The organism is Siccibacter colletis, assembly GCF_000696575.1.
GTDB classification, from domain to species: domain Bacteria; phylum Pseudomonadota; class Gammaproteobacteria; order Enterobacterales; family Enterobacteriaceae; genus Siccibacter; species Siccibacter colletis.
Window position 1 is genome coordinate 57,672 of the sequence record NZ_JMSQ01000011.1, and the last position, 56,222, is coordinate 113,893.

The window sequence follows — 56,222 nt, forward strand, 5'->3', positions numbered from 1 at the left end:
GCGCGTGAATTTGATATCCATATCGATGATTACATGGCAAGATTTGAGCCAGCGTTCAGTCCGAAAGCTTTCGAAGATTTAGTGAAACTATCTAAACATGTAAAGAGTTTTTTTGAGGGGCCAGGCTTTGTTTTTGATTAATACTGTGACAGTAATCAACAAGCTAAGTTGAGGAATACTATTCCATAACGAGTGTGGATGATTAAATTACGTGATATTTGTTGCATTTTCTAATTGTAACATAATGAATTATAATAATTTTCAAGAGTGGTTGTTATTATTTTTATATTTTTTATGTTAGTGTGTTTTTGAGGGGCTAATGTCATTTAGCAATAAATGAGGTTAACGAGATTTTCTCATGGTGTGTTAATCTATTAAACAGATTGGTCTGTAATTTATGGCTATACTAAACACTGCATATACCAAATAACTGATAATTAAATAAGTACGTAGATAATATATAATTACCTAAAACCCAAAATAAAAACCGGGCCTCAACCCGGTATCACTGTCTTATTTCACATCAATCAGCAAAATTATCCCGCCAGTGTTTTTCACTGCGCTCGCGCGCTTCGGCGGGGAGGTCGCGCAGTTCCGGCAGGCCATCGCTGGAGCCGTAATCCATCGTGCTGCTCGCTTCGTCCTGCTCATCCTTTGCCGCAAAGGTCAGGGTTTCATCGATCTTTTCCCAGTCGCCGCCGCTGTGCTGGTAAATCAGCGCATAGGTCGGAGTTTTCTCGTCGTCGCCATAAACTTCATATTTATGCGTGGGAGCATCGTTCGGGCCGAACTGCAGCGTGTCGATAAGTGTGGAATCAGCCATCGTTTTCTCCTCTGTCAGTAAGCTTTAAGCGTAGTCTATCCTCAGCCTGGCAGCGCTCGCGCAGCCCCTTCAACGCCTCCAGCCCCTCAACTGTCCAGCATTAAAGCGTGATGTAAATCTCACTTTGCATCTGATTTTATAAGGTGTATTTTAAATGCATCTTATTTGCGCTTTACCTGACCCTTTCGTGCCTCGCCGGTTGGCTGGCGGCACAGAACTTAAGCTTTTGGGCTTACAGCATGAGGTAAGATTATGAATACGATTATCCCTTCGCATTACGTTCACACCCGCGCCACCGCCTTCTTCGATAAATCCAGCGTGCCTGCTGCGCTGCTCAGCCACCACAACACCAAAGCCGGGGTCTATGGCCGTCTCTCCGTCATGCGCGGGGCGGTGAAATACTTTGGTTTTCCGGACGCGGAAAGCACCACGCCGGATCTGGAGCTGGTGATCGAGGCCGGTAGTTTTGGCATCAGCCCGCCGCAGAAATGGCACCGCATCGAACTTCTTACCGACGATACCTTTTTCAATATTGATTTCTTTGCCGAGCCGGACGCCCAACTGAATGGCAAAGGCTTTGGTCAGGTGGTCAACACCAGTAAGGCGTAGCGATGAACAGGATCGAAATTCCCACCCATTATGTTCACGTTCGCAGCACGCCGTTCTGGAGCCTGCAAACCGCGCCGCCCGGCATCTGGCAGCGTCATCTCGATGCCGGCACGCGCCAGGGCGTCTTGCCGCGTCTGTCGGTAATGCGCGGCGCGATACGCTACTGCCGCTATGCGGACCAGCACAGCCCCGAGGTGGTGGAAAGCTTCGTGATTAACGCGGGTCAGTTCGGCGTGTTCCCGGCGGAGGAGTGGCATCTGATCGAGGCGCTGTCTGACGATGTCATCTTCAGCGTTGATTTTTATGTTGATCCACAGATCCTTCTTGAGGAGTGAAACAGGCGATGGACGTTGCAACTGAAAACAAAGGCTACACGCTGGGACTGAAAAACCGTGAAACCGGGCAGGACGCCAGCAAGGTGTATATGAAACCGATGGCGCTGTATGTGCCTGCCGTGGCCGCCGCCGCGGTCGCTACCCTGGCCCGGACGCTGGGCGAGGCGCGGGGCAGCGTGGTGCTAACGGTGACCAATAACAATAACGGCGTGTCGGTGGATAAGGATTTTGCCACCCTTGAAGACGCGGCAGACGAGACCAACGCGGCAGATGCCGTGAAAGCGCTTATCAATATCGTGCGCGGCTACGATGACGACGATGAGCATAACGTCTGTGGCTGGTAGCGTGCCGCGTCGAGCTGAATGGCATCAAACCCCAGTCGCGCTGCTATACGGGCGTGGTGCAGCGCCTGAAATAACCGCATTACTCTGAAACGCTCAAATATTATGCGCCATCACTGTCGTCGGGTAGTATGATTCCGGTAAAGATTACAGGGAGTTAGTGACAGAGGCAGAGGCAGCCAGAAAGGATGATATAGCCAGTGGGCATGGATGTTTCCCGGATACCGCGATAACCGAAGGTAGCCCAAATGTGTTTATTAACGGCCAGCCTGCCGCCAGAGTCGGTGATGCCGTCGCGCCACACGGTGCACCTGCGGTAATGGCTGTGGCATGCATGCCCGCGTCATCGCAGAAGGTGCATCATCGGTATTTATCAACGGGAAGCCCGCGGTCGCCGTTGGTCATGGTATTAACTGCGGCGGTGTAGTTATCTCTGGCAGCAGTAATGTCTTCATCGACAGCGGGGAAAATAGCGCTTCTGATGATGCTTCATGCCCATCCTGGATGCATGCGTCTGATAAGGACGCTGTTCAGCATCCTTCCCCCGATGCGGCACCTTCCGGATTCAGTGATGGGGTGCCGGCGGCAGGTCAGCAGGCACAAGCCTCGCGGCCGGAGCCCATGCCTCTTCCCGCACTGATTTACCAGACCCTACGCCAGATGGATGACGATAAAGCCAAAGACATGCATCACGGCGATCTGGATGCGCTGACCCTGCGTAATAAACTGAATCTCGATGTGGATACGGTATCTGCAAGAGTAAATGCCCGTACGCTAAGGCTGCTGAATCAACCCAATCCTTACATGATGTCGTCGCCGTATGCTATCGCGGCAATACCAGACACTATGCCAGTGGTTAGCCGCGAGGAGGCCGCCGCTCTCATGTTTGATGAATTCCGGGAACTGGCGAAGCTGTTCTCTTTTCATGGCGAATATCAGCACATCATTACAGAGATGATTACGCATATGCAGGGCAACAGCGGCACGCCCTACAGCAGCCCATTACTGGACCAGGCGCTGAGAGAGCAGATCATGAGTGACCGTTCAGAACAAAGCTCTTTATTGAAAATAAAAAGCGCACTGAAGGCTGCAATCAATTACGAATATGGGCTCATTCCTCTCAATGAGAAGGACGATTTATTCGATGAAAAGGGTAACCTCAAGGAAGTTAATGCAGCTGTACTCCCTAAGTTTGACCGTCTGATAGACCGTACCAACGGATTAGTGATCGCCGTTCATGATATGTGGGCAGCGCATATCACACTGGAATCACTGGAGGTGACGGGCGATAGCTTCCGGGCGAAAGTGCACTACCGTATTCAGGATCACTTTGGCCTCGATGATGACGATGTGCTCAATCCTGTTTATCGAGAATTTCGTATATTCCGGCTGTGGTTCGTGCTCCAGCGCTGGAAAGAATATGGCTACAGGCCTTTTATTACTGAGATAAATACCACCGTTGAAATCAGCGGAGGGCGGGGTGAATAAACGACTGATAGCGGGTGTTATTGCGGCTGCATCCTGCGGCTACCTGCTCTGGCAGTATTTTACGCCAGTTGAAATTGTGGCTGTCCATGAGGGTAATACGATACTGGTCAGGAATTTTCCGTATCTGAAAAGCCGGCAGATAGCCTGGTGGCAAGCCAATAAAGACATGATTCAGGCGCAATACGGTATACCGGATAAACGCGAAGATGATTATTACAGCGTGGTCATTATGGACTTTGGTGAGGGGTATCGTATCGACAGAGGAACGGATGAAGATTCGGATCTGCTGTGCTTTGATGACATGCCCGTTGATGCCAGATGTATCGAAAAGAAAATTCATCTCTGGATTAGATTTAGTAAAAATACAGGGATGCTTTATCGATAAAGATGTGCCGTTTAAAAAAGCATCTTCCTGAATCCTTTTCACGCAGAATCCCTTGCCCTGTAAACATGACTACGCAGCCAACAAAGCCCCAGGATGTAAGCGTAGCGCACCCACCTTTGAAAACGCAGCAGTAGCGGATGCACAGCCTTACCCGCCCTGGAAGGCGAGAAACACGGCGTAACCGGCCCCGCCCGGCCCAATAAAAAAACGGAGCACAGCGCTCCGTTTTTTGTGGTTAGTCAGCACAGGCCGCGGGGTGGCGGTGCTTATTTATCGACGCCAAAGCCCTGCTTGAGGATCGCGGGCAGTACATCAGGGAAATAGACGTGCTGATAGTAGCCGCTCACGCTGGCGCTCCAGGTGTCGCCGTCGGTACGGCCAATGGCCTGCCAGTGGTCGAGCATCTGCTGGTTATAGCGGGTGATTTTCTCTTCCAGACCGGCGGTTTTGTAGGTCTCATCGTGGCGGAAGGTGTCGAGCGGCAGACGCGGTTTATGATGCGAAGGCTGATCGACATGACCAATCACCACGCCGGCGACCGGGAAGGTATGTTCCGGCAGTTCGAGCAGGCTGGTCAGCGCCTGCGGATGCAGACGGATACCGCCAATTGGCACAATACCCAGCCCTTCAGAGCGGGCAGCGGCCATCACCGAGCCCAGCGCGATGCCGATATCGGTGGCACCCGCAACGATACTTTCAATACTCTCGTGAGCCACCTGCTGGTTACCGATAAGCTTCATCCCGACCTCGGTTTTATACATATCGAGTACGAAGGTGACGAATACCGGCGCTTTCGCAATCCACGGCTGGCCGCCGGCGATGCGGGAGATCTCGGCGCGCTTTTGCGCGTCGCGGGTGACGACAACCGACACCTGCTGAGAGTGCACTGAGGTAGGCGCGTGGTAAGCCGTGCTCAGAATACGTTCAAGCGTGGCGTCATCAATGGCTTTATCGGTAAAGCTGCGCTCGCTTTTGTGGTCGTTAAACAGATCAATAATGGCGTTCATGACGTCTCCTTATAAGTCGAAAAAGCCTACCAGCCCCGCGCACATCTTTATTTATCACTCTATGCGCTATGCCGTTGGGCGGCACGGGTTGCCGGCGCAAAAGCCGCCGGGAAAACGTCGAAGGGGGAGGCGGGCGAGGCCGTTATCAGGTAACGGCCTCGCCCGGTGCGGCATCAGGATTTGAACAGGTTTTTCAGGGCGTGCGGCTGGCAGCGCTGGTACTGGCTTGCCACCGTCACCTGGGCACCCAGCTTCGCGGCGGCATGCCACGGCCAGCGCGGGTCGTAGAGCGCGGTGCGCGCAATGCCGATAAAGTCAGCGTCACCGCTGGCGATGATGGACTCGGCATGTTCAGGCTCGGTAATCAGCCCCACGGCGACAACCGGGATCGCCACGGCGTTTTTCACCGCCTGCGCCAGAGGCACCTGGTAGCCCGGGTAGACGTTTATCTGCTGCGCGGGATGCAGGCCGCCGCTCGACACATGGATCACATCCGCCCCACGGGCTTCCAGCATTTTCGAGAACTCCACGGCTTCATCAACGGTAAACCCGCCGTCTACCCAGTCCGTGGCAGAGATGCGCACGCTGACCGGCTTGTCTGCCGGGAACGCAGCGCGCACCGCGTCAAACACTTCCAGCGGGAAACGCGCCCGGTTCTGCAGCGATCCGCCGTAGCTGTCGGTGCGCTGGTTGGAGAGCGGCGACAAAAACTGGTGCAGCAGATAGCCGTGCGCCGCATGCAGCTGAATGACATCAAACCCGAGTCGCGCTGCGCGTTTTGCCGCCTCGGCAAAGCTGTCACGTATTGCCGCTAAACCGGCGTCGTCCAGCGCCTGTGGTGGTGTGGAATCCGCGCTCCAGGCAACGGCGGACGGGGCCACGGTCTGCCAGCCTTTTTCATCATCCGGCGCGAACGGTCCGGCGTTATCCCACGGGCGCGCGGTGGAGGCTTTTCTCCCGGCGTGCGAGAGCTGGATGGCGAGCGGAATTGCAGACCAGCTGCGGATGGCGTCAACCACGCGCTTCATCGCCGCTTCGCACTCATCGCTGTAGAGCCCGACATCAGCCCAGGTGATCCTGCCTTCCGGCGATACCGCGCTGGCTTCAAACGTCAGCAGCCCGGCTCCCGACTGGGCCAGCTGCCCGAGGTGCATCATATGCCAGTCGTTCATACAGCCATTCTCTGCCGAATACTGGCACATAGGCGCGATGACGATGCGGTTAGCCAGCTCCAGATCGCGGAGTTTATAAGGCGTAAAAAGTTGCGGTGCAGACATAGCATTATCCCCTTAATTGGTAAAAGTCTTGCGCGTACCTGTCCTGAGACCTTCTGCCATCTTAGATCCCCGACGGCAATTCTGCGTGATCGGTATGTGGCGTTAAGGGAAAAACGTCCACATTACCCGCGCGCCGCGCTGCGCTGCATAATCGCCAGCGCGCTGAGCATCAGCGTCAGCCCAACGATAAGCGTCAGCGTCGCCATCGCCATCCCCTGGCCCACGGACCCCTGTTCAAACTGCCGCCAGATAAACACCGCCACCGTCTGCGTTCCGGCGGGGGCGAGCAGGAGCGAGGTCACCAGCTCGCGTGACGCGATGGCGAACACCATCAGCATGGCGGCGAGCAGCGCCGGGGAGACCAGCGGCAGCACGATGGCGCGCAGCGCCTGAAACGCCGTCGCGCCGTGTACCCGCGCGGCGGGCTCCAGATTACCGCCCAGCTGGCGCAATGCGCTGCCGACGTAGCGCACCGGCCACGGCAGGAGCAGACAGCAGTAAGAGAGCAGCAAAATAGCCCAAGTGTTGTAGGGTGAGACCGGCCAGAAGGTCCGGTTCCACAGCAGGATCAGCCCCACGCCCACCACAATGCCGGGCAGCGCGGCGGGCATCAGCGACAGCGCGTCGATGATGCCGCGTCCTTTAATGCGCTGCACCACCACCAGCCACGCGGCGAGCAGGCCCACCGCTCCGGTAACCAACGCCGAGGCCAACGCCAGCGACAGGCTGGTGCCGAGCGCGGTTAACGCATCGCCCTGTTGAGCGAACAGCGCCGCGTAGTGCGCGGTGGTAGCGTTCGCCAGCGTCAGCCCGCCGGAGAGCGTGCCCATCACCCCGGTGACCGCCATTGACAGCCCCGGCACCACTACCGCGAGAAAACCGATACCGGCCATGACGGCCACCACCGGCACGGCTGCCACGCCGAGGCGCGCGCCGCTGTTTTCGGTGGGTTTACCGGTCACGCTGGTAACGTCGCGTCCGCCGGTCAGCTTGCCCTGTAGCCACCAGGCGCAGAGCGCGATGGTGATTAATATCAGCGACAGCATCGACGCGCCGGGCAGGTCGATGGGCCAGTCGGCGAGCTTTTTCTCAATCCCGACCGTCAGCATCACCACGCCCGAGCGCGTACCCAGCGCGGCAGGCACGCCGTACTCTTCAATCGCGAGGGTAAAGGCCAGCAGCATCCCGGCGGCCAGCGAGGGCGAGAGCATCGGCAGCGTCACGTGGTAAAACGCCCGCCAGGCGCTGGCTCCGTGCACCCTGGCGACCAGCGCCAGCCGCTGCCCGCTGGCAAGCAGGCTGCGCGATACCGCGAAGTAGACCACCGGAAAGATGTTGAGCGTCATCACCAGTACGATGCCGGTTTTGCTGAACAGCAGGGCGTTAAGATCGAAACCAAGCAGCTGCGCCAGGTAGCCGTTGGTCTGCAATACCAGCATCCACGACAGCGCCGCGATGTAGGGCGGCGTCAGGAAGGGGAGCAGGAACAGCAGATCCCACAGGCGCGGGCAGGGCAGGTTGAACAGCCCGCGCGCTACACCGAGCGGCAGGCCGAGGCAGGCGCTGAGCAATGCCACGCCCGCGGCAATCTGCAGCGTGCCGCCAAACATGGCCGGTAGCTGCGGGTCGGAAAACAGCGGTGCGATACCCGAGAAAGCGCCCTCCAGGGAACCGGCGCTGAACTGCGGGAAAACGGCCTGCAGGATGATAAACAGCAGCGGTAGCGCCACCAGTACCAGCAGGGCGGCCAGCGTGACGAGCGAAAGAAGTCGTTGATTCACAGCGAATGTCCAGAAGACGGGGTTGCCCCCGTCGGATGAAAATTAGTGGGCAAACAGCGTACTGAAGCGCTTGAGTACCGCGCTACGCTCGCTGGTGCCGTCGCTTCTGGTGGGCAGCAGTTTCAGTTCGGTGAACAGCGGGCGCTTCGCCTGCACGTCGGTGCGGGCCGGCATCAGCCAGGCGTCGGCCACCATTTTCTGGCCTTCCGGCGACAGCACGTAATCAACAAACGCCTTCGCATCCGCTTCATGCTGGGTGGTTTTCAGGATCATCATCGGACGCGGGGCAATCACCGTCCCGCTGGCCGGGAAGATCACCTTCAGGGATTCGCCCTGCTCAATGTTGCCGTAGGTAACGTAATCCACCGCACCGAACACCGCTGCTTTTGCCCCCTGCATCACCGGCGTGACGGCCTGCGCGTTCGGGCCGCTGACCACCATGCCGTTCTGTTTCAGGCCGTCGAACAGCGTCCAGGCCTTATCCCCCATGCCGTTTTGCAGACCAATCAGCAGATCCAGCGACGCACCGGAGAGCGCCGGGTCCGGCGTCGTTACCTTGTCTTTAAACGCCGGCGCGGTCAGATCGTGCCACTCTTTCGGTTCAGGGGTGCCGCTTTTGGTGTTCCAGACGATCCCCAGCGCCGAGACGCCCTGCGCCACATAGTCGGCGCTCTTCAGCGTGTCCGGCACCTCACCCGCGTTGGTGCTCTGGTACGGCAGCAGCCAGCCGCGATTGTGCAGATCCTCGGCGGTGTCCCAGGAGGCGGAGATCAGAATATCCGCCTGCGGATTAGCCTGTTCGGCTTCGAGACGCGCCATGACTTTGCCGGTAGTGGCCTGGAAGATATTCACCTTCACTCCGGTTTTCTTCTCAAAGCCGCTGGCCAGCCCTTTCGCCAGCGAGCCAGGGCCGGCGGTGTACACGGTAAGCGCGTGCGCGCTGGACATCATAACGGACGACAACACCATGGCTAACGCAACTCCTTTCTTCACGGACAGTTTCATGCGGTTTCCCCTGAGGATGATGTAACAGATCGAATGGCGTCTACACGCCCGGCAGACAGATGAACAATGCGGTCAGCGAGGATCTCGGCTTCGCGGCGATCGTGGGTGACGTACACCGCGGTAATGCCGAGCTGGCGCAGCAGGGTAGCCATGTCACGGCACAGGGATTCGCGCAGCTCGCTGTCGAGATTGGAAAGGGGTTCGTCGAACAGCAGCACGCGCGGTTCGGCGACAATCGCCCGGGCCAGCGCTACGCGCTGCTGCTGCCCGCCGGAGAGGCCTGCGGGTTTACGCCCGGCGAACTCACTCAGCCCGACGCGCGCCAGCGCTCCGGCGACACGGCGCTCACGCTCCGTGTGGGCAACGCGGCGCATCTTCAGCGGGAAGGCGACGTTCTGCTCGACCGTCATATGCGGCCACAGGGCATAATCCTGGAATACCATGCCGATGTTGCGCAGCTCAGGCGGCAGCGCCCAGCCGGATTTCGCCACCAGGCGGGTGCCAAAATGGATGGTGCCCGCGGCGGGTTGGGTCAGGCCGGCCAGCAGGCGCAGCAGGGTACTTTTGCCGCAGCCGGAGGGGCCGAGCAGCGCCATTACAGTACCAGCGGGAATCTCAAGATCGATCTGATTGAGCACGGTGTGGCTACCAAAAGCATAGCTAACACCGGCCAGGCGGATATCGGTAAACGCGTCCATCAGCGCCCTCCCACAATGGGAAAGCGTCTGCCACCCGCGGTCTTCATCCTGCGGGGCGCGTCCACCTGCACTAACGTCAGGGGAGCAAACATATTGTTATCCTCTTTGGGATTTGCTGGCGCTGACTATAGGCAGGGAATATGACGGAGAGATTACGGTGATATTACGCCGGAAGCGCTTAATAACATGTAGACAGCTATTTTTGATAGCGTGAGGCTGCAGACCTCACGCACGATAAGCATGTTATTATTTACTCATCAGCTTACCCATAAAGTTTTTACATTTATTTTTGGCTGGCCATCCTTTAACCAAATTTTTGCCGTATTGGTTAAATAACTTTTGTTCATCAGTGTTCATCGAAATAACTTCAGAGTCCGGTATTTCGAAAATGCGTTCATTCTGCATTATGTAATACGTCTTGCCAGGCTCAGGAATAAAGGAGAGTCTGGAGTCAGCAATGTATCTACCATAATTTCTGGTCTGCTCGTAGGCATAAAAATTACCAGGCTTTATTTTGGCTTTAATTACATTACCACTGGCTGCGAAAACATTCGAATCAAGCTCGTAACGCGTATCCATATCGAAGCAGGCATCGGTATCAACATATTTATAAGTGGTAATATAAATGGTTCCTACGCTGCCTTCATAATTTCTTGCATAGATAGTGGCGGCATCACTTCCTTCATATTGGCTATAATCGAGCGGTAAAATATTTGAGCAGCCGGATAACAGTAAAGCAGATAAAAAACACAAACTTCCTTTCCACATAACGCCTGTCCTGATGATTAAATAACGAGCGGGTTGGTTTGATGTTAAACCCTGAATGATAGTTTTTTCTACACAAAAGCAAAACTACCAGATTTGAGTGCTCTGATTAGTTTTTATCGTAAGTGCCACAAGAGAGTAGGTGCAACGGGCAGGACCGGCTCGTTAAAATTATGCCCGCACGCTGAAGAGCTCATGCATGCGGGCATAGAGGTGAGGAGTTATCAGCAAATGCGATTACCGCCGCGCCCCCTCGGTCGCGACCGGCGTTTCTACGCGTTCCATGGCAATCGGGATGCTCTTGTACGCCGGAATGCCGCTCTGGGTGTCGTGGCTGTCGAGCGGCACCAGCACGTTGGCTTCAGGATAGTAAGCGCCAACGGAGCCGGGGGCCATGTCGATCACGACGATAGTCAGATTGTGCATGCGGCGCGAGGTCGGATTGCCGTCCGGGTCGAGGGCCACCACGTTCACCTGATCGCCCACGCGCAGCTGGCGCTTTTCGGCTTCGTCCGGATTGATAAACAGCACGTCGCGCCGGCCGGTGACGCCGCGATAGCGGTCGTTCAGGCCGTAGAGCGTGGTGTTGTACTGGTCATGGCTGCGCAGGGTGGTCAGCACCAGATCGTGGCACTTCAGCGAGCGTGGGTCCTCATTGATACCCTGCATCACCTTAAACTGCGCCTTGCCGGTGGGGGTGTTCCACTCCCGCTCCGAGGCGGCGTTGCGCAGGCGGAAGCCGCCTGGCCGTTTGACCCGCTCATTGAAGTTCTCAAACGCCGGGAATACCGCCTCGATTGCCTCGCGGATAAAGCTGTAGTCGCCGATCATTTTGTCCCAGTTGACCACGGTGTCCGGCAGGGTGGCTTTCGCCAGCCCGGCCACCAGCGCCGGTTCGGATTTGAGATGCGGCGAGGCGGGCTTCAGGCTGCCGCGCGACGCGTGCACCATCGACATAGAGTCTTCCACCGTGATGCTCTGCTCGCCCGAGGCCTGAATATCGGTCTCGGTACGGCCCAGCACCGGTAGCAGATAGTTGTGCTTGCCGAGCAGCAGATGCGAGCGGTTGAGCTTGGTGGCCATGTGCACCACCAGGTCCAGATTACGCATCGCCGGGAAAGTGACCTGCGGATCGGAGATAGCTTCCGCCAGGTTGCCGCCTAGGCACAGCAGCGCTTTCGCTTTCCCGTCGCGCATCGCCTGGATCGCTGCCACTGCGCCATGACCGTGCTTCTGCGGCGGCGTAAAGCCAAATACCCGTTCGATACCGTCGAGCAGCGACTGCGGCGGGATCTCAGTGATGCCCACGGTGCGATCGCCCTGCACGTTAGAGTGACCGCGCAGCGGGCAGACGCCCGCGCCCTGCTTACCGATATTGCCGCGCAGCAGCAGCAGGTTAGCGATCTGCTGAACGTTCTGGGTGCCGTACTGGTGCTGCGTAATCCCCATGCCGTAGCAGATGATGGTGCGCTCGGCTTCGGCATACAGGCGCGCGATGTTCTGGATCTCCTTACGCTCCATACCGGAGACCTTCAGGATATGGTCCCAATCGGTGGCATCCAGGTCGGCCTTCAGTTCGGCAAAGCCTTCGGTGTGTTCCTCGATAAACGCCTCGTCGATAACACCCGGCTCGCCATTTGCCAGCGCCTGGTCATGCATCGCCAGCAGGATCTTCATCACCCCTTTGAGCATCGCCGCATCACCGCCGACCCGCACTTTGTAATAGGTGGACGCCAGCTCGGTGGAGCTGAGCGACAGCATCTCGATCGGGCTTTGCGGGGAGGTAAAACGCTCAAGGCCGCGCTCGCGCAGCGGGTTAATCGCCACGATAGTCGCCCCGCGCTTCGAGACTTCACGCAGCGTACCGAGCATGCGCGGGTGGTTAGTGCCGGGGTTATGACCGATGCACAGCACCAGGTCGCAGTGGTCGAAATCTTCCAGCTCTACCGTGCCTTTACCGACGCCGATCGACTCCGGCAGACCCACGCTGGTGGGTTCGTGGCACATATTGGAGCAGTCCGGGAAGTTGTTGGTGCCGTATTCACGGGCGAACAGCTGCCACAGGAACGCCGCTTCGTTGGAGGCGCGGCCCGAGGTGTAAAACTCGACGCTGTCGGGATCGTCATAGCTACGCAGATGCTCGCCGATTTCGCGAAACGCGGTCTCCCACTCAATGGGCTGATAGGTATCGCTGGCCGCATCGTATTTCATCGGATGGGTGAGGCGGCCTTCGCCTTCCAGCTCAAAGGCGCTGCGCTCCCACAGCTCGCTCACCGGATGGGAGGCGAAAAATTCCGGGGTGGTGCGTTTACTGGTGGCCTCCCATGAGACCGCCTTGGCACCGTTTTCGCAGAACTCAAAGGATGAGGCGTGCTGCGGATCGGGCCAGGCGCAGCCGGGGCAGTCAAAGCCCTGCGGCTGGTTCACTTTGAACAGGGCAATCACGTCCTGCTTCACCGACATCTGGCCGCGTATCGCGTCGGCAACCGCCTTTAACGCGCCCCAGCCGCCCGCAGACCCGCCATAGGGTGCGATGCCAATAGTACGATTTTGCTCTTTCATAATGCTCCACACTGTCTGTTAACTGCTTTTTCTTTAAGCCTGGTACAGCAAATGCATACCAGGCACCGACAGGCGGCATTAATGTAGAGATAAGGTTATCAAAATGTTTCCGCGCTACGGTTGTCTGCGCCACAGAGGGCGAAATAGTCATTCAGTTACGGGGAGATACGTTAAACTTTGGTTATCCCGTTGATAACGCTCGCAGGCATCCCGTGCGCATCGCCACTATTACCAACATTGCTTATATCGCTACGGTACTTCTGACCCTGTCGTCAGGGGTGTCGCTGTTTATGGCGTCGAATGCCGAACGCACCGAGCGTGACGCGGTGCAGCAGAGCCGGGTGTTTGATGCCCTGACCCAGGAGTTAGAAAAAGAGGCGTTCTCCCTTACTGAGCTGGCGCGTCAGGCGGCAATCCACCCGCAGGGTGACGATATCCAGGCCTGGAAAACGACGCTGGCCGAGGACAAGCGTAAGGAAAAACATCTGGCGTCGTTGCAGGATGTTGGCGCCTCGACGGAAGAGCTGATGCTGCTCCAGCGCGCGCTGACGGTGCTGGATGCGCTGGAGGAGGAGCAGGGGACGGCGATCGCATCGATCGAGGCGGGGCAGCGCGAAGCGGCCATCAGCCTGCTGTTCAGCCGGGAGTATGAGGCGCAGCTTGGCCAGGTAGAAAGCCACTTCGAGCACTTCCGCAGCCTGCTTGATCAGCGTACCGATGCTGCCGTTGCCGAGGCCACGCAGCTCTCCCAGCGCCTGCGCACCCTGTCTGAGGTCATGGTGGGCCTGACCGCGCTGCTGTTCCTGTTTGTGCTGGGTTTTATCATCCGCCATCGCATTCTGCGCCCGGTGATCACCCTCAGCGATGTGGTGAACCGGCTTGCTACGCAGGATTATGCGGTGCAGACCCCAACCCTGGCCCACGTCGATGAAATCGGTGATATGGCACAGGCCATCAGCATCTTTCGCGAGAACGGCCTCGCCAGACAGCGCCTTGAGCAGGAGCGCGACGCCGACTGGGAGACGCGCAAGCTGCTGGCGCGCATGACGCGGCGCTTGCAGGGGTGCGACTCCTGGGGCGACATCATCATGGCGACCACCGTTTTCGCGCCGAATATCATTCCCGGTGCCGGAGGACGGCTCTATATCCTTGATGAGCAGGCCAACACCATGCGCTGCGTCGCCCGCTGGCTGTTATCCCCCAGCGACCAAGAGTCCTTTCCCCCTGACCAGTGCTGGGCGCTCAAGCGTGGGCACCTGCACAGCCCGCTGCGTGACGCGGTGGATATGCCCTGCACCCACGTGCCTGCGGAGGCTGCGCATCTGGCAATCTGCGTGCCGTTGATAGCCCAGAATAAGATTATCGGGCTGCTGTCGTTCCTGAACCACGATACCGGGCGGGAGCTGCCCTATATCTATATTGAACTGATGGGAGAGACCCTTGCGCTGGCGCTGGCGAACCAGAAGCTGCGTGATTCGCTGACGAAGAAAGCGGCGTTCGATGCCCTGACCGGCATGCGCAACCGCACCGATTTTGAGGAGACGTTGCAGATGGCGCTGGCACAGGCGAAAGCAACGCAAAGCGTGCTGAGCTGCATGATGCTCGACATCGATCACTTCAAAAAGCTCAACGATACCTGGGGCCATGAGGCCGGGGATAAAGTGCTGACGGAGGTCGCGGCACTGGTTACCGCCAGCCTGAAGGGCAACGGCACGGCGTTCCGCTACGGCGGCGAAGAGTTCCTGATTATTTTGCCGGACGTCGATGAGGCGCAGGCTGTCGCCCTGGCCGAAGAGATCCTGCATAACGTTGCAGGCCACCGCGTGCTGTACGATGCGCGCCAGATCGGCCCGGTGTCGATATCTATCGGTCTGGCGGTGTGGCCGCATCATGCCAGAGCGGATAACCTGGTGCGTGCCGCCGATCTGGCGCTCTATCATGCCAAAGAGAACGGGCGCGGCCAGATTCGGGTGGCGCGTAAGGCGGGATGATGGTCAGGATGCGCCCGCGCTGGCTGGCTGACAATTCTCACACAGCACGCTGATTTCAATTGCTTTTTTATCAATGACGTTGCCTGCTCCGAGCACGCTGTCTTCAATTTTTTTCTCACAGAACGGATCGATAAACTCATGTACTGAACCACAGCCTGAGCACACCATAAACAGGCAGAGGCGCTGCGACGAGTGCGGGGAGCGGGCAAAAAATTTGCTCTGGCTATCGATTTTGACTACCAGGCCGAGGCGAAGCAGATAGTCGAGGGCGCGGTAAACGGTGGCGGGCCTGGCATTCGGACTGTATGTTTTTAACGCTTCAAGCAACACATACGCCCCCACGCCCTGATTACCCGCGCGGCGAACAAACAGATAGATCATCTGCCGCGGTCTGGTAAAGCGCTGTGCGATACGATCGTGTTCAAGGATCAGCCGTTCCAGCTCCGCCTGTTCCTGGCGGGTAACGTTTAATTCCATGTCTGAGACACGCTGCTGTATCAGCATATTTTCCCCCGCTACCGGTTTAACCTTGCCGCTGCATGGCGCAGGGTCCGTCCGGTGATGATCTACGATGTCGGATCGCTGTCTGTCTTTGCTGCGTTACGACCCAAGTGATGTAGAAATGGCATACCCTGTGTTATAACGTAACAAAATCGGCGCAACGCCCTCTGGTGGCAGAGAGAGGCACGTTCAGGAGCAGAGCATGAACATCACAAAGGTACTGGCAGTATCGCTTTCAGTTGTCTCGGGCAGTGCAATGGCCTTTCAAGCCAATGACCGTAGCCCGACTGAATCAAACCAACCGCTTCAACGCCTTGAGAGCCAGGCTTTCAGCTCGTATTCTCAGCATGCCTCAGCGCTTCAGGCCCCATTCGCTGGCACCTGCTCTGCGCTGCCGCTAAACGGCTGCGGCTGCGCATTTTGCGCCATGCTGCGCAGCCAGCGGATGTAATGTCTCTCTCTTAAAAACGGCCTGATGACTCAGGCCGTTTTTTTATCACTCTGCTTTATGGTCTGCGTCGTGATGGTCGTGATGATGTTCTCCTCCGTGCATTTTGCCGGAGCCGCCTACCGCCACGATGTTAAACGGGTGACCTTCCACGCTAATCGCCTTGCCCTCTTTCAGATCGGCGGCGTTCAGCACGTGAATTTTGCTCTGCAGCGGATCGGTGATGAAGATGTTGTCTTCAGCAACCGCAATACGCGGACGCGGATCGTTCCAGTGGCCGTCCATAGAGTACGGCTCGGTCACGCGCACCGATTTAGTAATTTCGCCTTTCAGCACGTCAATCTGATTCAGCTTGCCGTCTTCGGTGAAGACGTAAGCGTATTTCGGGCGTACCGGGTCGACAGCGAAATGCACCCGGCGGGTCGGGAGCTGCACCAGGCGGAAGCTCTGCGCGTCGCTCGGGTCGATGAGCACAATGCGGTCCGGGCCGTAGTTGCCGATGAAGTACTGCATCCCTTTGCCGCCGATAAGCGTCGAGACGCTCCCTTTCGGCAACGCGCTGGAGTAAGGCAGATGACGGATTTCCGGCGTATCGCCTTTCTGGGTCACCAGCAGCAGGCCGGTTTCACAGGAGAGCGCATAGGTATCACCGGAGCCGGCCGAGCCGTGCAGGCCAGGACAGGCAATGTCGTTACCGACTTTTTTGCCGTCCAGGCCCACGATGCGCGCGCCAACCGGGCGTTCAGAGGCATCGTCCGGATTGGGAATCGAGACCACAGCATAGTTATCGTACGGTACGGCTACGCCGCGATGCGGTGCAACCACATCCACCTTTTTCGCATCGCTTTTGCCGTCCTGCACCGCCGCTTCGCTGTACACCAGGGCGTAGCGCTCGCCGTCAAACCACTGGGCAACCTTCCCCTGGCGCTCAACAAAGTGGCCCGGTTTCTGGCCAGTGAACTGGGTGCTGAGCATTTTTGCTGGATCGACATCAATATCAGCGTGATCGCCGTGATCGTGGAAGGCGATGCCGGAGGCGATAGTGGACACCGTACCGGCGCTGCCCTGTACCGCAAACACCGTCGCGCCGCTTTCGCTGCGATAGAGCGAGGCCGGGCCTTTCACGGTGAAGGTATTCAGCGTGTCGCCATCAAGGGCATCGATCACGTTGACCACCGGCTTGTCATGATCGGCAACAAACAGACGCCAGGCGGTGACGTCTTCTTCCGCGGCCGTAGCGGAACCGGCTGCGCCCAGCAGGATGGCCGCGATGGACAGCGGTAATAACAGCTTCTTCATGGGGATCTCCATTAGCAAATAGTCCGGGTTAAGGTTTAACGGCGGAATCGGGGGAAGCGGTGGCAGCAACCAGCGCGGACACCAGGGTGCTGGCGTTGTGCTGCATCATGTCGATATAGGTGGCAGCAGGGCCTTCAGTGCCGGAAAGCGCATCGGAATAGAGCACACCGGAAACCGGCAGCCCGGCTTCGGAGGCAATTTGTTCCACCAGCCGCGGGTTAGAAATGTTCTCGGCGAACACCGCCGCGGCGTGGTTTTTCTTTATCTCGCGCAGAATCCCCGCCACGTCGGCGGCTGAGGCCTCGGACTCGGTTGATACGCCCTGCGGGGATAAAAAGTGGATGCCGTGATCTTCTTCGAAGTAGCGGAAGGCGTTGTGACCCACCACCACGGTGCGGTGCGCGTCGGGAAGGCGGGCGATCTCGCTATCAATTTTTTCTGCCAGCGCCGCCAGCTTTTCGTCGTAGGCGCGGGCGTTGGCCTGGTAGCTGTCGCAGCCGGATTTATCTGCCGCGCAGAACGCAGCGGTGATGTTTTTCACATACGTGCGGGCATTGGTAATGGATTGCCAGGCGTGAGGGTCGAAGGGGGCCGCGTGAAACACCGCTTTGCCGTTGTAAAAGTGGTAGTGACCGCCCGCCGGATCGCGCAGGATCGCCGCGCCTTTACTCACTTCCGTCACCGGCGCAGTGCTTTCACTGGCCTGAATCAGACGGGTGATAAAGCCCTCAAACTGCAGACCGTTAATCAGAATGACATCGGCTTTCGCCATCGCAATGGCATCCGCCGGGGAAGGCTCATAGACGTGCGCATCGCTGTCCGGGCCGACGAGGGTGCGTAGCTCGATACGATCCTGACCAATATTCTTCGCCATATCGCCGAGGATAGAAAAGCTGGCGATGACGTTGAGCTTAGCGCTGGCCTGTAGAGGGGCCGTCAGAGCCAGCAGGGCAGCGACCGCAAGCGGCGTAATGATTCTCATGGTGATTTACTCCGTGCGCGCAGGGCGCGTTTTAGAAAAAGCGGGGCGACGGCTATTTTTCACCAGCGCAAGGGCGGTGGAGACCAGATAGCCCACCCCGCTGGCAAGAATGATGGCCGGGCCTGAAGGCAGGGAATAGTGGTATGAAAACAGCAGGCCGATGACGCAGGCCGTCATGCCGAGCAGGACCGCAGCGCAGCAGAGGGTGATGACGCGCCGGGTCCAGAAGCGGGCCGTCACCGCCGGAAGGATCATCAGCCCGACGGAGAGCAGCGTGCCCAGCGCCTGATAGCCCGCCACCAGGTTCATCACCACCAGCGCCAGAAACAGGAAGTGGACCGGCGAGCCAAGCTTCGACACGGCGCGCAGGAACAGCGGGTCCAGACATTCGGCGATCAGCGCGCGCCACAGCAGGATCAGCGCGATCAGTGAAATTACCGACACCGAGGCGATCAGCGCCAGCGCATCGGCATTCAGCGCCAGTACGGTGCCGAACAGCACGTGCATCAGATCGACGCTCGACCCGCGCAGCGAGACGATCAGCACGCCGAGCGCCAGCGAGATCAGGTAAAACGCCGCCATTGAGGCATCTTCTTTTTGCACCGTCAGGCGCGAGACGATCCCGGCGCCGATAGCGACAATCAGCCCGGCCACCAGCCCGCCGAGGGTCATTGGCACGATCTCCAGCCCGTAGAGCAGAAAGCCAAATGCCGCCCCCGGCAGCACGGCGTGGGACATGGCATCGCCCACCAGGCTCATGCGTCTGAGGGTCAGGAATACCCCCACCGGACAGGCGCTGAGCGCCAGCAGCAGCGACCCCATCAGGGCACGGCGCATAAAGCCGAATTCAACGAAGGGATTAATCAGCACGTCATACAGCCAGGCCATCATCGACCTCCTGCCGCGAATCGCGCCGGCTCATGCTGACAAAACGCGGGCGGCGCCTGACGGGCGCGCATCACCCACTGGGTTTCTCCCCAGGCCACCAGCGTGCCGTTGACCATCAGGGTTTCGGGAAAGTGTCGGCTGACCAGTTCGGGATCGTGGATCACCACGATGACCGTGCGCGCCTGGGAATGCCAGCGTTTAATCAGCTCCAGCATGGCCTGTACCGTGGCGGCATCGATGGCGTTGAACGGCTCATCCAGCAAAATGATGCTGGCATCCTGGACCATCACCCGCGCAAACAGGGCGCGCTGAAACTGGCCGCCGGAGAGGGCGCTGAGCGGTTTTTTTTCCATACCCGCCAGGCCGACCGCGACCAGAGACTCGGCGATGCGCAGACGATCTTCGCGCCGGTGACGGCGCAGCAGACCGCGGTCCTGCCACAGCCCGAGGGATACCAGATCGTGCACGTTGGCCGGAAAGCTGCGATCCAGCTCGGAAATCTGCGGCAGGTAAGCGATACGGGCATCCGCCGCGGTGCGGCAGGAACCCGACTGCGGTTGCAGAATGCCGGCGATGCCTTTCAGCAGGGTCGATTTTCCCGAGCCGTTCGGCCCAACCACAGCGGTGAGGGAGCCTGCGCGTACCGAGCCGGTAATGGCGTTCAGGGCCGTATGGCCTTCGTAGCCCAGCGTCAAGTCTTCAAGGTGTACTGCAATGTCCGTCATCTCATTACGGTCCATAATATTCATTCTTTGCGAAATGTTATAACGTAACATTGCGCAATGTAAACGTATAATACTTACCTCAGCGATAAACGCGTGAGGGCAGAATAAACGAGCCATCCCCGTGGCTTGTTTATTGACCAGCCAGCAGGAGCCAGTACGATCAATTCCTTTGGTTCATATATTCGTCCTGTCTCGCCAGCAACCACGCGGGCTGACGATGGAAATTCATTTTTTCCCGTTACATGAATCGCTTAAATGTTGTGCTAAAAAGTACTGGATGTTTAACCAGTAAGGCGTATACTATTCGTACTGCCCGTGTGGGTGATGTTGTTAGTGAGTAAGTGGTGAAGCATATGATGATTCCATTTGAAAGCGTGACTTCTCTGGATCCGTCGGTGGCGATGAGTAGCCGTGAAATTGCCACATTGACAGGCGTAACCCACGGTGAGGTGAAGCGCATTATCAAAAGCCTCGAAACCGCGCAGCGTCTGTCGCAGCCGCTCAATGTGCTTGAGTCTGAGCGTGAAGATGACGTGCAGCAGGAGTTTTATCTGAACAAGCGGGATTCACTGCTGGCCGTGGCGCGTCTGTCGCCAGGCTTTACCGCCGCCGCGCTGGATCGCTGGCAGGAGCGGGAGCAGCGCGCCAGTATCCCGGACTTTACCAATCCGGCGGCCGCGGCGCGTGCCTGGGCTGAGCAGTACGAAAAGCGCCAGCGTGCCGAACAGGCGCTGGCACAGACGGCCCCGAAAGCGAACTTCTTCGATCAGTACGTGCAGGTAGAAGAGGCGCTGGGCTTTCGCCAGCTGTGCAAGATGCTGAAGGCGAAAGAGCCGGAGTTCCGCCAGTTCCTGCTGGAGCGCAATATTATGTACCGCCTGAATGGTACCCTGACGCCGCATCGGCACTACATTCAGTCAGGCTACTTTACGCTGCGTTCCGGGGTGGGTGAAAACCTTCACACCTTCTCTCAGGCGCGTTTTACCGCGCGCGGTGTGAAGTGGGTGGCTGGCCTGTGGGCGACGCACCTGGCCGCGCGGCCAAACGGCGCTGCCGCCTGATGCGCGGCGGTGTTATCGACAGGGCGCAGCGTTCAGCGTAGCCTGCGCCCGGTGCCCAGCGGAAGGGCACTTTCAGTGTTATTTCTCCTCGCCTTCGGCCTGTTCCGCGCCTTCCTTATCAGCCTCGCTGTCATTACCCAGCGTGAAGTTGATAATGTCCGACACTTTCATGTTCGAAGCCTGATCCAGCTTCTCCTGCGCGGTTGCCAGATGGCCGTCCACTTTCTGCTGCACGGTATCGGCGATGCCGTTATCCAGTGCCGCCTGCGCCTCTTTACCGGCGTTTTCCGCCGAAGTCACCAGATCCTGCGTTGCCGCATCGGCTTTCTCTTTCATTTCGCCAGCCTGCTGGGTCACTTCATCCAGCGTTGCCTGCGCTTTCTCTTTGGTCGCATCGTCGCAGGCGCTCAGCAGCACAGTGGCGGCCAGCAGCGCGATAAGGGTACGTTTTTTCATAGGAAACCTGTCAGTAAGGAAATCGCAATAGCCAGTGGGTGCGACGTAAAGGCGTGCGCAACCGTACTGTTTAGTGCTGTTACCCTACCTCAGGTTCCCTTTCGGAACGTATTGGAAGGTAAAGAAGATAAAATAAACCGCCGCGCAGCCGTCTCAGGTCATCATGCCGCGTATAAATCCACACCGTTCTGCCTGGTCCAGGCGTAACAGCTGGGCATAGAACGCCCCGGCATCGGGCAACGCGGCGCAGCAGTCGAGAAATTTACCCATCCGCTCATCGGCGCTGAACGGCTCGTCCAGCGCCCCGCGGGCATTAAGCCGTTCGCCGTCCAGTTGCCGGCCATCGCGCAGCGTCACGGTGACCCGGTGCGGCAGGTTAGCAACCTCTGCTTCCTGTTGCGCCGACCAGGCCTGCATGGCAATGCGCGGCAGTAACGGGTTTGCAGCCTGACTGCGCACGGCATCGGGGGTAAAGTCGCGGACGCTGAGGGTGCCGTGGGTCAGCAGCATCGCCACGCAGTACGGCATCGAAAACCGCGCCTGCATCTCGTCCTGCGGCTGCGGGTACGCCAGATTGCGCCAGTTGGCGATGCCCACCGTGCAGCTGACCTGCTCCACGTCACTGGCGCTAAAGCTGTGCTGCGCCTGCAGATCGGCGATGGCGTCCAGCACCCGATGAGTGGAGCCACAGCAGGGGTATTTCTTCGGCATCAGGCCGATGCGCTCAATCACATGACGCGGGTGAACCAGCAGCGTCGGGGTGCCGGCTGTACCGTTATACAGCTCAATAAACCCCTGCGGGCCTTCGAGAATATCGAGCCGGCCCTGCATTCCGGTTTGCGCAAGGCGCGCCGCATCAACGGCGTTACGCGCCGCCATCCCGGCGTGAAACGGTTTCAGCGGCGTGCCGAACTGCCCCTTAACGCCGCTCGCCAGGCTGACGGCAATACTCAGGGTGCGGGCGATGGCGTCAGCATCTGAACCCATCAGCGCAGCCACCCCCGCCGCGCTGCCGATGCACCCCACGGTGGAGGTGGCGTGCCAGCCCGCGGTGTAGTGCGTGTAGCCGACGGCATCGCCAATAAACGCCTGGGCCTGGAGGCCGATAAGGTACGCGTCGATCAGCGCCGCACCGCTGGCCCGCTGCGCCAGCGCCACCGGCAGCAGGGCGGGAAGTAATACTGCCGAGGCATGGCTCATGCCCGGCGCAAAGTTATCATCGTAATCAATGGCGTGGGCAGCGGTCGCGTTAATCAGCGCGTCGTTTGCAAGGCTGCGCGGGGCCTCTCCCCAGGTCGCCTTCACTGCCAGGGTAGAGGCGTCGTCGCGCCCGGCCACCATGCAGGCAAGCGTGTCCGTGATGGCCTCGGCGGCGAGCTGACGCGCCCGCGGGCTGAACGGCGGCGGGGCGGCGCACCATTGCGCCAGCGTGGTTATCAGGGTCATACCTGTGCTCCTTATGCCTCGCTGGCTGCGAGAAATTCCCGGGTGTAGGCCTCGGTGGCGATGCCGTGCCGCAGGCTGTCAGCGCTCAGCTCCTCCAGCAGTTTCCCCTGATGCATAATCCCGACCCGCTGGCACAGATGGGTCATCACCGCCAGATCGTGCGTCACCATCAGGTAGGTGAGGTTGCGCTGGCTGCGCATCCGGCTCAGCAGATTGAGGATCTCCGCCTGGACCGACACATCAAGGGCAGACGTTGGTTCATCGAGCAGCAGCACCGACGGTTCAAGGATCAGCGCCCGGGCAATGGCGACGCGCTGCCGCTGGCCGCCGGAGAGCTGGTGCGGATAACGGTAACGAAAAGCATCTGACAGCCCGACGGCGTGCAGTACTTCGCTGATGCGTGCTTCGTGGCGATCCATGCCGTGCAGCTTCAGTGGTTCACGCAGGCTGGCCCACACCATTTTGCGCGGGTGCAGCGAGGCATAGGGGTCCTGAAATACCATCTGCACCTGGCGGTAGAATGGCTTATCGCGATACGGCTGCTGCTCGCGGTTGTTAAACAGAATGTGGCCCTGATAGTGGTGATTCAGCCCGGCGAGCGCCCGCAGAATGGTGGATTTGCCGCAGCCGGATTCGCCGATCAGGCCGTAGCTCTCCCCGTGGGCGAGGGTGAGATTGACGCCTTCGACCACCCGTCGGTGACCAAAGGCGATGGTGAGATCCACTGTTTCAATGCTGCGGTCGGCGGCAAGAACGGCATTCATAGCGCAACTCCATCACGGTAACGGGGGCCGGTAAGCCAGGCGGGATCGCGCGTCGGAACGCGCAGCGTTGCAACCGGCTGACGCAGACGCGGCTGGCTGGCGAGCAGCGCCTGGGTGTAGGGATGGCATGCCCGATCCAGCGCATCGGCGCGGATCTCTTCGACGATGCGCCCGGCGTACATCACCAGCACGCGATCGCAGAAGCGCGACACCAGGCTGAGATCGTGGGTGATAAACAGTAATCCGGTCTGCCGACGCTCCAGCTGTTCACCCAGAATGGTGAGCACCTGCCGCCGGACGGTCACATCCAGCGCCGAGGTCGGTTCATCGGCGATGATCAGATCCGGTTCCGGGATCAGCATCATGGCGATCATCACGCGCTGCCCCATGCCGCCGGAGATCTCGTGCGGGTAAAGTCGCGCCACGCTCTCCACGTCGCGGATATGAACCGAGGCCAGCATTTCCCGGGCGCGTTCGCGCGCCTCGGCTTTGCTGACGCGGCGGTGCAGGCGGAACGCTTCTGCGACCTGATCGCCGATACGCATCAGCGGGTTAAGCGAAAAGCGCGGGTCCTGCAAAATCATTGAAATACGGTTTCCGCGTACCGTGCGCATCTGGCGCTCGCTGGCTGCCAGCAGATCGATTTCCCCGAACTGCATGCGGGTGGCTGAGATCCGTCCAGCCTTCGGCGTCAGTTTCAGCAGGGCGCGACAGGTCTGGGACTTGCCGGAGCCGGATTCACCGACGATGGCCACTTTCTCACGACCAACCTGGAAACTGACGTCGCGCACCGCAAGATGATCCTCATGCGCCACTTTGAACAGAATGTTGAGATTTTCGACGTCCAGCAGCGGTTTATTCATGGCGAATATCCATCACATCGCGCAGGCCATCTCCGAGCAGGTTGAAGGCCAGGCTGGTAAACAGGATCGCTAACCCGGGAATGGCGGCAATCCAGCCATTGGCCAGCATGAACTCGCGGCCCGAGGCCAGCATTGCGCCCCACTCCGGGCTGGGAGCCTGAGCACCAAGGCCGAGGAACCCCAGTCCGGCGGCAGTAAGAATAATGGCGGCCATATTGAGGGTGACGCGCACCACCACCGACGGCAGGCAGATCGGCACGACGTGGCGCACGATGATGTGCCAGGCGGACGCGCCCTGTAAGCGCACCGCGGCGATGAAATCCATTCTGCGGATAGCCAGCGTTTCGGCGCGGGCCAGACGGGCAATGGGCGGCCAGGCGGAAAGCGAGATGGCAATAATGGCGTTCTCAATGCCGGGACCGAGTGCGGCGACGAAAGCCAGCGCCAGAATCAGGCTCGGGAAGGCGAGGAAGATGTCCACCAGCCGCATCAGCACGGTATCCACCCAGCCGCCGAGGTAACCTGCGGCAGTGCCAATCAGCAGCCCCAGCGGGGTGATGACGATCGCGGTCAGGGCCGCAATATAGAGCGTGATGCGCGCCCCGTAGAGCAGGCGGCTGAAGATATCGCGCCCCAGCTCGTCGGTGCCAAGCCAGTGGTCAGCGCCAGGCGGCTGGAGACGCTGCGCCAGGTTCTGGGCGTAGATATCCTGGTTTGCCAGCCAGGGCGCGAACAGCGCTGCGGCAACGATAACCAGCAGTACCAGCAGGCCAAACAGCGCCGAGCGGTTCGCGCGAAAGCGCCGCCACTGCAGCCACCACAGCTGCACGTGGGCCTGCCACGGCGAGCGCGGTGCCGGGTCGCTGATCCAGGCGCGAAATCCCTGATGCGGGCGCGCCCGCAGTGACTTACTTACGGAATCGGTCATGTGTGCTCCTGGCGCGTGCGCGGGTCAAAGAGGCGATACAGCAGATCGCACAGCAGGTTAAGGGCAACGAAAATTGCGCCGATGAGCAGCGTACAGCCCACCACGGCGTTCATGTCGCCTGCCAGCAGGGCATTAGTGAGGTAGCGGCCAAAGCCGGGCCAGGCGAACACCGTTTCGGTGAGGACCGCGCCTTCCAGCAGCCAGGCCCAGGAGAGCGCCACCACGGTCAGCACCGGCACCGCGATGTTACGCAGGGCATGGACCCAGACGCAGCGCGCCCATGACAGCCCCTTTACCCTGGCGGTAATGATGTACTCCTGGGAGAGCTGCTCAATCATAAAGCTGCGGGTCATGCGGCTGATGTAGGCCAGAGCGCTCAGCCCGAGGATCGAGGCCGGGAGAATGATGTGTCCGAACACGTTCTTGAATACCGCCCAGTTGCCGCTCAGGGCGCTGTCGATAAGCCAGAAGCCGGTCACCGGTTGCAGGTCGAACTCGTAGATAAAGTCGATGCGTCCCGGTCCGCCCGTCCAGCCCAGCGTGGCGTAGAACAGCATCAGCCCCATCAGCCCGAGCCAGAAGTGCGGCGTGGAGTAGCTCAGCAGACCGACGAAGCGAATAAGGTGATCGAACCAGGTGTTGCGATACATCGCGGCAAATACCCCGGCCGGAATGCCGAGGCCGACGCCGATAATCGCGGCCACCGTTGCCAGTTCAAGGGTGGCCGGGAAAACCCTGGCGATGTCGTCCAGCACCGGCTGGCTGGTGGTCAGCGCGGTGCCAAAATCGAGGTGCAGCAGATGCCAGACGTAGTCGATAAACTGCTGCCACAGCGGCCGATCCAGCCCGAGCTGCCGGTACATCGTCTCGTAGGCCTGCTGGCTGGCATTGTCGCCGATCACCGCCACCACCGGGTCGATCGGCAGCAGTCGACCGATGAAAAAGGTCAGCGCCGCCAGGCCCAGCAGCGTACAGGCGATGGAGAGCAGTCCACGCGTCAGGCGCCACGCCAGCCCGGAAAGCGGCGAGGGCGGTGTGGCGGGTGAGGCCGGGGTTATCACATGCGACATCGGAACCTCCGTTATTTACTGGCTGCGCCGTACCAGGTGCGGAACCCGTTCCAGGTCCAGTTTTTCACCACCGGGTTCACCCCGGCGCTGTTGTACATCTGGAACATGATCGCCATCGGCCCTTTCTGCATGATTTCCCGTTGCAGCTCGGCGTAGCGCTCGATGCGCTTCGCATCGTCCGGCTCCAGCAGCGCAGCCTCCACCTTCTGGTTCATTGCGGCGTCGTAATAGGCCGCGCGCCAGCTCGGATACTGGGTCGCACGCGCCTCTTTGCGGTTATCCGGGTTGTAGACCAGCCGCGAGGCGTTGCCGTAGGCGTCCGGCACCGAGGTCTGCCAGGCCATCATCGCGCTCTGGAATTCGCGCCCGCGCGCCCGGCTGAACAGCTGGGCGTTCGCCATGCGCTCAAGCTTCAGCGTTACGCCAATCTTTGCTGCATTCTGCTGAATGCTCTGGGCGATGGGAGCGGAGTGCGGCAGGGTGCCGAAAATCACTGAGGCGCTGAAGCCGTTCGGGTAGCCCGCCTCGCTCAGCAACTGCTTCGCTTTCTGCAGGTCGAGGCTGAAGGGCTGGCCCGCTTTCTCATCCAGCGCCCCGAATGCGCCAATCTGCGCGAAGCTGGCGCGCGGCACGCCCAGATACGGCATCACGCTTTTCGCCAGCCCGTCGTAATCGATGAGATAGCGCATGGCGAGGCGCACCTTTTCGTTTTTGAAAATCGGATCTTCATTATTGAAGGTCCAGAAGAAGAGCTGCGGTTTCAGCACCTGCGCCACCGTCACGTTGCCGCCCTCATCGAGGGTTTTCAGGTCGTCGGCCGACAGGTCACGGGCGATATCCACATCCCCCTGGGTGAGCAGCAACCGCTGGGTGCCGGTTTCGGCGACGTGGCGGATCAGCACGCGCTTCAGCGTGGGCGCTTTACCCCAGTAGTTGGGGGATGCCTGTAACATCACCCCTTCACCGGCATTCCAGCGCGCCAGCTGATACGGCCCGACGCAGGCGGTGTGGGTAGCGAGGTACTTGTGGCCCAGATCCCCATCCACGGCCTCTTTTTCAAGCAGCTTGCGGTTAAGCAGCGTGGCGACTTTATCGGCGGCAATGGACTGTAAAATCAGGTTGGTGGGATAGGCTTTGTCGAGCGTCATCACCAGGGTCTTCTCATCCGGCGCGGTAATGCGCGTCTCCACGTTCTCTTTGTTAAACCCAAACTCGGTCACCTGAGCGGCGTTGCCATAGCCAAGCTTCACGACGCGCTGCAGCGACCAGGCGAGATCCCCTGCGGTCGCCGGGGAGCCGTCGGCAAACTTCAGGTTGTCCTGCAGATGAAACGTAATGGTTTTACGATCCGGCGAGACGTCCCAGCGCTTTGCCAGCGCCGGGACCACCTTTGTCTCATCCTTAACGTCGAAGTCCACCAGCGCATCGCAGGTGTTGGCGTAAATTTCACTGGTGACCACTTCGCCAATCTGCGCCGGGTCCCAGGTACTGATGGCATCAATGTTCCAGGCCATCACCAGCGAGTCGGGCGGCGTGGCGGCCTGAGCCGTGGCGGCACAGGCACCGGTCAGTGCCAGTGCGGCGGCAATCTGCGTAAGTTTCATCAGCTTCTCCATGTGAATTACTGGGTGTCCGGACGCGGTTGAATCGGCGGTTTCACCTCTGCCGGGATCGGGCAGTGGTACGGTTTTTCGCTCACCTGCTCGAAGTGCGCTTTTTTCACCTGGGCGAGCAGCACTTTGTCGGTCAGCGCATCGACGGCGGTGGCGGCCATCACTTTGGCGACGTGCGCCAGCGCTTTATGCGCGGCAGGCATTTTTCCCTGGGCGGTAAGCTGCCAGGAGTGGCCCGGCGTGCCGATGGCCATGGTGGGGATGTGAGCCTGTACGGTGGGGATCACCCAGCTGACGTCACCGACGTCGGTGGAGCCGATCATCACCTCGCCGTGGGTGTCGAGCGGAATGATGTAGTCGCTGAGCGGGGCGGGTTGCGCGGGCTTAACCCCGGTTTTGCGGTAGCAGCTGGCGATCTCCTCCGCAGAGAGCGTGGTCTGGATTTCGGCTGCGAAGGCGCGGTCGGCGTCATCGAACGGCACTGTACCGAGGGCTTCCAGATTGCGCTGCATGGCTTCCTCCAGCGGGCGGTTACCCAGCAGGTTGGAGACCGCGCTCATGATGCTGATCTCCACTTGGGTATCGGTCATCAGCGCCGCACCTTCGGCGATGCGCTTCACCCGCTCGTTCAGCTCGAACATGGCGTGCACGTCCCGGGCGCGGATGGCGTAGCGCACGGTGGATTTCGCCTGCACCACGTTAGGCGCTACGCCGCCGGCATCAAGAAAGGCATAGTGGATACGCGAATCCTGCGGCACGTGCTCGCGCAGAAACTGCACCCCGACGTTCATCAGTTCGGCTGCATCCAGCGCGCTGCGGCCCAGATGGGGCGAGGCGGCGGCATGGGAGGAGCGTCCGCTGAAAGCGAAATCCATGCGGGTATTCGCCAGCGACAGCGGCTTCGCCACTTCGTGATGGGCACTCGGGTGCCAGGTAATGGCAACGTCCACCCCTTCGAATGCCCCGGCGCGTGCCATAAAGGATTTCGCCGCGCCGCCTTCCTCTGCCGGGCAGCCGTAATAGCGCACCCGGCCTGGCGTACCGGTCTCTTCCAGCCAGGCTTTAAGCGCTGTGGCGGCGAGCATCGCGCCGGAACCCAGCAGGTTGTGCCCGCAGCCGTGCCCGTTGCCGTTACCCGGCAGCGGCGCGTAGTGCGCGACGCCCGCTTGCTGGCTCAGGCCGGGCAGGGCGTCATACTCACCGAGAAACGCAATAATTGGCCCGCCTTCGCCGGCTTCGCCCATCACCGCCGTGGGGATATCCGCGACGTTTTCCGTGACGCGAAAGCCCTGCTGCTTCAGCATCGCCGTGTGCTCGGTCACCGAGCGGTACTCGGTGTAGCAAATTTCCGGCGTGCCCCAGACGCGATCGCTGAGATCGCAGAATGCCTGCTGGTGTGCCTCTACCCATCTGAAGAGTGCTGCTTTGTTTTCCATGGTGTTCCCCGTGTCGCTGGCCTGCGTGATGTTGTCGTCCTCTCAGCATGCGCAAAAACGCTTTCGCGATGCCAATGAGCAATTCACATCGCCTGTTCCGTTTTTGCATAGGCGGCGTGCATCAGGCTGCGTGGGCGGTTTCACTGTGCAAAATTCGCTGCCACAGCTGCTCTGCCTGCGGGTTACGCAGCACCGGCTGGCGATAAAGACGGATCGCCAGCGTCATCTCCCACTCGCCGCGATCTGCACGCACCAGGCTGCCGTTCGACAGCTCCTCATGTACCAGGCTCAGCGGCAGCCAGGCGACGCCGCCGCCAGCCAGCGCCATTGCTTTCAGGTTGACCGACATGCCGTTTTCATAGACCGGCTCCAGCGGCAGCGGGCGCTCGCTCAGCATCTGCGCCAGCGCATGGGCAAAGAAGGAGTGGCCGCCGTAGCTCAGCCACGGCACTGGCCCGCCGCTGGCGCTGAGGGGATAGAGCGGCTGGCCGCTGCTGTCCGGGCGACACACCGGGATCGCCCACTCCCGCCCGAGCTGCACCATCGGGTAAGGCGCAAGCTGGTGGATAAGCGACACCGCGTCGTTGGCGTAGGTGAGTAAAAAATCGGTTTCACCGCTGTGCAGGGTGGCAATGTGCTCGACGAAGCTCGGCTTGGAGTTACACATGCGGATGTAGCCAAGCTGCTGTTGCAGATTCAAGCGCTGGATCCAGTCCGGGAAAAAGGTCAGCGAGAGGGTATTGAGCATGGCGAAGCGCAGCACCGCGGTACGCGACCTGAAACGCTGGCTAAGATCGTTGCGCAGATGGGACATCGAGAACACCGTTTCGCTGGCGGTGGCAAGAAAGCTCTCTCCCTCCGGGGTCAGCGTGACCGGATTGGTGTTGCGGTCAAACAGCGGCACCCCCAGCCACTCTTCCAGCTGGCGTATACGGCGGCTCAGCGCGGACTGGGTAATGCAGCGCTCGTCGGCGGCGCGGGTAAAACTCTGGCTGCGGGCGACGCTGAGAAAATCTTCGAACCATTTCAATTCCATAGCGAGACCTCGTTGGATGAATGGGAAAATAAGACTCAGGTTGATGCACGCAAGAAACGCGCCAGACCTGCGCGCAGGGCTGTACCGCAACCCACGGGCAGTAATAATGGGCAGATAATCCCCGTGAGCGCGCAGGCTGCACCGATGCAGTGCAGATGGAAAGGGATGCAGGGAGCGAAGGGTTGACGCTGTGGTGAATTGCGCTTGACCCGGCGCGGCCAGAATGGAATTATATGGTTATGTTATAACATAACCAATGGTCATCATGATTAAACACCTTGCTTCATTCGCCCTCTGCGCTGCGGCGCTTTTTCCCACCTTCAGCCAGGCAAAATACCAGCCGGTAACAATCGATAACTGCGGCGTCACTACCACCTGGCAAACGCCGCCCCAGCGCGTGGTCACCATCGGGCAGCACGAAACCGAGCTGCTGCTGGCACTGGGGCTGGAAAAAAACATCGTCGGCACTGCGGTATGGTTTGGCGCACTGCCGCCGTCGCTGCAGAGCGCCGGCAAAGGCTTAACGCGCCTGGCGGAAAACGCCCCCGGTTTTGAGGCAGTGGTCGCGCAGCGTCTGGATCTGGTGGCCGCGCAGTACACCTATCACGTTGGAGAGCAGGGCGAAGTGGCAACGCGCCAGCAGTTTGCCGGCCTCGGGATCAATACCTGGATAGCGCCGGCGGACTGCGTGGGCAAATCCCTGACCGCCGGATCGAATGGCGATGGCGGGCGCGATAAGCCCTTTACGCTCGATCTGATCTATCAGGAGATTGACGCGCTGGGGAAAATTTTTGGCGTTACGGATCGCGCGAGCGCCCTGGCAGCGACGCTGCGCAACCGGGTGGCGCAGGCGCAGCACACCGCCCGCGACGCGCTGAAGCACAACGCGCAGGGGAACGTGGTGTTCTGGTTTTCCAGTACCCGTCTCAATGGCGACCCGTGGGTAGCGGGCAGCGCCGGTGCGCCGGGCTGGATCGCCCGCACGCTCGGCCTGACTAACATCATTGACACCGCTGAAGAGTGGCCGGCGGTGAGCTGGGAAACCATCGCCCGCCGCGATCCGGATTACATCGTGCTGGCCAGCATGGCGCGACGCCTCTATCCGGCAGATGACGTTGAACAGAAGCTGGCGTTCCTGCGCAGCGACCCGGTGACCCGGGAGATGACGGCGGTGAAACGTAATCGCATCATCGTGGTCCCGGCAATGTCGCTCAACCCCTCGCTGCGCAACGTGGACGCCGTGGAAGCCATTAGCCAGCGCATTGCTGCGTTTCATACCGGCTCGTGATGCACGCCGCGTCGCTTAAAACCAGCGTGCTCACGCTGGGAAGCCTGGTGTCGCTCGGTCTGCTGATGGTACTCGCCGCCTCGGTCGGCGACGTGGCGCTCCCGTTCAGCCGCACCCTGAAGGCCATCGCCAATGGCATGGGCGTGGGCGACTATCCGCTACCGCCTCTGGAGCAGGGCATCATCTGGCAGTACCGCATGAGCCGGGCGCTGATGGCGGCGTGCAGCGGCGCGGGGCTGGCGCTGTGCGGGGTGATCCTGCAGGCGTTGCTGCGTAACCCGCTGGCGGAGCCGTATCTGCTCGGGATCTCGGCTGGCGCTTCCACCGGGGCGGTGCTGGTGATGCTGCTCGGCGTGGGCGGCGGCATGTTGACCGTCTCCGGCGGGGCGTTCCTCGGGGCGTGCAGCGCGTTCCTGTTGATTATGCTGCTGGCCAGAGGCGTCGGGCGCGACACCGGACGCATTATCCTTGCCGGGATCGCTGGCACCCAGCTGTTCAACGCCCTGACGGCGTGGATTGTCAGCACCTCCGCCAATGCCGAGCAGTCGCGCAGCGTGATGTTCTGGCTGCTCGGCAGCCTGAGCAGCGTGCGCTGGCCGGACGCACTGCTGGCAGCGGGGCTGATCGGCCCGGCCTTTTTACTGCTGCTGGGCTTCGCGCGACGGCTCGATACCCTGGCGCTCGGGGAAGAGATTGCCGCGACGCTCGGCACACGCATCACCCTGCTGCGCGTGGTGCTGCTCGGCATCACCGCCGCGATTACCGCCGTGCTGGTAAGCATGATCGGTGCCGTGGGCTTTGTCGGGCTGGTTATTCCGCACGCCGCACGGTTTCTGGTTGGCCCGCACCACCTGAAGCTGCTGCCCGCTGCAGCGCTCATCGGCGCGCAGTTTATGATGCTGGCGGACGTGCTGTCGCGCATTCTCATCGCGCATCAGGTGTTGCCGATCGGGGTAGTGACCGCGCTGGTGGGTGCCCCGGCGTTTGCCGTCATTCTCTATCGCAACAAGGGGAGATCTTCATGAGGATCAGCGCTGAACAGCTCAACGTCACCATCAACCAGACCGAGATCCTGCACGACATCAGCATTACCGTGCCGTTTGGCCGACGCATCGGGCTGCTGGGGCCGAACGGTTCCGGAAAATCGACCCTGCTGCGTGCGCTGGCAGGGTTGATCCCCGGCGCACGTGCGCAGGTCTTTATCAATGATGCACCGCTGAACACGCTGAGTGCCGGCTGGCTGTCGCGCCGCGTGGCGCTGGTAACGCAGCATCTGGCGCTGGATGCTGATCTTAGCGTGGAAGAAGTGGTGCGGCTCGGGCGCACCCCGTACCGCGGTGCGTTTTCCCCGTGGCGGAGTGAAGATCGGCAGGCGGTTGAGCAGGCGCTGAGCGACACCCGGCTCGACGGCCTGCGCCACAAGCGCTGGCACCAGCTCTCCGGCGGGCAACAGCAGCGCTGCGCCATTGCCCGGGCGCTGGCCCAGCAGCCCGCGATTTTGCTGCTGGATGAGCCAACCAACCACCTTGATATCCGGCATCAGCTGGAGCTGATGGCGCTTATTGGCAGTCTGCCGATGACCACCATCGTGGCGCTGCACGATCTTAATCTGGCAGCCAACTACTGCGACGAACTGCTGCTGCTCAATCACGGTGAGGTGGTGGCCGCCGGAAACGCCGGGGCGGTATTAACCCCGGCGCACATTCGTGACGTTTACGGGGTAGACGTCTCCATCGCGCGCAGCCCGCATACCGGGTATCACATCGCCTGGCATCACCAGGCAGCCACACCACGGCTCAAGCTGACGGGTTAACCACGCGCCATCACGGCGCGGTGATGATTAGTCGATCAGGCCGTTTTCATCGTAGAACGGCCACGGGCCATCGTACTGGCCGAGCGGCAGGTAGTGGGTGCTTACCCCGTGCGCACGACTCCAGCGGTGCAGCAGCATACCGGGCGGCTCCAGCACAAAGTGCGCCGGGCCATCGGGGGTGAAATTCGGGGCCACCTGGTGTGAGGTGCCGGGTGCGGTGCAGACCACCACCCCGGCAAGCTGCGCCACCATAAAGCGATGCACGTGCCCGCACAGCACGCGCTCCACCTGCGGAGCGTTGATCAGCACCCGCGCCAGCCTGCCGTCATCGCGCAGGTTCTGGCGATCCATATGATCGATGCCGCTGATGAAGGGATGATGGTGCAGCATCAGGATCGTCGGGGTATCCGGCGCGGCGGCCAGCTGCTCCCTGAGCCAGGCGGCGCGGGCATCACACAGCTCACCCCAGGGCTTTTCCGGCACCGTGGAGTCAAGGCCAATCAGGCGTACCGGGAAGTCATCCACCGTCCAGTTGATAAATTCCCCCGCCGCGGGCAGCCAGGGCTTGTCGGCAAAGGCGCGGCGAAATGCGGCGCGGTCGTCATGGTTACCCGGAATGGCGAACCACGGCAGCGTCAGGGTGTCTAGTACCGCCCGCACTTCAGCATACTCCTCGTCCTTGCCAAAATCGGTCAGATCGCCGGTGATCGCTACCGCGTCAGGGGCCGGACGCAGGGCATTCAGCTGCGCGATGCAGTTTTTCAGTGCCCCCAGGGTATCGACTTTTTTATAGGACAGGCGTCCGGCGGTTTTAATGTGCAGGTCGCTTATCTGCGCCAGCACAAATGCATTGTTCAAACGGCAACTCCTCAGGAGGGGGATGAAATATCAAACAGGCTGTGCGGGCTGGCGTGTAAGCCAACCTGCTGGCCGGGGCTCCAGCGCTCGCGCGCCGGGCAGTCAACCTGCACATCGCGGCCAGGGGCCAGCTCAACCCGCACGCGCTGGCTCTGACCAAAGAAGGTGCTGTGCAGTACGCGGCCTTCCAGCAATGCACCGCCGAGCTCGCCGAGGTGAATATCCTCGGGGCGGCAGTAGAATTCGCCGCCAGGCAACGTCAGACGATTTACCGTGCCCACAAAGTCCGCCACGAAGGGGGTTGCCGGATGGTGGTAGATCTCACGCGGGGTGCCGATCTGCTCAATCTGGCCGTGGCGCATCACCGCAATGCGGTCGCCCAGCGCCATCGCTTCCTGCTGATCGTGGGTGACATACACCGCAGTGATGCCGAGCGTGCCGAGCAGCGTGCCGATATCCTCGCGCAGCTTGTCGCGCAGACGCGCATCCAGCGCGGCGAGTGGCTCATCAAACAGCAGCACCTTCGGACGCGCCGCCAGTGCGCGGGCCAGCGACACGCGCTGCTTTTGCCCGCCGGAGAGCGCCTGCACCGGACGGTCGGCGAAACTACTCAGGTCTACCATCTCCAGCATCTCGCCAACACGCTGGCGTATCTCGCTCTCCGGCAGGCGCTGAATGCGCAGGCCATAGCCGACGTTCTGCGCCACGTTGAGGTTGGGAAACAGCGCATAGTTCTGGAACACCATCCCGACATTGCGTTTCTCAATCGGCAGGGCGGTGACGTTGCGCTCGTCGAACCAGACGCTACCGCCGGGATCGCAGCGCTCCAGGCCGCTGATAATGCGCAGCGTTGTGGTTTTGCCGCAGCCTGACGGGCCGAGCAGTACCAGGGTTTCGCCGGGCTCAACGGTAAGATCCAGCGGATGCAGCGCGGTATGGTCGCGCCCGAAGGTGCGTGCGCACTGGCGCAGGCGGATAGATACGGGAAGCGTCATGAAGTGCTCTCTTTGTTACGGCGGCGCGGGCGGCTTATCAGGTGCATCGCCAGCAGCAGCGGAATGATCATCACTAAAAACAGCGTGGTATAGGCGGAGCCGATTTCGAGACGCATTGAGGCGTAGCTGTCCGCCAGGCCTACCGGCAGGGTTTTGGTCAGCGGCGTGTGCAGCATCCAGGTGATGTTGAACTCGCCAATCGACAGGGTGATCACCATAAACGCCCCGGCCAGCACGCCGCTGAGGCAGTTCGGCACCACCACGGTGAGAAACCGATTCAGGGTGCCGGCCCCGAGGCTGGCCGCGGCTTCTTCCATAGAACGAACATCAATGGCTTTCATCACCGCCAGCACCGGGCGCACCATAAACGGCAGGGTGAACAGCACGTGGCCGATGAGGATAAACCCCCAGCTGCTGCGCAGCCCCTGCACGCCGCCGTAAACCAGCAGCAGCCCCAGCGCCGTCGCCAGCCCCGGGATCGCCACGGGCAGCATCAGGCACTCTTCAATCCAGCCCGCCAGCCGCGACGGGCTTTTCAGCAGCGCCCAGGCAGCGGGCACGCCAATCACCACGGTGCAAACCAGGCACGCCAGCGCGATGCCGAGCGACAGCCAGAAGGTCGGGGCGTAGAGCGCCCAGACTTCGTCGATCCAGCGCAGCGTCAGGCCGCTTTTCAGGCCAACAAAGTAGTTTTCGGTAAAGCCCGCCAGCACCGACATACCGATTGGTACCAGCAGAAACAGGCATACCAGCAGGGTCAGCCCCAGCTGAAGCGAAAATAACAGCGGACGATTCACAGCGTGCTCCCCACGGTTGTGCCGGAGAAACGGCGCGCCAGCAGCAGCGCCCCCCAGGTAACCAGCCCCATGATCACCGACAGCGCCGCGGCGGTGGCGAAGTTGGCATAGTTGGTGAATTCACCGTAAATAGTCAGCGGCAGCACGGTCAGTTCGGTGCCAAGCGTAAAGGCGGTGCCGAACGCTCCCATGCTGGTGGCAAAGCAGATGGCGCAGCTGGAGAGCAGGGCCGGCGCGAGGCCGGGAACGATCACGTCGCGCACGATGCGCCAGCTGCCGGCACCCAGCGAACGGGCCGCTTCCTCAAGGCTGCGGTCAAGGTTTTCGCAGGCGGCGACCAGCGTCATCACCACGCGCGGGATGGAAAAGTAGAGGTAACCCAGAAACAGGCCACCGAGGCTGTAGGCGAAGGTCCAGCGATCGCCGGTCAGCGCGGCACCGAGCTGGGAAAACAACCCCTGCCGCCCGCCAAGCATAATGATAAGAAAGCCCACCACCACGCCGGGGAAGGCCAGCGGGAAGGTGAGCAGCGCCAGCAGCAGCCCTTTGCCGGGCACCGCATGGCGCGCCAGAAAACAGGCCACCACCGCAGAGACAGCCACTGCTGCCACCGACACGGCGGCCGACAGCAGCAGGGTGATCCCCAGACTTTCCAGATAGCGCGGGTTAGCCAGCACCGTCCAGTAGGCGTTCTGCTGCGAACTGCTGTCCGGCATCGTGCCGAGCACCACCAGCCAGCCAAACGGAATAAGCCAGAAAGCGACAAACACCGTCAGCGCCGGAACGAAAGCGAACAGCACTGCACGCGGCAGCGGGTTGCGCATCCGGCGGGGTGGTCGCCCCCCTTCACGGATGGGCGACGCGGCACTCTGCCAGGACAACGACATTACTTCACCTCGCTCAGGTACTGCGCCGAGAAGGCTTTTTGCGCATCAGCCATCTGCTGATAGTTAACGGTGCGGGCGCGGGCGTAATCGCTGTCCGGCAGGAACTGCGCTTTGGCCTGCTCAGACATGGCGCTCTCGCGCACCGGGCGCAGCCAGGCGTTCGCCCAGATTGCCTGACCGCGATCCGACAGCACGTAGTCGATCACTTTTTTTCCTTCCGCCGCGTGCGGTGCGTTCTTCACCAGGCTAATCACGTAAGGCACCTTGATGCTGCCCTCTTTCGGGATCACAAACGCGATGTTGGCTTTATCTTTGTACTTCGCACGGTAGGCGTTGAAGTCGTAATCCAGCAGGATCGGGATCTCGCCTGACAGCACGCGCGCGTAGGCGGTCTGCTTCGGCACGATCGGGCTGTTTTTACTCAGTTGCTTAAAGTAATTAATGCCCGGTGTGAAGTCGTTGAGCGTGCCGCCTTTGGCGAGGTTCGCCGCGGTGGCGGCTGCGTAGCCAACGAAGGCGCTGGCCGGATCGAGATAGCCCACCATGCCTTTGTACTCGGGCTTCAGCAGATCGTCCCACGATTGCGGCACCGGCGCGCCGTTCAGGGCATCGACGTTAACCATAAAGCCGATGGTGCCGGAGTGCAGCGCCACCCATTTGCCGTCCGGATCTTTCATGTCCGCCGGAAGGGTGTCCCAGCCCGCCGGTTTGTAGCTGTCCAGCACCTCAGACTTTGCCGCCTGAATGCCGAAGGTAATGCCGAGATAGACCACATCAGCAACCGGCTGCGCTTTTTCGGCGACGATCTGCGCCAGCGCCTGGCCGGAGTTTTTGTTGTCCTGCGGCACCACAATGCCGGTATCTTTGGCGATCGCTTTCAGCTGCGTTCCCCAGTCGGCCCACTCTGGCGGGCAGTTGTAGCAGATGGCGGACGCGGCCTGCGCCTGGGACGACAGCAGAACGGCGCTGGCGAGGCACAGTGAAGCAATAGTGGACTTTTTCATGGTGTTTCCCTGGTGTTGGTCAAACATCAAAAGCGCGCCGGAGCGATGCTCTCACCGCGGCGCAGCGTAAAATCAAGAATGCGTGAAGGGGTTTCCACGCCCTGAATCAGGTTCATCAGGCTCTCCATGGCGATGGCGCCCAGCTCCCGCTGCGGCTGTACAACCGAGCACAGCGCCGGGCAGACCATCTCCCCCAGCGCAATGCCGTCAAAACCGACCACCGAAATCTGTTCCGGCACCGCATAGCCCAGCCGCTGCAGGCTGCCAATGGCGCTGAGCGCCAGCAGATCGTTGGAGCAGAGCAGGGCAGTGAGCGCATGCTCGGCAATCAGCGCGGCCAGCCGTCCGGCATCAATCCGGGTGTGGTGCGCCATCTCCATAAGCGGCAACGGTGTCAGCCCGGCATCACGCATCGCCCCGCAATAGCCCTGGTAGCGCAGCTGCGCGCGGTCAGATTGCTGTACCGGCCCGGCGATCATGCCGATGCGGGTATGACCCAGCGTCAGCAGCTGTTGTGTCGCATGCTGCATAGCGCGCTGGTTATCGACGCTGATGGTGATGAAGTTTGTCGCGCTGGGGTTATGCACCAGCACCGCCGGCAGCGGCTCCTGCTCCAGCAGCGCAAGGCAGGCGCTGTGCCGGGCGTCGGCCACCGTCAACACCAGGCCATCCACCCGCTGACGCAGCAGGTTTTCCAGCACCGCGGATTCGCGCCGGGTGTCGTAATCGGTGGTGGCGACCATCAGCGCATAGCCGTGTTCACGCGCCAGATGTTCCATCCCCTGTAACTGCTCGCTGAAGACCGGATTACTGAGGGTCGGCAACATCACGCCGATAATGCGCGTTGACTGGGTGCGCAACTGGCGTGCCACGTAGTTGGGGCGAAAACCAAGGCTTTCGGAGGCAGCAAACACTTTGTTGCGCGTTGCTTCCCGCACTTTTTCCGGCTCGGAAAAGGCCCGGGCGGCAGTGGCGCGGGAGACGCCGGCAAGACGGGCAACGCTCAGTAAATCGGTCATGCGCTCTCTCGTTATCAGGAATGAGATCGATCTCATTTGCGGCTTATCCTGCGCGGCGCAGATGTCAGTCCGATGACGGGAAGATGACGAAAGGATGTCGTAAAGCACCTAAAAATATTTCGGCTTGCCTTGATGATTGAACGCGTTACTATTTTGTAAGTAATTGATGAGTAATGGCTGTTTATTTGACACTGACAGGGAGAGAGTAATGAAGCTTCATATCTACGAACACTGTCCGTTCTGCGTGCGCGGGCAAATGATTTTCGGTCTGAAAAATATCCCGTTCGAAAAAGTCATCATCATGGAGGGCGACGCTGAGACGCCAACCCGTATGGTCGGGCGCAAAATGGTGCCGATCCTTGAAAAAGACGACGGCAGCTTTATGGGCGAAAGCATGGATATCGTGAAGTACGTCGATGGCCTTAGCGGCGAACGTATTACCGATGCGCCGGTCGATCCGCAGATTGAGGCCTGGACCAAAGCCGCCACCGGCCCGCTGTTTAAGCTGGCGATCCCGCGCTTTACCCAAGGCGAATTTCCTGAGCTGGCTACGCCAGACGCCCGTGCCGCCTATCTGGCGCGGGAAGAAAAAGCCTTCGGCAGCATGAAAACCCTGATGGCCAGCACGCCGGAGCTGCTGGACGAGATGAACCAGAAGCTGCGCGAGCTGGAGCCGCTGGTGGCGGACCGCGAGCAGATCGATACCAGCGACTTCATCCTGTTCCCGCTGCTGCGTTCGCTGAGCATCGTCAAAGGCATTGAATTTGGCCCTTCGGTAACGGGCTATACCGTCAATATGGCGGTGCAGTCGAAGGTGTCGCTGCTATCCGATCAGGCCCGCTAACGCCGGGTCAGCCACTATCCCATTCATCAACTGGAGAAGACCATGACCGTACCTGTTGTTGCAATTTTTGTTGCCAAACCTGGCGCCGAGCAGACCGTCGAAGCGATGTTCCGCGCGGTGATTGATACCACGCTGACGGAAGAAGGGTGCATCAGCTACCAGCTGAACCGCGACAGTGAAAATCCGCGTCGCTTCGTCTGGACCGAAGAGTGGCAGAGCCGCGAGCTGCTGCAAAAACACATCGAGGCGCCGCACATCGCCACGCTGTTTGCCGAACTGCCGCAGTATATCGAAAGCTCAGACATTATCGCGCTGGAGAAAATGGCGGGTGGTGCTGCGAAGTAAGAATAATGGCTCCTGCGGGGGCCATTAACTCTTGCTAAGAGAAATAGCAGCGCCATCACGCTGATCTGTCATATACTTCATGCATGTCTTCATGATACCCAGGGGGAGCAGCGCTATGCGTGCCAGAAAAAAGACGACAAGTTACATCCAGCCCTCTCGTGAACGGTTGATACGAAGCGTAGTAACCTCGACCGCTATCGAAACCGAACAGTCACCTGAACAGGTGAAAACGACGCTTGATGCGCTGCGCGATAAATTAGCTCATTTACGACTGGCAAATTAATCGTTTCGTATTGCCTCATTTACTAATTCTTCCATCAAACCATATTCCATATTCATGCCTGCATGAATGGCAGTGATGTACTGATCTTTCTTTTTCTCCCATGCATGGTAATCGAGGGGCGTAAATCCGGCCTGCACAGCCATAACATCTGCCAGGAGACGAGCCAGACGACCATTACCTTCCCTGAATGGATGAATAATAATGAGTTCAACGTGCACAGCAGCGATTGCTCTAATGGTTTGTTCCCGGGTCATACCAGAGCATGGCGTGTATTTAGCGAGAAACTGATTCTCGAATCCGCGAAGAAGGAACAGCAAGCGGGCAGCGGCAGCAAAAAGAAAGTTACTCTTACTGAGATTTACCGTCCGTATTTTTCCAGCCCATGTATAAATATTCCCTAACCATTGAAGATGCCATCTTTTAAGCAAAGCTATGGTTATTTTTCCACGTGGGAAGTGCTGTTCAAACACATGTACATAAAGTTTTTCCAGCAAAATGAGTTCTACCTCGTTAATCTCCTCAGCATCAATGATATTAAGTTTATTGGCTAACACATGCGCTTGTTCATCGAAGGTAAAATATCCTTCATCGTTGGTGATGCGATATTTGCTCACAGACATTCCCTTTGTCATCAGGCCAGACGGCTGAGCGTTAAGGCTATTACGTGCTGTAAGCGGGAACATTGATTATTATCAGGATGAAGGAGCATGGTAATGCTGGTTAACGAGCAGGTTGCAGGGGCCGTTATAGCCCCTGAAATACAAATGTATTATTCAACAAATGCGCTAACCGGCAGGTCAAACCGTTTCGCCAGCGCCTGCATGTGTTTTAACGTCAGTTGACAATATGGAAACTGTGAAGGCCGCGCGCGTAAAAAAGGCGCCCGCAGGCGCCTTCTGGTGAATCTTATTTCGTGAACGCCTTACAGCTTCTGCAGAAACGCCAGCAGATCGTTGTTCAGCTGATCCTGATGGGTAACGGCAAAGCCGTGCGGTGCGTTGTCGTAGACTTTCAACTCGGCACCAGAAATCAGTTCGGCGGAAAGCTTACCGGTGGCCTCGAACGGGACGATCTGGTCGTTGCTGCCGTGGATCACCAGCGTCGGAACGTCAACCTTCGCCACGTCGCCGCGGAAGTCGGTTTCTGAGAACGCGGTGACGCAGTCGAGCGTCCCCTTCAGCGAAGCCAGCAGCGCGATGTTCAGCGTCTGGGTCAGCGCGCCTTCAGAGACCGTCTGGCCCGCGTTCAGACCAAAGAACGGGGTCGCGAAGTCGCTGATGAACTGGGCGCGATCTTTACGCAACCCGTCCTTGATGCCGTCGAACACGCTCTTATCAACGCCCTGTGGATGATCGTCGGTTTTACCGAAGATCGGCGTTACCGCGCCCAGCAGCGCCAGGCCAGCCACGCGGGCGGTGCCGTACGTGCCGATATAACGGGTCACGTCGCCGCCGCCCATGGAGAAGCCCACCAGCGTCACGTCCTGCAGATCCAGATGGGTAATCAGGTCGTTGATGTCGGAGGCGAAGGTGTCGTAGTTGTAGCCTTCCCACGGCTGATCGGAGCGACCAAAGCCGCGGCGGTCAAAAGCGATCGCACGGTAGCCGCGCTCCGCCAGGAAGTTCATCTGGCTGTCCCACATATCGCCATCCAGCGGCCAGCCGTGGCTGAACAGAACCGGTTTGCCTGAACCCCAGTCTTTGTAATAAATCTGCGTGCCGTCTTTAGCTTTGAACGTACTCATAATGCGCTGCACTCCTCTGTGGTTGTCTGTAAACACTTAGCAGGTGATTCACTCCGGCGCGACCAGGTGGCGCACAATCGGAGTTGCTTCACCCCGCTGAAACGCTCTGACGCGGCTCTGGATCACATAGTCATTTTCGCTGTGGCGCTCGTGCTGGCGCAGATGCTCAATCCACGATCCCACGACAAAGGTTTCCACGAAGGTGCCGGGCTGCTGGATATCTTCGTACACCGACCAAGTCATGGCACCGCCGCGGCGGCGTACCCGGCGCAGCTCCTGAATCGCCGCGATAAATGCCGGCGCCTGTTGTGGATCAATCTGATATTCAATCGCCACCATCACCGGGCCACGCTCGTGCGCCACCGCCAGCTCTGCCGCACCCGCTTCAACGTGACTGTCGAGATTCAGCTCGGGATCTTTATCCAGCCGCCAGCGCAGCACCGTGGCGCTGGCCAGCACCATGCCGCCTGCGGCCAGGCACAGCGAGAGCGGAATAGAGAACAGCGCCGCCAGCTGGCCCCAGACCGCGCTGCCCAGCGTCATCGAGCCGAAAAATACCGTCAGGTAGACCGCCAGCGCGCGGGCTTTCACCCAACGTGCAGCGCTGCGCTGCGCCCCGACGTTGAGCGTCGAGAGCACCGCAATCCACGCCGTGCCGGTGAAAAACTCCAGCGCGGTCAGCAGCCAGAAGTGGCGCACGAACGCCAGCGCCAGCATGGTGAGGGCAAACAGCAGGCTCGCCAGCACCATCAGGCGATCCGGGTTGAGCGTCGCCCGCAGCCGCGGGAGCAGCATCGCACCGCAGATCGCACCCAGACCAATCGACGCCAGCATAATGCCGTACTCGCCCGGTCCTAGCCCCAGCTCGCGGCGTGCTACCAGCGGCAGCAGCGCCCAGCCGGCGCTGGCGAACAGGAAGAACGCCACGGTACGCACCAGCACGTTGCGCAGCACCGGGGCGGCATGGACGTAGCGCAGCCCGGCGCGCACTGCGGAGAAGAAGTGTTCCGGCGGCAGCTTCTGCACGCTCGGCTCGGCCTTCCAGCGCCAGAGCACAATCCCCACCCCCAGCACTGACAGCGCGTTAAGCAGGAACACCACCCAGGGGCCAGCGAACGACAGGATCAACCCCCCGAGCGCCGGGCCGATGGCGCGGCTGATGTTGATGCCCAGCGAGTTCAGGGCAATCGCCGGGGCCAGCTCCTTCTTGCTCACCAGATCCGGCACGATGGCCTGGAACGGCGGCGAACTCATGGCCGCGCCGGTGCTGAGCAGGAAGGTGGAGATCAGCAGCACCAGCGGCGTGACCTGGCCGGTGAGCGCCAGCGCGCTCAACCCAATGGCCACGATAAACATCCACAGCTGGGAGAAGAGCAGATAGCGGCGGCGATCGATAATGTCCGCCATTACGCCGGAGGGCAGGGCGAACAGGAACATCGGCAGGCTGCTGGCGGCCTGCACCAACGCCACCCACAGCGGATTGGGGCTGAGCGACAGCATCATCCAGCTGGTGCCGACATCGCTCATCCACGAGCCGATGTTGGACACCACGGTGGCGATCCACAGCATACGGAACACCGGCACGCGCAGCGGACTCCAGGTTGAGCTGGTGGGGACTGGTGGCGCGACTTCCTGCGGTACGCGACTGAAGCTTTCATCGGCATTGGTCATGCGCGACCTCCGGTACGGATGCGCCAGCGGCCAGGACCGCACAGCGCAATGGTGGTGAAGATAATCAGCAGCAGCCAGCCGAACTGCCCTTCGGCGATGCTCCAGCCGGGATGCACTGCCAGCATCGCCACCAGCAGCACGACGATGATCGGCAGGCAGGCGAGGCGGGTGAACACGCCCAGGGCAATCAGCACCGGGCAGATGACCTCCGCCAGAATCGCCTCCAGCAGGCTGACGTGCGGCCCGAAGCCAAACGGATCTTCAATGCGTATCAGCTCGGCACTGTAGTGCAGCACTTTCGGCAGGCCGTGCACGTAGAACAGCAGCAGCGCGCCGGAGATGCGCAGGAAAAACAGCCCCGGATCGAGCAGGGGCGGAACGGCGTTAAGGGTATGGGTCTTCATGGCATCAGAACGCAAAGCAGCTGCAGCCGAGCGCGCCCCAGAAGGCGTTATCGTCTGAGACCGGAACATCGGAGCGACGCGCTACATCATGGGAGTGCTGGTGGACGCCACACGGGCCGCTGCAGTGGTAACCTGTGCCATACCGACGCGGGCTGCCTGCGGCGGTGCGCTACGGTAGTGACCCGGCACGTTGACTACCGGTGACCAGTCCGGCAGCACCGGAATTGACGGCGGCGCCAGCGGGCCGAAGGTGCCGGCGGCGTAGACGATCTCGCCGTCAACAATGGTCAGTACGGATTCGATGCCTTTGATCTCCTCTTCCGGTACGCGGAAGTAGTCTTTCGACAGGATCACCATATCCGCCAGCTGGCCCGCTTTGATCAGGCCTTTCTTGCCTTGTTCGCTGGAGAACCAGGCGCTGCCGTGCGTCCAGAGTTGCAGGGCGGTATCGCGGTCGAGACGGGCATTGACGTCATACATCTGCATGCCGCCGACGGTGCGACCGGAAACCAGCCAGTAGAGCGCGGTCCACGGGTTATAGCTGGCGACGCGGGTGGCATCGGTGCCCAGGCCCACCGGAACCCCGGCCTCAAGCATTTTCGCAACCGGCGGCGTATGGCGCGTAGCGTCGATGCCGTAACGCTCGGCAAAGTATTCCCCCTGGAACGCCATACGGTGCTGCACGGCAATGCCGCCGCCCAGCGCTTTTACGCGTTCGATGTTGGCTTCGGTGATGGTTTCCGCGTGGTCAAAGAACCAGTGCAGGCCGTTGAACGGGATCTCGCGGTTTACTTTCTCAAACACATCGAGCATGCGGCTGATGGATTCGTTGTAGGTCGCGTGCAGGCGGAACGGCCAGCGGTGCTCAACCAGATGGCGCACCACGCGTTCCAGCTCATCTTCCATCCCCGGGGCCAGATCCGGACGCGGCTCCAGGAAGTCTTCAAAGTCGGCGGCAGAGAACACCAGCATTTCACCCGCGCCGTTGTGGCGATAGAAATCGCTGCCCTGGCCCGGCGTCAGCATATCGGTCCACTTCTCAAAGTCTTCCAGCTCATGGCCGGGACGCTGGGTAAACAGGTTGTAGGCGATACGAATCGTGAGCTGCTTTTTCGCATGCAGTTCGCTGATCACTTCGTAATCGTCCGGGTAGTTCTGGAACCCGCCGCCGGCGTCGATGGCGCTGGTCAGGCCCAGACGGTTCAGCTCACGCATGAACTGGCGCGTGGAGTTCACCTGCTGCTCCAGCGGCAGCTTCGGCCCTTTGGCCAGCGTCGAGTAGAGGATCATGGCGTTCGGGCGGGCAATCAGCATGCCGGTCGGGTTACCGTTGCCGTCGCGCTGGATCTCACCGCCTGGCGGGTTCGGGGTATCTTTGGTGTAACCCACCACGCGCAGCGCGGCGCGGTTGAGCAGGGCACGGTCATACAGGTGCAGGATAAATACCGGCGTGTCCGGGGCGGCCTCGTTGATCTCATCCAGCGTCGGCATGCGGCGCTCTGCAAACTGGAATTCGCTCCAGCCGCCGACCACGCGCACCCATTGCGGGGATGGGGTGCGCAGCGCCTGCTCTTTCAGCATCCGCAGCGCGTCTGCCAGCGACGGAACACCTTCCCAGCGCAGTTCGAGGTTGTAGTTAAGGCCGCCGCGGATCAGGTGCAGGTGCGAGTCATTCAGGCCGGGAATAGCGGTATGGCCCTTCAGATCCACCACCTGAGTGCCTTCATCGTGATGCTGCATCACTTCGGCGACGCTGCCGACTTCCAGGAATTTGCCGTCGCGGATCGCCGCGGCTTCCGCCAGCGGGTTTTCGCGGTCGAGGGTATGAAACGCGCCGTTAATCAGTATTAACTCGGCTTTATTGAGCGAAACCATAAATCTCTCCAGAACGAGGATGTCCGGTACAGGGACAAGCGTGAGGGCCACACAGCGAGCATGGCGCAGACGATGGAGCGGATTATGGTCAGTGCGGGAAAAGGGCGTCTAGTTATACATAGAGATAATAGTTTCACTTTCCTGAGCGGCCTAACATGCCTGCAGACCGGGGTTGTGACCCCTTTTTCGGCTCGCCAGGCTGTGCTGGCGATGTTGTGCTTTTTACCTCATTGGATACCATCATGACTGACTCTAAACTTGACCTGTTGACACCCGATAACTGTCAAATCATCTTTATCGACCATCAGCCGCAAATGGCATTCGGCGTACAGTCTATTGACCGCCAGGTGTTAAAAAACAACACCGTCGCGCTGGCGAAAGCCGCGAAAGTGTTCAACATCCCGACCATCATCACCACCGTTGAAACCGAAAGCTTCTCCGGCAATACCTATCCGGAGCTGCTGGACGTGTTCCCGACCCACGACATTCTGGAGCGTACCTCCATGAACTCCTGGGACGATCAGAAAGTGCGTGACGCGCTGAAAGCCACCGGTAAGAAAAAAGTGGTGGTTGCCGGTCTGTGGACCGAAGTGTGCAACAACAGCTTCTCCCTGTGCGCTATCGCCGAAGGCGACTACGAAATTTATATGGTGGCGGATGCGTCCGGCGGCACCTCAAAAGAAGCGCATGACTTCGCCATGCAGCGCATGATCCAGGTGGGCGTGATCCCGGTAACCTGGCAGCAGGTGATGCTGGAGTGGCAGCGTGACTGGGCGCACCGTGACACCTACGACGCGGTGATGAACATCGTGAAAGAGCACTCCGGTGCGTACGGCATGGGCGTTGATTACGCCTACACCATGGTGCACAAAGCGCCGGCCCGCAGCAAAGGCGAGCACCGCACGCTGGCACCGGTACCGGCACGCTAATCCCCCCGCCGGCCGGATACCCCGGTCGGCTTTTTTCACCTACAGAGGAAAGGCTATGAGCGCCTTTTTGATCTCCTCCGCAGCCGGCGTGCTGATTGGTATGGTTTACGCCCTGCTGAACGTGCGCTCTCCCGCACCGCCCGCTATTGCCCTGATCGGCCTGCTTGGCATCCTGACTGGCGAACAGCTGACCAGCCGTTTTCTCGCGCACGCCGCCGCGACGACGTTTGCTTTCCTGCACTGAGCGCCCGCTGCGGCGCGGCAATAGATATATTCTCTGGACACCCGTGGGGTAAATGTGATGAAACCATATGTCGTTTCACTGATAACCGGCGTGCTGGCGGGCGCGATTTACGCCCTGCTGCAGGTACACTCTCCTGCACCGCCGGTGATTGCGTTATGTGGCCTGCTGGGCATGCTGGTCGGTGAGCAACTGATTCCGCTGATCCGCCGCCTGAGGGCAGGCCAGCCCGTCACCCTGGCATGGTTTCGTCATGAGTGCGTACCGAAAATTAGCGGGACACCGCCGCCCGATGCCGATAACAACGCACAGGTGAAGTAGTTCTGGAGGAACATCATGGGGCAACCGCCACGCATTGCCATTATCGCCATCGTCGATGACGAACGCGCAGTCCGCAGCGGGCTGAGTAACCTGCTGCAGTCCGTGGGCTACGAGACGGATACCTTCGACTCCGCCGAAGCGTTTCTTCGGGATAGCGCCAGGCTTGCGAGCGTCGTACTGGCCATTGTTGACGTCAAGCTTAAGGGCGCGAGCGGGTTTGAGTTGTTCACCCATCTGCTGCAGTTGCCCGCGCCACCGCCGGTGATTTTTATCTCCGGTCACGGGGATGAAGTGATGCATCAACAGGCCATCGAACTGGGAGCCGTTGCTTTTTTGCGCAAGCCGCTGGATGTGGATATGCTGCTGGAACATATTGAGCGCATCCTGGCAGCAGGCGGTGAGGGCAGGGCATGAATAACTACGGGATAACGGTCAGGCTGCCGGAGGCGGGCACCGAAACGCCGGGCATTGAGCTTGATGACGCTGTGCTCCTTACCCCGGTGGCCAGTGACGGGTGTATCACCTGGCTACGCTGCCGTTATCCCCAGAGTGATGATGAACACATCATTGCGATGGCGGCCTGTGAAACCCTCGAAACCCGCGCTACGCAGCTGTTAAAGAATGAGTACACCCTGCGTCACTACCTGGGCGACTGGGCGGTAAAGCCCTTTGCCCGCGCTTATCACCGCGGGCGCTATGTGTTGATGTACGACAGGCTCAACTTCACTCCGCTTAACCACCGCAGCGTGCCTCCCGCCACCATCGCCGATTTTCTCACCCTGGCGCTGCGGCTGTGTGCCCCGGTCAGGCAGATGCATCTGCGGGGGCTAATCCACGGCGATATCATGCCGGGGCATTTCTTCCTCGACGACGACATGCAGTGCCGGCTGGCGGGCTTTGGCCTCACCACCGGGACGCGTACCACCTTAGCCGTAATACCCGGCACCAGCGGCACGCCGGCCTGGATGGCGCCGGAGCGCACCTCCCGAACCCGCTACACCCCCGATAGCAGGAGCGATCTCTATAGCCTTGGTGTGGTGCTGTATGAGCTGTTAAGCGGCAGCCTGCCGTTTGAACCTGGCGTCGGCCAGGAAGAGGGGTGGACGCATCACCATATCGCCACCGAACCCCGGCCGCTGCAGCGGCTGCGCAGCGATACCCCGGAGATGGTGTCGGCGGTGATCCTGCGTCTGCTGGCGAAAACGCCCGATCGTCGCTATCAGACCGCTGACGGACTTATCGCCGATCTGCGTCGCTGCATGGCAACCCTCACGCCGCAGGGCGATGTACCGCCCTTCACCCTCGGACAGCAGGATCGCGCCCCGGTGCTTCACCTCACCGATAACCCGGTGGTCGATCACCCGCAGGTGGCTGAACTGCTGGCGGTGTTCGACAGCGTGAAGCAGCAGGCCAGCGCTACCCTGGCGGTGATCAGCGGCCCGTCGGGCATTGGCAAAACCGCGCTTATCAGCTCTGCGCTGCGTGAGCTGCAACACCGTGACACCCTGATGGCATCCGGGAAGGTGGAACAATTTCATCTGGTGCTGCCCTTTGCCGCGCTGGCCTCGGCGTTTCGCGCACTGATCATGCTCGTGGTGGGAATGCCGCGCGAACAGGTGAACTGGTGGAGTGGACGTCTCACGGCGAAGCTTGGTAGCTATGCGGGGCTGGCGGTGAATTTCATCCCCGAGCTGCGGCTGTTGATCGGCCAGAAGCCGCGTTATCCCGATATCGCCGGTCAGGATGCCGGGGCGCGTTTCAACCAGATGGTGCAGTGCCTGGTGGAAGCCTTTGCGCTGCCGGGGCGTCCGCTGGTGCTGTTGATCGACGACGTGCACTGGCTCGACCCGGCCAGCCAGCAGCTACTGGCGCATCTGCTGCTTAACAGCCGCACGCTGCCGCTGCTGATGGTGGTGGCGCAACGGGACGAACAGGATGATATCACCTCGCTGTTACGCACCAGCGCCACCCGGACCGTGGAGATCCGCCCCGCACCGTTCAGCGTAAAAGGGATGGTCCGCTGGCTGGCGGAGCTGTTGCCTGCCAGACGCGGCAGCGTGACGGAGCTTGCGAAGCTGGTGCATGAGAAAACCGCCGGTAACCCGCTGTTTGCGCGTCAGTTTATCCGCCAGCTGATTGAAGATGAGCTGCTGATTGCCGATCGGCTGCGCGGGAAGTGGCACTACGATGCCGGGCAGATCCGCGCCCGGCACTACACCGAAAACGTGGTCAGTCTGATCCTGCGTCAGCTTGAAAAATTGCCGTCCGACACCCGAACGCTGCTTGGCAGCCTGGCGTGTTTCGGCGGCAGCGGCGATACCGCGTTACTCAGCCAGATGGTGGCGTTGCCCGCCGCTGAGCTGTGCCGACAGCTGCAGCCTGCCGTCACGGCGCAGATGATAACGCTGTCGGTCAGCGCGTGGGCCTTCACCCATGACCGCATTCAGGAGGCGGCATTCGCGCTGCTCAGTAAGGCGGAGCAGCAGCGGCTTCACCTCGATACCGCAATGCTGCTGGCTGCGCGCTGCGCTGAGCAGAATGAGGACGAGACGCTGTTTCGCACCGTTTACCATATCGGGGCCGCTATCGAGAGTGTGGCAGTGCACCCGCGCAACCGCGATTTTCTGCTGTTATGTATGGACGCTGCGCAGCGCGCCCGACGCGCCGGGGACGCGTTGTCCGCGCGCAGCTATCTGCGCATCGCCGACACGCTGCTCAAGCGCCTGCCCGAGGCCGATGACAATCTGGCCTTTACGCTGCGCCTGGAAGAGGCCGGGTGCGAATTTATGCAGGGCAACCTCACCCAGGCGGCACGCCTGTGCGAGACCTTAATGACCCAGCCGGGCGGCGCGACGGAGGTGGCGATGGCGTCCCGGCTGCTGGCGGAAATTTACCTGCGCTATTCCAGTAATGCGCAGGCGCTGGAGGTGGCGCTGACCGGGCTTACGCGCTTTGGCATGGCGCTGAGCCACACCCCTGATGACGCCGCTTGTGATGAGGCCTGGCAGGCACTGCGCGTACGCATTGGCGACGATCCGGCGGCGGTGTTTGGCGCCCTCCCGGTCATGGCGGATCGAGAGACTGAAGCAGCGATGGATTTGATGCTCAGCGCCCAGCTGCCCGCCTGCGCCGTAGAGCCGCGCCTGCACTTTCTGCTGCTGTGCAGGATGGTGCAGCTCACGCTCGATCACGGTGTCAGCGGAGCTTCAACCGCCGCGCTGGGCTGGTTTGGCGTGTTGATTGGCGATCGCTATCATGCGTATGATCTCGGCTACCGGTGTGGCATCGTGGCGCGGGATCTGGTGCACCAGCATCGCTTTCAGAGCTTTGAAGCGCGCACGCTATTGCCGCTCGATCAGCTCAGCGTCTGGACGCAACCGCTGAGCTACAGCGTCGAGTGCGCCAGGGCCTGCTTTGTCTCCGCGATTACCCACGGCGATCTCACCACCGCCTGTCTTGCCGCCTGTCACCAGGTGATCAACTTCATCACCCGGGGCGATCATCTCGACAGTATTCTGACCACCCTCGACCGCTGCGTGGCGTTTGTCGAGCGCGCCTGTTTCCCGGATGTCGGCAGAATGATTGCGATCCTGCGGCTGTACGTTGAGCAGTGGCGCGATCCCGGCCGCGGCACCTTTACCGGACACGGTTTTTTACCCGCAGAGCTGATGCAAACCGGTGATGCAGGCACGCTGCCGCCGCTGATGCTGTTCTGGTACTGGCTCTACAAAGGTATTGCGCACTATGGTGCCGGCGAATATGACGATGCCATCCGCTGCCTTGATGAGGCCGGCGGTTTTGCCTGGGCGGCACCGGGCCATTTTCATCTCTCCGATTACCACTATTTCAGCGCGCTGAGCCTGACCGGGGCGCTGACCAGCGCCAGCGTAACGCCGCGCCATCGCCAGCGCATCGCTGTCCACGTTGCGCACGTTGAGCACTGGGCGAGCGTCAATCCGGCTAACTTCGGGGATAAAATTGCCCTGGTGCGCGCCGAGCTGGCCCGGCTGGACGGCGATCGCGCGCTGGCACTTGAGCTGTTTGAAACGGCGGCGAAGCGATCGCGCGATGTCGGCATGGATCACTGTAACGGCCTGGCGCACGAGCTGGCCGGGCGTTTCGCTTACGGCTGCGGCTACCACACCAGTGCCGGGGCGCACCTTAAAGCGGCTATCGCCGCCTGGGGGCGCTGGGGTGCGCAGGCGAAAGTCCAGCAGCTTGAACGCGAGTTTCCGGCACTGGCACCGATAAAAACCCCGACGCCGTTCCCGGCGCACAGCTACGCATCGAATGATGAAATTCGCGATCTGCAAAGCGTCATTAACGCCTCGCGGGCGCTGTCGGAAGAGATCCAGGTCGATCGGCTGATTGATACCCTGATGACCATGCTGCTTGAACGTGCCGGGGCGCAGCGCGGACTGCTGATCCGCATCACACCGGAAAATGTGCCAGAGATCGAAGCGCGGGCGGAAAGCCATCCCGACGGGGTGCGAGTGCAGATTGTGAAAGCGACGCCGACGGAAACCGATCTGCCTTTATCGGTGCTGGCAACGGTGATCCGCACCGGGCAGGAGATCCGCACCGCGAAGCCGGGGCAGTTCAGCCCGTTCAGTCACGATCCTTACTTGGTCGCCTCGGGCGCGGCGGTACTCTGCGTGCCGATGTTCAAGCAGTCGCGGCTGGTGGGGGTGCTGTACGTTGAGAACCGCCTGATGCCAGATGTGTTTTCCGTCGAGCAGTCGCGGGTGATTGCGCTGCTGAGCGCCCAGGCGGCGATCTCGCTGGAGACCGCGCGCCTGTATGCGGAACTGCTGGAGGAGAATATTCAGCGCCGTCGGGTAGAGAAAGATCTGCGCGCCAGCCAGACGTCGCTGATCCTCGGCGAGCAGATCAGCCATACCGGCAGCTGGCGCTGGGAGATGGAGCAGGGGATTATTTTTATTTCGGCGGAGTACGCGCGCATCCTCGGGCTGCCGGAGAGCCGCCAGTCGATGACCTTCCCGGAATTCATCTCCTTTATTCATCCCGACGATATGCCCCGCTTAAAGACGCTGATCAATAGCGAGCTGCGCTATGGCAAGCCGGTGCGCATTGAGCACCGTATCGTCCGCACCGACGGCACCGTCCGCTATATCATGGCGGTGGGCGAGCCGGTCGATATGGGCGCTGAGCGCAGCGATTACTTCGGCACCGTTACCGACACCACGGCACGCCGCGAATCCGAAGACGCCGTGCGTATTGCGCAGGCCGAGCTGGCGCGCGTTGCGCGGGCGACCACCGTCGGGCAGCTTACCGCGTCGATTGCCCATGAGATCAACCAGCCGCTGATGTCGATTGTGGCCAATGCCGCCGCCAGCCTGCGCTGGCTGCAGCGTGACCCGGCGCGGCTTGATAACGTGCAGGTGGGGCTGGAGGAGATCGCCAGCGAAGGGCAGCGCGCCGGGGAGATCATTCGCGGCCTGCAGGCCCTGACGCGCAACCAGACGCCAACGCCCGAAGCGGTGGATCTGCACCAACTGGCACAGCACATCATGGCGCTGTCGCGTAACGAGATGGAGCGGCGCTATATCGCGCTGGAATACCATCTCCATGCCCGGATGCACACCTTCTGCGGCGACAGCGTGCAGATCCAGCAGGTGCTGCTGAATCTGATGATGAACGCCATCGATGCCATGTCGGAAGTGGAGACGCGCCCGCGCATTCTGACCATCTCCACCTCAAACCCAACGCCGGGTGAGATTCGCCTTGAGGTGGCCGATACCGGAAATGGCATTCCGCCCGACATCATGGAGAAGGTATTTGATTCGTTCTTCACCACCAAGCCGCACGGCATGGGGATGGGGCTGACGATCAGCCACGCGATTATCGAGCGCCATCAGGGGACGTTGCGGGCGGAGACCGGTGAGCGGCAGGGGAGCCGCTTCTGGTTCACCCTGCCGGTAGCGGCCGGACAGGGTGACGAGGGAGACTGAGCGTCAGGCGGCGGGGGCGAGCTGTGACAGACGGTGGCGCAGCTCACCGTGCGCCATCGCTACCTGGGTCGATTCCTGCAGTGCGTTCAGGTACTTGTGATGGAACTCGCTGCCGTTTTCCGGCCCCAGTGCCAGCTGGCTCTCCGTGGCCTTACGATAGTTCTCCACCGTCGCTGCCTCCACCGGATTTTCCTTGTCGTCCAGGCGCTCATCAATCTCGACCAGAATCTCTGAAATCTGGCGCAGCCAGGCGAACTGCGGGTGCGTGGTCAGCAGCTGCAGATGCTCAAACGGGCTGCCGGGGTTGCCAAAGCGCTCGGTTTCTAAATCCACCAGCGCTTTATGCAGTTTGCGCAGCGCTGAAGAGATGGATTTAAGCTGGGTACGCGGGTCGGATAACGGATCGGTGGTCATCGGGTTTTCTCCTGAAAACGGGGTACGGTGCCACAGCAAGGCGGCGGCAAAAAATTATCGGCTGCGGGACTTCACGATGTTCAGGCGCTCCGCGCTGCGCACCAGATCCGCCAGCGAGCGTGCCTGCATCTTCTCCATCACGCGCCGCTTATGCACTTTGGCGGTGATCTCACTCACACCCAGCGCGGTGGCAATCTGCTTATTCAGCAGCCCGCCGATGGCCAGCTCCAGCACTTCTCGCTCGCGTGGGGTCAGCGACTGATGGCGCTGCGTTAACGCATGGTGTTCACGCAGATGACTAAAGTTTTGCTGCGCCTGACGCAACCCTTCCGCCACCGCCTGCAACAGCTGCACCGGGTTAACCGGTTTGGTGAGGAACTCCAGCGCGCCGGTTTTCATCGCCTTAACGGTAAGGGGGATAGTACCGAAGCCCGTGAGGAAGATGACCGGCAGCGCCCGGCCCAGTCGGGACAGGCCATCCATAACATCAAAGCCATCGGCGGCGGGCATGTTCATGTCCAGCACCAGGCAGCCCGGCTTTTCGCAAAAGTCGTGGGAAAGAAACGCCTGCGCAGAATTGAAATCAGCCACCTCGTGGCCTTCGGACTGGAGTAACCGGACGACGGCGCGGCGGACGGCGTCATCGTCATCCACTACGTAGATTATCTGTTCCATATTCGTGCCCTGCGATGCTCTGGAAAAAGCAATCGAATCAACGGTATCCCGCCAGCCCCAGGCAGAATACAAAGCATAATTATGAAGAATAATTCGATGTGAATGTAATTACCATATTCATAAAACACCTTTTTTGTTAATGGTATTTTATGTTTCGGTTACAGGCTGGCGGAAAAGCATCAGGCGGCGTATCGCTGCGGATAAAATATATTTTCGTCAGGAAATCATTGCGTTGTATACATAAGTTGTTGTGCTGGATAAAGATTGTTCATAACAAACCGATAAACATTTCACAACATTCAGGGGTTTATCGGGGAACGCAGCACATGTTAAAAAACCTAAAAGTCATCACCGGGATTGTCATAATCCTGTTTATTTTCAGCCTGTTGCAGGTGGTTACCGGCGGGCTGTTCTACTCATCGGTCAGCCAGGATCGGGATAATTTCCAGAATTCAGGCCAGCTTAACTTCCAGCAGGAGCAGCTGGGCGACAGCATTCAGACGCTGGTGAAAACCCGCGTCACCGTCACCCGCGTGGCGATCCGCTTTCTGAAGAACCAGCGCGACCCGGCCTCGCTGGCAGCCATCGATAAGCTGCTTGGCGTGGCTGATGAATCCCTGGGCCGGGCGCAGAGCCAGTTTGAGGCCTATAAGAACGCCCCGCGCCTTGCCGGACAGGACGAGGCGATAGCCCGCGATATTCAGGCAAAGCTCAGCGCCTATCACGATGTGCTGCAGGCCTCGATCGGGTTCTTGCGCGCCAACAACTATGAAGCTTACGGCAACCTGGATGCGCAGGCGGCACAGGATGCGCTGGAGAGCAGCTACAGCACCTGGCGGGCAGAGAATAACCGTCTGCTGCAGGTGGCCGCAGAGGATAACCAGCGCAGCTTCACCAGCATGCAGTGGACGCTGGGCACTATTGCGCTGGCGGTCGTGGCCATTATCGCGGTGATCTGGTTTGGCCTGCAGCATCTGCTGCTGGTGCCGCTGCAGCGTGCCATGACGCATATTCGCGCCATCGCTGACGGCAACCTGACGCACACCATTGAAGGGGAAGGCCGTAACGAGATGGGCCAGCTGGTGTCGACGCTGAAAGCCATGCAGCACTCGCTTATCCGCACCGTCGGGTCAGTGCGCGACAGCTCGGAATCGATCTATACCGGTGCCGGGGAGATCTCCGCGGGCAGTAACGACCTGTCATCCCGCACCGAGCAGCAGGCCGCTTCGCTTGAAGAGACCGCTGCCAGTATGGAAGAGC

General features: G+C 60.3%; 55 protein-coding genes and 1 pseudogene (2 of these 56 cut by a window edge). 21 read left to right on the forward strand and 35 right to left on the reverse strand.

The features are described from left to right. Positions 1–141, forward strand: the 3' end of a protein-coding gene (locus ET34_RS0113535) for a hypothetical protein (RefSeq protein ID WP_031522915.1). It extends 321 nt beyond the left edge of the window; the window shows 141 of its 462 coding nt (coding positions 322–462); its start codon lies off the left edge, out of view; the stop codon is at positions 139–141. A 382-nt stretch (positions 142–523) separates the two neighbouring features. Here ET34_RS0113535 and ET34_RS0113540 read toward each other — a convergent pair whose 3' ends face one another. Further along, on the reverse strand, positions 524–823 hold the full coding sequence (locus tag ET34_RS0113540; protein WP_031522917.1) for a hypothetical protein: 300 nt from the start codon (positions 821–823) through the stop codon (positions 524–526). 252 nt (positions 824–1,075) lie between these two features. On the opposite strand from ET34_RS0113540, the gene ET34_RS0113545 reads away from it, so the two are divergent. The 6 genes from ET34_RS0113545 to ET34_RS0113565 all read left to right on the forward strand — a co-directional run bounded on the left by ET34_RS0113545 (position 1,076) and on the right by ET34_RS0113565 (position 3,981). Further along, positions 1,076–1,432, forward strand: coding sequence for a DUF1971 domain-containing protein (locus ET34_RS0113545; RefSeq protein ID WP_031522922.1), 357 nt, complete (start codon positions 1,076–1,078; stop codon positions 1,430–1,432). Between the two features lie 2 nt (positions 1,433–1,434). Continuing rightward, positions 1,435–1,767 carry a DUF1971 domain-containing protein gene (locus ET34_RS0113550; protein WP_031522924.1) on the forward strand — a complete coding sequence of 111 codons (333 nt, stop codon included), beginning with the start codon at positions 1,435–1,437 and terminating at the stop codon, positions 1,765–1,767. A gap of 8 nt (positions 1,768–1,775) precedes the next feature. Continuing rightward, on the forward strand, positions 1,776–2,111 hold the full coding sequence (locus tag ET34_RS0113555; RefSeq protein ID WP_031522925.1) for a DUF1869 domain-containing protein: 336 nt from the start codon (positions 1,776–1,778) through the stop codon (positions 2,109–2,111). 157 nt (positions 2,112–2,268) lie between these two features. Next, positions 2,269–2,535 carry a PAAR domain-containing protein gene (locus tag ET34_RS21895; protein ID WP_072002028.1) on the forward strand — a complete coding sequence of 89 codons (267 nt, stop codon included), beginning with the start codon at positions 2,269–2,271 and terminating at the stop codon, positions 2,533–2,535. After that, positions 2,439–3,596 carry a DUF3289 family protein gene (locus ET34_RS0113560; RefSeq protein WP_051640538.1) on the forward strand — a complete coding sequence of 386 codons (1,158 nt, stop codon included), beginning with the start codon at positions 2,439–2,441 and terminating at the stop codon, positions 3,594–3,596. Before ET34_RS21895 ends, ET34_RS0113560 begins: the two co-directional genes overlap by 97 nt. Continuing rightward, positions 3,589–3,981: a DUF943 family protein gene (locus tag ET34_RS0113565; RefSeq protein WP_031522928.1), complete on the forward strand. Its 393-nt coding sequence runs from the start codon at positions 3,589–3,591 to the stop codon at positions 3,979–3,981. Before ET34_RS0113560 ends, ET34_RS0113565 begins: the two co-directional genes overlap by 8 nt. A gap of 266 nt (positions 3,982–4,247) precedes the next feature. On the opposite strand, the gene ET34_RS0113570 is transcribed toward ET34_RS0113565, so the two are convergent. The 7 genes from ET34_RS0113570 to ET34_RS0113600 all read right to left on the reverse strand — a co-directional run bounded on the left by ET34_RS0113570 (position 4,248) and on the right by ET34_RS0113600 (position 13,076). Beyond that, a complete protein-coding gene (locus ET34_RS0113570) occupies positions 4,248–4,988 on the reverse strand; it encodes a nitroreductase family protein (RefSeq protein ID WP_031522930.1) in 741 nt (246 codons plus the stop codon). Positions 4,989–5,161: 173 nt separating this feature from the next. After that, positions 5,162–6,265, reverse strand: a complete 1,104-nt coding sequence (locus ET34_RS0113575; RefSeq protein WP_031522932.1) for an NADH:flavin oxidoreductase/NADH oxidase — start codon at positions 6,263–6,265, stop codon at positions 5,162–5,164. 122 nt (positions 6,266–6,387) lie between these two features. Beyond that, positions 6,388–8,046: an ABC transporter permease gene (locus ET34_RS0113580; protein ID WP_031522933.1), complete on the reverse strand. Its 1,659-nt coding sequence runs from the start codon at positions 8,044–8,046 to the stop codon at positions 6,388–6,390. Positions 8,047–8,088: 42 nt separating this feature from the next. Then, on the reverse strand, positions 8,089–9,051 hold the full coding sequence (locus ET34_RS0113585; RefSeq protein WP_031522935.1) for an ABC transporter substrate-binding protein: 963 nt from the start codon (positions 9,049–9,051) through the stop codon (positions 8,089–8,091). Continuing rightward, positions 9,048–9,749: an ABC transporter ATP-binding protein gene (locus ET34_RS0113590; protein WP_031522937.1), complete on the reverse strand. Its 702-nt coding sequence runs from the start codon at positions 9,747–9,749 to the stop codon at positions 9,048–9,050. The genes ET34_RS0113585 and ET34_RS0113590 overlap by 4 nt, the downstream gene beginning before the upstream one ends. A gap of 246 nt (positions 9,750–9,995) precedes the next feature. Next, positions 9,996–10,517 (reverse strand): hypothetical protein, encoded by a 522-nt coding sequence (locus tag ET34_RS0113595; RefSeq protein WP_031522938.1) that lies wholly within the window; start codon positions 10,515–10,517, stop codon positions 9,996–9,998. Between the two features lie 234 nt (positions 10,518–10,751). Beyond that, positions 10,752–13,076, reverse strand: coding sequence for an FdhF/YdeP family oxidoreductase (locus tag ET34_RS0113600; RefSeq protein WP_031522940.1), 2,325 nt, complete (start codon positions 13,074–13,076; stop codon positions 10,752–10,754). Positions 13,077–13,288: 212 nt separating this feature from the next. On the opposite strand from ET34_RS0113600, the gene ET34_RS0113605 reads away from it, so the two are divergent. Further along, positions 13,289–15,067, forward strand: coding sequence for a diguanylate cyclase (locus ET34_RS0113605; RefSeq protein WP_031522942.1), 1,779 nt, complete (start codon positions 13,289–13,291; stop codon positions 15,065–15,067). Positions 15,068–15,070: 3 nt separating this feature from the next. Here ET34_RS0113605 and ET34_RS21295 read toward each other — a convergent pair whose 3' ends face one another. Continuing rightward, positions 15,071–15,544 (reverse strand): Fur family transcriptional regulator, encoded by a 474-nt coding sequence (locus ET34_RS21295; protein WP_160165454.1) that lies wholly within the window; start codon positions 15,542–15,544, stop codon positions 15,071–15,073. A 226-nt stretch (positions 15,545–15,770) separates the two neighbouring features. Here ET34_RS21295 and ET34_RS0113615 point away from each other — a divergent pair, with 226 nt between their 5' ends. Beyond that, positions 15,771–16,019, forward strand: a complete 249-nt coding sequence (locus tag ET34_RS0113615) for a hypothetical protein (RefSeq protein WP_031522945.1) — start codon at positions 15,771–15,773, stop codon at positions 16,017–16,019. A 45-nt stretch (positions 16,020–16,064) separates the two neighbouring features. On the opposite strand, the gene aztD is transcribed toward ET34_RS0113615, so the two are convergent. Genes aztD through aztA form a run of 4 tightly spaced genes read right to left on the reverse strand, consistent with a single transcriptional unit; the run spans position 16,065 to position 19,925 of the window. Beyond that, the gene (gene aztD, locus ET34_RS0113620) at positions 16,065–17,315 is read right to left on the reverse strand and encodes a zinc metallochaperone AztD (RefSeq protein WP_031522946.1); all 1,251 of its coding nucleotides are present in this window, start codon (positions 17,313–17,315) and stop codon (positions 16,065–16,067) included. Positions 17,316–17,343: 28 nt separating this feature from the next. Next, complete coding sequence (gene aztC, locus ET34_RS0113625; RefSeq protein WP_051640540.1) at positions 17,344–18,297, reverse strand: zinc ABC transporter substrate-binding protein AztC; 954 nt, start codon at positions 18,295–18,297, stop codon at positions 17,344–17,346. A 6-nt stretch (positions 18,298–18,303) separates the two neighbouring features. Beyond that, a complete protein-coding gene (aztB, locus tag ET34_RS0113630; protein WP_031522950.1) occupies positions 18,304–19,185 on the reverse strand; it encodes a zinc ABC transporter permease AztB in 882 nt (293 codons plus the stop codon). Next, complete coding sequence (gene aztA / locus ET34_RS0113635) at positions 19,185–19,925, reverse strand: zinc ABC transporter ATP-binding protein AztA (RefSeq protein ID WP_236633863.1); 741 nt, start codon at positions 19,923–19,925, stop codon at positions 19,185–19,187. The genes aztB and aztA overlap by 1 nt, the downstream gene beginning before the upstream one ends. 338 nt (positions 19,926–20,263) lie before the next feature. Between aztA and ET34_RS0113640 the strand changes: the two genes are divergently transcribed. Further along, on the forward strand, positions 20,264–20,971 hold the full coding sequence (locus ET34_RS0113640) for a phage antirepressor KilAC domain-containing protein (RefSeq protein WP_031522952.1): 708 nt from the start codon (positions 20,264–20,266) through the stop codon (positions 20,969–20,971). A 78-nt stretch (positions 20,972–21,049) separates the two neighbouring features. Here the strand turns inward: ET34_RS0113640 and ET34_RS0113645 are convergent, their stop codons facing one another. The 9 genes from ET34_RS0113645 to ET34_RS0113685 all read right to left on the reverse strand — a co-directional run bounded on the left by ET34_RS0113645 (position 21,050) and on the right by ET34_RS0113685 (position 30,583). After that, entirely contained in the window at positions 21,050–21,427 is a 378-nt protein-coding gene (locus ET34_RS0113645; RefSeq protein WP_031522954.1) for a hypothetical protein, read from the reverse strand. Positions 21,428–21,580: 153 nt separating this feature from the next. Then, complete coding sequence (locus tag ET34_RS0113650; RefSeq protein ID WP_031522956.1) at positions 21,581–22,873, reverse strand: MmgE/PrpD family protein; 1,293 nt, start codon at positions 22,871–22,873, stop codon at positions 21,581–21,583. Positions 22,874–22,884: 11 nt separating this feature from the next. Next, positions 22,885–23,637, reverse strand: a complete 753-nt coding sequence (locus ET34_RS0113655; protein ID WP_031522957.1) for an ABC transporter ATP-binding protein — start codon at positions 23,635–23,637, stop codon at positions 22,885–22,887. Then, positions 23,634–24,500, reverse strand: coding sequence for an ABC transporter ATP-binding protein (locus ET34_RS0113660; protein ID WP_031522959.1), 867 nt, complete (start codon positions 24,498–24,500; stop codon positions 23,634–23,636). The genes ET34_RS0113655 and ET34_RS0113660 overlap by 4 nt, the downstream gene beginning before the upstream one ends. Next, positions 24,493–25,428, reverse strand: a complete 936-nt coding sequence (locus tag ET34_RS0113665) for an ABC transporter permease (protein WP_031522961.1) — start codon at positions 25,426–25,428, stop codon at positions 24,493–24,495. The genes ET34_RS0113660 and ET34_RS0113665 overlap by 8 nt, the downstream gene beginning before the upstream one ends. Next, entirely contained in the window at positions 25,425–26,498 is a 1,074-nt protein-coding gene (locus ET34_RS0113670) for an ABC transporter permease (protein WP_031522962.1), read from the reverse strand. Before ET34_RS0113670 ends, ET34_RS0113665 begins: the two co-directional genes overlap by 4 nt. Positions 26,499–26,509: 11 nt before the next feature. Then, the gene (locus ET34_RS0113675) at positions 26,510–28,102 is read right to left on the reverse strand and encodes an ABC transporter substrate-binding protein (RefSeq protein WP_031522964.1); all 1,593 of its coding nucleotides are present in this window, start codon (positions 28,100–28,102) and stop codon (positions 26,510–26,512) included. Positions 28,103–28,119: 17 nt separating this feature from the next. Next, positions 28,120–29,547, reverse strand: coding sequence for a M20 family metallopeptidase (locus ET34_RS0113680; RefSeq protein WP_031522965.1), 1,428 nt, complete (start codon positions 29,545–29,547; stop codon positions 28,120–28,122). Between the two features lie 121 nt (positions 29,548–29,668). Next, positions 29,669–30,583 (reverse strand): LysR family transcriptional regulator, encoded by a 915-nt coding sequence (locus ET34_RS0113685; protein ID WP_031522967.1) that lies wholly within the window; start codon positions 30,581–30,583, stop codon positions 29,669–29,671. A gap of 265 nt (positions 30,584–30,848) precedes the next feature. Between ET34_RS0113685 and ET34_RS0113690 the strand changes: the two genes are divergently transcribed. From ET34_RS0113690 to ET34_RS0113700, 3 genes are read left to right on the forward strand one after another with little or no spacing between them, the layout of a single operon-like run. Next, the gene (locus tag ET34_RS0113690) at positions 30,849–31,871 is read left to right on the forward strand and encodes an ABC transporter substrate-binding protein (RefSeq protein WP_031522968.1); all 1,023 of its coding nucleotides are present in this window, start codon (positions 30,849–30,851) and stop codon (positions 31,869–31,871) included. Next, a complete protein-coding gene (locus ET34_RS0113695; protein ID WP_035891360.1) occupies positions 31,871–32,896 on the forward strand; it encodes a FecCD family ABC transporter permease in 1,026 nt (341 codons plus the stop codon). Before ET34_RS0113690 ends, ET34_RS0113695 begins: the two co-directional genes overlap by 1 nt. Next, positions 32,893–33,684: an ABC transporter ATP-binding protein gene (locus tag ET34_RS0113700; protein WP_035891362.1), complete on the forward strand. Its 792-nt coding sequence runs from the start codon at positions 32,893–32,895 to the stop codon at positions 33,682–33,684. The genes ET34_RS0113695 and ET34_RS0113700 overlap by 4 nt, the downstream gene beginning before the upstream one ends. A gap of 27 nt (positions 33,685–33,711) precedes the next feature. On the opposite strand, the gene ET34_RS0113705 is transcribed toward ET34_RS0113700, so the two are convergent. From ET34_RS0113705 to ET34_RS0113730, 6 genes are read right to left on the reverse strand one after another with little or no spacing between them, the layout of a single operon-like run. Further along, positions 33,712–34,542 (reverse strand): phosphodiesterase, encoded by an 831-nt coding sequence (locus ET34_RS0113705; RefSeq protein WP_031522973.1) that lies wholly within the window; start codon positions 34,540–34,542, stop codon positions 33,712–33,714. A gap of 11 nt (positions 34,543–34,553) precedes the next feature. Further along, entirely contained in the window at positions 34,554–35,537 is a 984-nt protein-coding gene (locus tag ET34_RS0113710; protein WP_031522974.1) for an ABC transporter ATP-binding protein, read from the reverse strand. Then, a complete protein-coding gene (locus ET34_RS0113715) occupies positions 35,534–36,334 on the reverse strand; it encodes an ABC transporter permease (protein ID WP_031522976.1) in 801 nt (266 codons plus the stop codon). The genes ET34_RS0113710 and ET34_RS0113715 overlap by 4 nt, the downstream gene beginning before the upstream one ends. After that, positions 36,331–37,221 (reverse strand): ABC transporter permease, encoded by an 891-nt coding sequence (locus ET34_RS0113720; protein ID WP_031522978.1) that lies wholly within the window; start codon positions 37,219–37,221, stop codon positions 36,331–36,333. The genes ET34_RS0113715 and ET34_RS0113720 overlap by 4 nt, the downstream gene beginning before the upstream one ends. Continuing rightward, on the reverse strand, positions 37,221–38,225 hold the full coding sequence (locus ET34_RS0113725) for an ABC transporter substrate-binding protein (RefSeq protein WP_031522980.1): 1,005 nt from the start codon (positions 38,223–38,225) through the stop codon (positions 37,221–37,223). The genes ET34_RS0113720 and ET34_RS0113725 overlap by 1 nt, the downstream gene beginning before the upstream one ends. Positions 38,226–38,251: 26 nt before the next feature. After that, positions 38,252–39,244, reverse strand: coding sequence for a LacI family DNA-binding transcriptional regulator (locus ET34_RS0113730; RefSeq protein ID WP_031522982.1), 993 nt, complete (start codon positions 39,242–39,244; stop codon positions 38,252–38,254). A gap of 208 nt (positions 39,245–39,452) precedes the next feature. On the opposite strand from ET34_RS0113730, the gene grxB reads away from it, so the two are divergent. Both grxB and ET34_RS0113740 read left to right on the forward strand, forming a co-directional pair. Then, on the forward strand, positions 39,453–40,088 hold the full coding sequence (gene grxB, locus ET34_RS0113735; protein ID WP_031522984.1) for a glutaredoxin 2: 636 nt from the start codon (positions 39,453–39,455) through the stop codon (positions 40,086–40,088). 42 nt (positions 40,089–40,130) lie between these two features. Further along, complete coding sequence (locus ET34_RS0113740; protein WP_031522986.1) at positions 40,131–40,433, forward strand: putative quinol monooxygenase; 303 nt, start codon at positions 40,131–40,133, stop codon at positions 40,431–40,433. Between the two features lie 279 nt (positions 40,434–40,712). Here ET34_RS0113740 and ET34_RS0113745 read toward each other — a convergent pair whose 3' ends face one another. From ET34_RS0113745 to ET34_RS21005, 5 genes and pseudogenes are all read right to left on the reverse strand, one after another. Continuing rightward, the gene (locus ET34_RS0113745; RefSeq protein WP_031522988.1) at positions 40,713–41,330 is read right to left on the reverse strand and encodes a Fic/DOC family protein; all 618 of its coding nucleotides are present in this window, start codon (positions 41,328–41,330) and stop codon (positions 40,713–40,715) included. Between the two features lie 308 nt (positions 41,331–41,638). After that, on the reverse strand, positions 41,639–42,460 hold the full coding sequence (locus ET34_RS0113750; RefSeq protein ID WP_031522990.1) for an alpha/beta fold hydrolase: 822 nt from the start codon (positions 42,458–42,460) through the stop codon (positions 41,639–41,641). Positions 42,461–42,508: 48 nt separating this feature from the next. After that, the gene (locus tag ET34_RS0113755) at positions 42,509–44,131 is read right to left on the reverse strand and encodes an MFS transporter (RefSeq protein WP_031522991.1); all 1,623 of its coding nucleotides are present in this window, start codon (positions 44,129–44,131) and stop codon (positions 42,509–42,511) included. Continuing rightward, the gene (locus ET34_RS0113760) at positions 44,128–44,535 is read right to left on the reverse strand and encodes a DoxX family protein (protein WP_031522993.1); all 408 of its coding nucleotides are present in this window, start codon (positions 44,533–44,535) and stop codon (positions 44,128–44,130) included. The genes ET34_RS0113755 and ET34_RS0113760 overlap by 4 nt, the downstream gene beginning before the upstream one ends. A 4-nt stretch (positions 44,536–44,539) precedes the next feature. Next, positions 44,540–46,410 (reverse strand): annotated as a pseudogene (locus tag ET34_RS21005) (amidohydrolase). 242 nt (positions 46,411–46,652) lie between these two features. Here ET34_RS21005 and ET34_RS0113770 point away from each other — a divergent pair. The 5 genes from ET34_RS0113770 to ET34_RS0113790 are packed head-to-tail and all read left to right on the forward strand — an operon-like array spanning position 46,653 to position 53,873. Beyond that, on the forward strand, positions 46,653–47,339 hold the full coding sequence (locus tag ET34_RS0113770) for a hydrolase (protein ID WP_024547872.1): 687 nt from the start codon (positions 46,653–46,655) through the stop codon (positions 47,337–47,339). A 55-nt stretch (positions 47,340–47,394) separates the two neighbouring features. Further along, entirely contained in the window at positions 47,395–47,583 is a 189-nt protein-coding gene (locus tag ET34_RS0113775) for a DUF1427 family protein (RefSeq protein WP_031522995.1), read from the forward strand. Positions 47,584–47,640: 57 nt separating this feature from the next. Next, positions 47,641–47,901 carry a XapX domain-containing protein gene (locus ET34_RS0113780; RefSeq protein WP_031522997.1) on the forward strand — a complete coding sequence of 87 codons (261 nt, stop codon included), beginning with the start codon at positions 47,641–47,643 and terminating at the stop codon, positions 47,899–47,901. A gap of 15 nt (positions 47,902–47,916) precedes the next feature. Beyond that, positions 47,917–48,315: a response regulator gene (locus ET34_RS0113785; RefSeq protein WP_031522999.1), complete on the forward strand. Its 399-nt coding sequence runs from the start codon at positions 47,917–47,919 to the stop codon at positions 48,313–48,315. Beyond that, positions 48,312–53,873, forward strand: coding sequence for a trifunctional serine/threonine-protein kinase/ATP-binding protein/sensor histidine kinase (locus tag ET34_RS0113790; protein WP_051640542.1), 5,562 nt, complete (start codon positions 48,312–48,314; stop codon positions 53,871–53,873). Before ET34_RS0113785 ends, ET34_RS0113790 begins: the two co-directional genes overlap by 4 nt. A gap of 3 nt (positions 53,874–53,876) precedes the next feature. Here the strand turns inward: ET34_RS0113790 and ET34_RS0113795 are convergent, their stop codons facing one another. Together ET34_RS0113795 and ET34_RS0113800 are read right to left on the reverse strand one after the other, a co-directional pair. After that, complete coding sequence (locus ET34_RS0113795) at positions 53,877–54,287, reverse strand: hypothetical protein (RefSeq protein WP_031523001.1); 411 nt, start codon at positions 54,285–54,287, stop codon at positions 53,877–53,879. 54 nt (positions 54,288–54,341) lie between these two features. After that, complete coding sequence (locus ET34_RS0113800; RefSeq protein WP_031523002.1) at positions 54,342–54,962, reverse strand: response regulator transcription factor; 621 nt, start codon at positions 54,960–54,962, stop codon at positions 54,342–54,344. Between the two features lie 326 nt (positions 54,963–55,288). On the opposite strand from ET34_RS0113800, the gene tcp reads away from it, so the two are divergent. After that, positions 55,289–56,222, forward strand: partial view of a methyl-accepting chemotaxis citrate transducer gene (gene tcp / locus ET34_RS0113805; protein WP_031523003.1) — the 5' portion only. 731 nt of this gene lie beyond the right edge of the window; only the first 934 of its 1,665 coding nucleotides appear in the window; it begins with the start codon at positions 55,289–55,291; its stop codon lies beyond the right edge, outside the window.

What these genes read in the sequence shown, in the direction of transcription:
- ET34_RS0113725 (WP_031522980.1), bottom strand. Translation starts at nt 38,225, where the DNA reads ATGAAAAAGTCCACTATTGCTTCACTGTGCCTCGCCAGCGCCGTTCTG.
- ET34_RS0113615 (WP_031522945.1), top strand. Translation starts at nt 15,771, where the DNA reads ATGAACATCACAAAGGTACTGGCAGTATCGCTTTCAGTTGTCTCGGGC.
- ET34_RS0113740 (WP_031522986.1), top strand. Translation starts at nt 40,131, where the DNA reads ATGACCGTACCTGTTGTTGCAATTTTTGTTGCCAAACCTGGCGCCGAG.
- ET34_RS0113640 (WP_031522952.1), top strand. Translation starts at nt 20,264, where the DNA reads ATGATGATTCCATTTGAAAGCGTGACTTCTCTGGATCCGTCGGTGGCG.
- ET34_RS0113760 (WP_031522993.1), bottom strand. Translation starts at nt 44,535, where the DNA reads ATGAAGACCCATACCCTTAACGCCGTTCCGCCCCTGCTCGATCCGGGG.
- grxB (WP_031522984.1), top strand. Translation starts at nt 39,453, where the DNA reads ATGAAGCTTCATATCTACGAACACTGTCCGTTCTGCGTGCGCGGGCAA.
- ET34_RS0113750 (WP_031522990.1), bottom strand. Translation starts at nt 42,460, where the DNA reads ATGAGTACGTTCAAAGCTAAAGACGGCACGCAGATTTATTACAAAGAC.
- aztA (WP_236633863.1), bottom strand. Translation starts at nt 19,925, where the DNA reads ATGGACCGTAATGAGATGACGGACATTGCAGTACACCTTGAAGACTTG.
- ET34_RS0113540 (WP_031522917.1), bottom strand. Translation starts at nt 823, where the DNA reads ATGGCTGATTCCACACTTATCGACACGCTGCAGTTCGGCCCGAACGAT.
- ET34_RS0113785 (WP_031522999.1), top strand. Translation starts at nt 47,917, where the DNA reads ATGGGGCAACCGCCACGCATTGCCATTATCGCCATCGTCGATGACGAA.
- ET34_RS0113660 (WP_031522959.1), bottom strand. Translation starts at nt 24,500, where the DNA reads ATGAATAAACCGCTGCTGGACGTCGAAAATCTCAACATTCTGTTCAAA.
- ET34_RS0113685 (WP_031522967.1), bottom strand. Translation starts at nt 30,583, where the DNA reads ATGGAATTGAAATGGTTCGAAGATTTTCTCAGCGTCGCCCGCAGCCAG.
- ET34_RS0113780 (WP_031522997.1), top strand. Translation starts at nt 47,641, where the DNA reads ATGAAACCATATGTCGTTTCACTGATAACCGGCGTGCTGGCGGGCGCG.
- ET34_RS0113775 (WP_031522995.1), top strand. Translation starts at nt 47,395, where the DNA reads ATGAGCGCCTTTTTGATCTCCTCCGCAGCCGGCGTGCTGATTGGTATG.
- ET34_RS0113790 (WP_051640542.1), top strand. Translation starts at nt 48,312, where the DNA reads ATGAATAACTACGGGATAACGGTCAGGCTGCCGGAGGCGGGCACCGAA.
- ET34_RS0113690 (WP_031522968.1), top strand. Translation starts at nt 30,849, where the DNA reads ATGATTAAACACCTTGCTTCATTCGCCCTCTGCGCTGCGGCGCTTTTT.
- aztB (WP_031522950.1), bottom strand. Translation starts at nt 19,185, where the DNA reads ATGGCCTGGCTGTATGACGTGCTGATTAATCCCTTCGTTGAATTCGGC.
- ET34_RS0113570 (WP_031522930.1), bottom strand. Translation starts at nt 4,988, where the DNA reads ATGAACGCCATTATTGATCTGTTTAACGACCACAAAAGCGAGCGCAGC.
- ET34_RS0113545 (WP_031522922.1), top strand. Translation starts at nt 1,076, where the DNA reads ATGAATACGATTATCCCTTCGCATTACGTTCACACCCGCGCCACCGCC.
- ET34_RS0113800 (WP_031523002.1), bottom strand. Translation starts at nt 54,962, where the DNA reads ATGGAACAGATAATCTACGTAGTGGATGACGATGACGCCGTCCGCCGC.
- ET34_RS0113595 (WP_031522938.1), bottom strand. Translation starts at nt 10,517, where the DNA reads ATGTGGAAAGGAAGTTTGTGTTTTTTATCTGCTTTACTGTTATCCGGC.
- ET34_RS0113655 (WP_031522957.1), bottom strand. Translation starts at nt 23,637, where the DNA reads ATGAATGCCGTTCTTGCCGCCGACCGCAGCATTGAAACAGTGGATCTC.
- ET34_RS0113590 (WP_031522937.1), bottom strand. Translation starts at nt 9,749, where the DNA reads ATGGACGCGTTTACCGATATCCGCCTGGCCGGTGTTAGCTATGCTTTT.
- aztC (WP_051640540.1), bottom strand. Translation starts at nt 18,297, where the DNA reads ATGAGAATCATTACGCCGCTTGCGGTCGCTGCCCTGCTGGCTCTGACG.
- ET34_RS0113550 (WP_031522924.1), top strand. Translation starts at nt 1,435, where the DNA reads ATGAACAGGATCGAAATTCCCACCCATTATGTTCACGTTCGCAGCACG.
- ET34_RS0113665 (WP_031522961.1), bottom strand. Translation starts at nt 25,428, where the DNA reads ATGACCGATTCCGTAAGTAAGTCACTGCGGGCGCGCCCGCATCAGGGA.
- ET34_RS0113770 (WP_024547872.1), top strand. Translation starts at nt 46,653, where the DNA reads ATGACTGACTCTAAACTTGACCTGTTGACACCCGATAACTGTCAAATC.
- ET34_RS0113555 (WP_031522925.1), top strand. Translation starts at nt 1,776, where the DNA reads ATGGACGTTGCAACTGAAAACAAAGGCTACACGCTGGGACTGAAAAAC.
- ET34_RS0113720 (WP_031522978.1), bottom strand. Translation starts at nt 37,221, where the DNA reads ATGTCGTTGTCCTGGCAGAGTGCCGCGTCGCCCATCCGTGAAGGGGGG.
- ET34_RS0113730 (WP_031522982.1), bottom strand. Translation starts at nt 39,244, where the DNA reads ATGACCGATTTACTGAGCGTTGCCCGTCTTGCCGGCGTCTCCCGCGCC.
- aztD (WP_031522946.1), bottom strand. Translation starts at nt 17,315, where the DNA reads ATGAAGAAGCTGTTATTACCGCTGTCCATCGCGGCCATCCTGCTGGGC.
- ET34_RS0113710 (WP_031522974.1), bottom strand. Translation starts at nt 35,537, where the DNA reads ATGACGCTTCCCGTATCTATCCGCCTGCGCCAGTGCGCACGCACCTTC.
- ET34_RS0113700 (WP_035891362.1), top strand. Translation starts at nt 32,893, where the DNA reads ATGAGGATCAGCGCTGAACAGCTCAACGTCACCATCAACCAGACCGAG.
- ET34_RS21295 (WP_160165454.1), bottom strand. Translation starts at nt 15,544, where the DNA reads ATGGAATTAAACGTTACCCGCCAGGAACAGGCGGAGCTGGAACGGCTG.
- ET34_RS0113695 (WP_035891360.1), top strand. Translation starts at nt 31,871, where the DNA reads ATGCACGCCGCGTCGCTTAAAACCAGCGTGCTCACGCTGGGAAGCCTG.
- ET34_RS0113560 (WP_051640538.1), top strand. Translation starts at nt 2,439, where the DNA reads ATGCATGCCCGCGTCATCGCAGAAGGTGCATCATCGGTATTTATCAAC.
- ET34_RS0113585 (WP_031522935.1), bottom strand. Translation starts at nt 9,051, where the DNA reads ATGAAACTGTCCGTGAAGAAAGGAGTTGCGTTAGCCATGGTGTTGTCG.
- ET34_RS0113675 (WP_031522964.1), bottom strand. Translation starts at nt 28,102, where the DNA reads ATGAAACTTACGCAGATTGCCGCCGCACTGGCACTGACCGGTGCCTGT.
- ET34_RS0113650 (WP_031522956.1), bottom strand. Translation starts at nt 22,873, where the DNA reads ATGACCCTGATAACCACGCTGGCGCAATGGTGCGCCGCCCCGCCGCCG.
- ET34_RS0113600 (WP_031522940.1), bottom strand. Translation starts at nt 13,076, where the DNA reads ATGAAAGAGCAAAATCGTACTATTGGCATCGCACCCTATGGCGGGTCT.
- ET34_RS0113645 (WP_031522954.1), bottom strand. Translation starts at nt 21,427, where the DNA reads ATGAAAAAACGTACCCTTATCGCGCTGCTGGCCGCCACTGTGCTGCTG.
- ET34_RS0113755 (WP_031522991.1), bottom strand. Translation starts at nt 44,131, where the DNA reads ATGACCAATGCCGATGAAAGCTTCAGTCGCGTACCGCAGGAAGTCGCG.
- ET34_RS0113680 (WP_031522965.1), bottom strand. Translation starts at nt 29,547, where the DNA reads ATGGAAAACAAAGCAGCACTCTTCAGATGGGTAGAGGCACACCAGCAG.
- ET34_RS0113670 (WP_031522962.1), bottom strand. Translation starts at nt 26,498, where the DNA reads ATGTCGCATGTGATAACCCCGGCCTCACCCGCCACACCGCCCTCGCCG.
- ET34_RS0113795 (WP_031523001.1), bottom strand. Translation starts at nt 54,287, where the DNA reads ATGACCACCGATCCGTTATCCGACCCGCGTACCCAGCTTAAATCCATC.
- ET34_RS0113575 (WP_031522932.1), bottom strand. Translation starts at nt 6,265, where the DNA reads ATGTCTGCACCGCAACTTTTTACGCCTTATAAACTCCGCGATCTGGAG.